This window comes from Kovacikia sp. CALU 1929 (assembly GCF_056784235.1).
The window spans coordinates 1-57,671 of record NZ_JBXBCF010000072.1 but is presented as its reverse complement, the minus strand read 5'-3'; the positions used below and the strand labels follow the sequence as shown (position 1 = coordinate 57,671).

General features: G+C 46.4%; 48 protein-coding genes and 2 pseudogenes. 31 read left to right on the top strand and 19 right to left on the bottom strand.

Features of this window, described 5'->3' with window-relative positions; all coding sequences use genetic code 11:
* Positions 1–38 precede the first annotated feature (38 nt).
* Positions 39–1,150 (bottom strand): annotated as a pseudogene (locus AC1S52_RS17660) (IS630 family transposase).
* Between the two features lie 247 nt (positions 1,151–1,397).
* Between AC1S52_RS17660 and AC1S52_RS17655 the strand changes: the two are divergent.
* The 10 genes from AC1S52_RS17655 to AC1S52_RS17610 all read left to right on the top strand — a co-directional run bounded on the left by AC1S52_RS17655 (position 1,398) and on the right by AC1S52_RS17610 (position 14,179).
* Positions 1,398–2,393 carry an SDH family Clp fold serine proteinase gene (locus AC1S52_RS17655; RefSeq protein ID WP_482030356.1) on the top strand — a complete coding sequence of 332 codons (996 nt, stop codon included), beginning with the start codon at positions 1,398–1,400 and terminating at the stop codon, positions 2,391–2,393.
* 309 nt (positions 2,394–2,702) lie between these two features.
* On the top strand, positions 2,703–3,773 hold the full coding sequence (locus AC1S52_RS17650) for a M48 family metallopeptidase (protein ID WP_482030355.1): 1,071 nt from the start codon (positions 2,703–2,705) through the stop codon (positions 3,771–3,773).
* 18 nt (positions 3,774–3,791) lie between these two features.
* On the top strand, positions 3,792–5,555 hold the full coding sequence (locus AC1S52_RS17645; protein ID WP_482030354.1) for a hypothetical protein: 1,764 nt from the start codon (positions 3,792–3,794) through the stop codon (positions 5,553–5,555).
* A gap of 77 nt (positions 5,556–5,632) precedes the next feature.
* On the top strand, positions 5,633–7,822 hold the full coding sequence (locus AC1S52_RS17640; RefSeq protein WP_482030353.1) for a dynamin family protein: 2,190 nt from the start codon (positions 5,633–5,635) through the stop codon (positions 7,820–7,822).
* 13 nt (positions 7,823–7,835) lie between these two features.
* The gene (locus tag AC1S52_RS17635) at positions 7,836–10,010 is read left to right on the top strand and encodes a dynamin family protein (protein ID WP_482030352.1); all 2,175 of its coding nucleotides are present in this window, start codon (positions 7,836–7,838) and stop codon (positions 10,008–10,010) included.
* 393 nt (positions 10,011–10,403) lie between these two features.
* Positions 10,404–11,921, top strand: coding sequence for a GNAT family N-acetyltransferase (locus tag AC1S52_RS17630; RefSeq protein ID WP_482030351.1), 1,518 nt, complete (start codon positions 10,404–10,406; stop codon positions 11,919–11,921).
* Complete coding sequence (locus tag AC1S52_RS17625) at positions 11,911–12,411, top strand: ASCH domain-containing protein (protein ID WP_482030350.1); 501 nt, start codon at positions 11,911–11,913, stop codon at positions 12,409–12,411. Before AC1S52_RS17630 ends, AC1S52_RS17625 begins: the two co-directional genes overlap by 11 nt.
* 20 nt (positions 12,412–12,431) lie before the next feature.
* Complete coding sequence (locus AC1S52_RS17620; protein WP_482030349.1) at positions 12,432–12,638, top strand: AAA family ATPase; 207 nt, start codon at positions 12,432–12,434, stop codon at positions 12,636–12,638.
* 900 nt (positions 12,639–13,538) lie between these two features.
* Positions 13,539–13,766: a ribbon-helix-helix domain-containing protein gene (locus tag AC1S52_RS17615; RefSeq protein ID WP_482030348.1), complete on the top strand. Its 228-nt coding sequence runs from the start codon at positions 13,539–13,541 to the stop codon at positions 13,764–13,766.
* Positions 13,763–14,179, top strand: coding sequence for a putative toxin-antitoxin system toxin component, PIN family (locus tag AC1S52_RS17610; protein WP_482030347.1), 417 nt, complete (start codon positions 13,763–13,765; stop codon positions 14,177–14,179). Before AC1S52_RS17615 ends, AC1S52_RS17610 begins: the two co-directional genes overlap by 4 nt.
* Before the next feature lie 259 nt (positions 14,180–14,438).
* On the opposite strand, the gene AC1S52_RS17605 is transcribed toward AC1S52_RS17610, so the two are convergent.
* Positions 14,439–15,893, bottom strand: coding sequence for a proton extrusion protein PcxA (locus AC1S52_RS17605; protein WP_482030346.1), 1,455 nt, complete (start codon positions 15,891–15,893; stop codon positions 14,439–14,441).
* A gap of 360 nt (positions 15,894–16,253) precedes the next feature.
* Between AC1S52_RS17605 and AC1S52_RS17600 the strand changes: the two genes are divergently transcribed.
* Together AC1S52_RS17600 and AC1S52_RS17595 are read left to right on the top strand one after the other, a co-directional pair.
* Complete coding sequence (locus AC1S52_RS17600; protein ID WP_482030345.1) at positions 16,254–18,332, top strand: recombinase family protein; 2,079 nt, start codon at positions 16,254–16,256, stop codon at positions 18,330–18,332.
* A gap of 293 nt (positions 18,333–18,625) precedes the next feature.
* Positions 18,626–20,152, top strand: coding sequence for a sodium-dependent transporter (locus tag AC1S52_RS17595; protein WP_482030344.1), 1,527 nt, complete (start codon positions 18,626–18,628; stop codon positions 20,150–20,152).
* A 273-nt stretch (positions 20,153–20,425) separates the two neighbouring features.
* Here AC1S52_RS17595 and AC1S52_RS17590 read toward each other — a convergent pair whose 3' ends face one another.
* Positions 20,426–21,325 carry a DUF1997 domain-containing protein gene (locus AC1S52_RS17590; RefSeq protein WP_482030343.1) on the bottom strand — a complete coding sequence of 300 codons (900 nt, stop codon included), beginning with the start codon at positions 21,323–21,325 and terminating at the stop codon, positions 20,426–20,428.
* 514 nt (positions 21,326–21,839) lie between these two features.
* Between AC1S52_RS17590 and metH the strand changes: the two genes are divergently transcribed.
* The 4 genes from metH to hpsJ-A all read left to right on the top strand — a co-directional run bounded on the left by metH (position 21,840) and on the right by hpsJ-A (position 28,129).
* Positions 21,840–25,493, top strand: coding sequence for a methionine synthase (metH, locus tag AC1S52_RS17585; protein WP_482030342.1), 3,654 nt, complete (start codon positions 21,840–21,842; stop codon positions 25,491–25,493).
* A gap of 265 nt (positions 25,494–25,758) precedes the next feature.
* Positions 25,759–26,610 carry a cyanoexosortase A gene (crtA, locus tag AC1S52_RS17580; protein ID WP_482030341.1) on the top strand — a complete coding sequence of 284 codons (852 nt, stop codon included), beginning with the start codon at positions 25,759–25,761 and terminating at the stop codon, positions 26,608–26,610.
* Positions 26,611–26,613: 3 nt separating this feature from the next.
* Positions 26,614–27,291 (top strand): cyanoexosortase A system-associated protein, encoded by a 678-nt coding sequence (locus tag AC1S52_RS17575; protein ID WP_482030340.1) that lies wholly within the window; start codon positions 26,614–26,616, stop codon positions 27,289–27,291.
* Between the two features lie 112 nt (positions 27,292–27,403).
* On the top strand, positions 27,404–28,129 hold the full coding sequence (hpsJ-A, locus tag AC1S52_RS17570) for an HpsJ-like protein, cyanoexosortase A-associated (RefSeq protein WP_482030339.1): 726 nt from the start codon (positions 27,404–27,406) through the stop codon (positions 28,127–28,129).
* Between the two features lie 2 nt (positions 28,130–28,131).
* On the opposite strand, the gene AC1S52_RS17565 is transcribed toward hpsJ-A, so the two are convergent.
* The 4 genes from AC1S52_RS17565 to AC1S52_RS17550 all read right to left on the bottom strand — a co-directional run bounded on the left by AC1S52_RS17565 (position 28,132) and on the right by AC1S52_RS17550 (position 32,071).
* Positions 28,132–28,854 (bottom strand): ABC transporter ATP-binding protein, encoded by a 723-nt coding sequence (locus AC1S52_RS17565; protein WP_482030338.1) that lies wholly within the window; start codon positions 28,852–28,854, stop codon positions 28,132–28,134.
* Positions 28,855–28,870: 16 nt separating this feature from the next.
* A complete protein-coding gene (locus AC1S52_RS17560) occupies positions 28,871–30,088 on the bottom strand; it encodes an ABC transporter permease (protein WP_482030337.1) in 1,218 nt (405 codons plus the stop codon).
* A 7-nt stretch (positions 30,089–30,095) separates the two neighbouring features.
* On the bottom strand, positions 30,096–31,412 hold the full coding sequence (locus AC1S52_RS17555; protein WP_482030336.1) for an efflux RND transporter periplasmic adaptor subunit: 1,317 nt from the start codon (positions 31,410–31,412) through the stop codon (positions 30,096–30,098).
* A gap of 131 nt (positions 31,413–31,543) precedes the next feature.
* A complete protein-coding gene (locus AC1S52_RS17550) occupies positions 31,544–32,071 on the bottom strand; it encodes a GbsR/MarR family transcriptional regulator (RefSeq protein ID WP_482030335.1) in 528 nt (175 codons plus the stop codon).
* Positions 32,072–32,765: 694 nt separating this feature from the next.
* On the opposite strand from AC1S52_RS17550, the gene AC1S52_RS17545 reads away from it, so the two are divergent.
* The 3 genes from AC1S52_RS17545 to AC1S52_RS17535 all read left to right on the top strand — a co-directional run bounded on the left by AC1S52_RS17545 (position 32,766) and on the right by AC1S52_RS17535 (position 36,202).
* Positions 32,766–33,098 (top strand): hypothetical protein, encoded by a 333-nt coding sequence (locus AC1S52_RS17545; protein WP_482030334.1) that lies wholly within the window; start codon positions 32,766–32,768, stop codon positions 33,096–33,098.
* 145 nt (positions 33,099–33,243) lie between these two features.
* On the top strand, positions 33,244–35,259 hold the full coding sequence (locus AC1S52_RS17540; RefSeq protein ID WP_482030333.1) for a M12 family metallopeptidase: 2,016 nt from the start codon (positions 33,244–33,246) through the stop codon (positions 35,257–35,259).
* A 67-nt stretch (positions 35,260–35,326) separates the two neighbouring features.
* A complete protein-coding gene (locus AC1S52_RS17535) occupies positions 35,327–36,202 on the top strand; it encodes a peptidoglycan-binding protein (protein WP_482030332.1) in 876 nt (291 codons plus the stop codon).
* A gap of 342 nt (positions 36,203–36,544) precedes the next feature.
* On the opposite strand, the gene AC1S52_RS17530 is transcribed toward AC1S52_RS17535, so the two are convergent.
* Positions 36,545–37,435, bottom strand: coding sequence for an alpha/beta hydrolase (locus AC1S52_RS17530; protein WP_482030331.1), 891 nt, complete (start codon positions 37,433–37,435; stop codon positions 36,545–36,547).
* 367 nt (positions 37,436–37,802) lie between these two features.
* Between AC1S52_RS17530 and AC1S52_RS17525 the strand changes: the two genes are divergently transcribed.
* The 12 genes and pseudogenes from AC1S52_RS17525 to AC1S52_RS17470 form a co-directional block, all read left to right on the top strand.
* Positions 37,803–37,943 carry a hypothetical protein gene (locus tag AC1S52_RS17525; RefSeq protein ID WP_482030330.1) on the top strand — a complete coding sequence of 47 codons (141 nt, stop codon included), beginning with the start codon at positions 37,803–37,805 and terminating at the stop codon, positions 37,941–37,943.
* A 55-nt stretch (positions 37,944–37,998) separates the two neighbouring features.
* Complete coding sequence (locus AC1S52_RS17520) at positions 37,999–39,372, top strand: glycoside hydrolase 100 family protein (protein ID WP_482030329.1); 1,374 nt, start codon at positions 37,999–38,001, stop codon at positions 39,370–39,372.
* A 95-nt stretch (positions 39,373–39,467) separates the two neighbouring features.
* Positions 39,468–40,892 carry a class II fumarate hydratase gene (gene fumC / locus AC1S52_RS17515; RefSeq protein ID WP_482030328.1) on the top strand — a complete coding sequence of 475 codons (1,425 nt, stop codon included), beginning with the start codon at positions 39,468–39,470 and terminating at the stop codon, positions 40,890–40,892.
* A gap of 82 nt (positions 40,893–40,974) precedes the next feature.
* Positions 40,975–41,259: an HNH endonuclease gene (locus AC1S52_RS17510; RefSeq protein WP_482030327.1), complete on the top strand. Its 285-nt coding sequence runs from the start codon at positions 40,975–40,977 to the stop codon at positions 41,257–41,259.
* A 118-nt stretch (positions 41,260–41,377) separates the two neighbouring features.
* Positions 41,378–41,734 (top strand): hypothetical protein, encoded by a 357-nt coding sequence (locus tag AC1S52_RS17505; protein ID WP_482030326.1) that lies wholly within the window; start codon positions 41,378–41,380, stop codon positions 41,732–41,734.
* 57 nt (positions 41,735–41,791) lie between these two features.
* Positions 41,792–42,322, top strand: coding sequence for a DUF4174 domain-containing protein (locus AC1S52_RS17500; protein WP_482030325.1), 531 nt, complete (start codon positions 41,792–41,794; stop codon positions 42,320–42,322).
* A 12-nt stretch (positions 42,323–42,334) separates the two neighbouring features.
* Positions 42,335–42,643 (top strand): hypothetical protein, encoded by a 309-nt coding sequence (locus tag AC1S52_RS17495; RefSeq protein WP_482030324.1) that lies wholly within the window; start codon positions 42,335–42,337, stop codon positions 42,641–42,643.
* 100 nt (positions 42,644–42,743) lie between these two features.
* The gene (locus AC1S52_RS17490) at positions 42,744–46,430 is read left to right on the top strand and encodes a CHAT domain-containing protein (protein ID WP_482030323.1); all 3,687 of its coding nucleotides are present in this window, start codon (positions 42,744–42,746) and stop codon (positions 46,428–46,430) included.
* 368 nt (positions 46,431–46,798) lie between these two features.
* The gene (locus tag AC1S52_RS17485; protein ID WP_482030322.1) at positions 46,799–47,002 is read left to right on the top strand and encodes a type II toxin-antitoxin system HicB family antitoxin; all 204 of its coding nucleotides are present in this window, start codon (positions 46,799–46,801) and stop codon (positions 47,000–47,002) included.
* Positions 46,999–47,241: a type II toxin-antitoxin system HicA family toxin gene (locus AC1S52_RS17480; protein WP_482030321.1), complete on the top strand. Its 243-nt coding sequence runs from the start codon at positions 46,999–47,001 to the stop codon at positions 47,239–47,241. Before AC1S52_RS17485 ends, AC1S52_RS17480 begins: the two co-directional genes overlap by 4 nt.
* 66 nt (positions 47,242–47,307) lie before the next feature.
* Positions 47,308–48,231: a hypothetical protein gene (locus AC1S52_RS17475; protein ID WP_482030320.1), complete on the top strand. Its 924-nt coding sequence runs from the start codon at positions 47,308–47,310 to the stop codon at positions 48,229–48,231.
* Between the two features lie 14 nt (positions 48,232–48,245).
* Positions 48,246–48,416: pseudogene (locus AC1S52_RS17470) on the top strand (IS630 family transposase); the annotation flags it as partial.
* Positions 48,417–48,423: 7 nt separating this feature from the next.
* On the opposite strand, the gene AC1S52_RS17465 reads toward AC1S52_RS17470, so the two are convergent.
* The 11 genes from AC1S52_RS17465 to AC1S52_RS17415 all read right to left on the bottom strand — a co-directional run bounded on the left by AC1S52_RS17465 (position 48,424) and on the right by AC1S52_RS17415 (position 57,404).
* Positions 48,424–48,978 (bottom strand): pentapeptide repeat-containing protein, encoded by a 555-nt coding sequence (locus AC1S52_RS17465; protein ID WP_482030319.1) that lies wholly within the window; start codon positions 48,976–48,978, stop codon positions 48,424–48,426.
* A gap of 652 nt (positions 48,979–49,630) precedes the next feature.
* Complete coding sequence (locus AC1S52_RS17460; RefSeq protein ID WP_482030318.1) at positions 49,631–49,849, bottom strand: DUF3134 family protein; 219 nt, start codon at positions 49,847–49,849, stop codon at positions 49,631–49,633.
* 244 nt (positions 49,850–50,093) lie between these two features.
* The gene (gene psb34, locus AC1S52_RS17455; protein WP_482030317.1) at positions 50,094–50,402 is read right to left on the bottom strand and encodes a photosystem II assembly protein Psb34; all 309 of its coding nucleotides are present in this window, start codon (positions 50,400–50,402) and stop codon (positions 50,094–50,096) included.
* 164 nt (positions 50,403–50,566) lie between these two features.
* On the bottom strand, positions 50,567–52,147 hold the full coding sequence (locus AC1S52_RS17450; protein ID WP_482030316.1) for a B12-binding domain-containing radical SAM protein: 1,581 nt from the start codon (positions 52,145–52,147) through the stop codon (positions 50,567–50,569).
* Positions 52,148–52,392: 245 nt separating this feature from the next.
* The gene (locus AC1S52_RS17445) at positions 52,393–52,758 is read right to left on the bottom strand and encodes a DUF1830 domain-containing protein (RefSeq protein WP_482030315.1); all 366 of its coding nucleotides are present in this window, start codon (positions 52,756–52,758) and stop codon (positions 52,393–52,395) included.
* Between the two features lie 1,120 nt (positions 52,759–53,878).
* The gene (locus tag AC1S52_RS17440) at positions 53,879–54,691 is read right to left on the bottom strand and encodes a sensor histidine kinase (RefSeq protein ID WP_482030314.1); all 813 of its coding nucleotides are present in this window, start codon (positions 54,689–54,691) and stop codon (positions 53,879–53,881) included.
* Positions 54,692–54,704: 13 nt separating this feature from the next.
* Entirely contained in the window at positions 54,705–55,193 is a 489-nt protein-coding gene (locus AC1S52_RS17435; protein WP_482030313.1) for a response regulator, read from the bottom strand.
* Positions 55,194–55,338: 145 nt separating this feature from the next.
* Positions 55,339–55,494: a hypothetical protein gene (locus AC1S52_RS17430; protein ID WP_482030312.1), complete on the bottom strand. Its 156-nt coding sequence runs from the start codon at positions 55,492–55,494 to the stop codon at positions 55,339–55,341.
* 429 nt (positions 55,495–55,923) lie between these two features.
* Positions 55,924–56,406, bottom strand: a complete 483-nt coding sequence (locus tag AC1S52_RS17425; protein ID WP_482030311.1) for an allophycocyanin — start codon at positions 56,404–56,406, stop codon at positions 55,924–55,926.
* 142 nt (positions 56,407–56,548) lie between these two features.
* A complete protein-coding gene (locus AC1S52_RS17420) occupies positions 56,549–56,956 on the bottom strand; it encodes a CsbD family protein (RefSeq protein WP_482030310.1) in 408 nt (135 codons plus the stop codon).
* A 268-nt stretch (positions 56,957–57,224) separates the two neighbouring features.
* On the bottom strand, positions 57,225–57,404 hold the full coding sequence (locus AC1S52_RS17415; RefSeq protein WP_482030309.1) for a CsbD family protein: 180 nt from the start codon (positions 57,402–57,404) through the stop codon (positions 57,225–57,227).
* Positions 57,405–57,671: the final 267 nt, after the last annotated feature.

The following is a 57,671-nucleotide window of genomic DNA, read 5'->3' as shown; positions in this document are numbered from 1 at the left end:
AGTTTAGTGATGGAATGGTTGGGTAAGCTAATGCGCATCTAAATTGCATTAATAGCATTCCCCTTGTTTTTGATACTTCTTTCCCAATTTATAATTAAATCACCCTCATTCAGTAGTTTATTGACAAGGGCTTCTAACTCTTCAATTGATTTAAATAAGCGATTAGAGATAAATTCTTTCGCTGAGTGCCAAACCAATTCTGCCAGATTGTAGTCAGGGCTGTATGCAGGTAGGAATTCTAAAATCAGATTAGGCATCTTCTTCTTTATTATCTCTAGAATATCCTGGCGTTTGTGAATACTGGCACTGTCCAGAATAATTACAATTTTTGGTCCATTTTGTTCAAAACCATCTATATCATGCCCTGTTTCTGCCCACTCATTTTTGAGTTCCTGATAAAATCCTTCAAGAACACTCATGAAACTCTCTCCAGTACCTTTTGAAATGAAGTCAACAATTCTTTTTTTGTCGGAAAATCGCACTCCTCCCATAACACTAAATCGCCCTTTTCTGCGTCGCCCCGAAACCTTGTTTCGGCTACCTTTCTTAGTCCATCTCCGTCTTCTAATTACTCTTAAACTAAATCCAGTTTCATCCCAAAACCATACTTGAAGGCGTTCTGGAGATTCTTTCGTAATACGTAAATACTCTTCTAGCTTAGCTTTGAATAGCTTTCTTTTCTCTGGATCTTGCTTGTCTTCAAGGCTGTATTTCGACCAGATATAAACGTATTTTTTTTTCTGAGAATTCTCCTAATCTGGCTCCCACTTAATTTTATCCCTGTCTCCTTCTCTAAGTAAGTTGCAAGTCTCTGAGCAGTCCAATTGCCAAACTCATAACCGTATTCTTGGGGTTCTTTATCGATTACTTCTAGCAGCAAATTGATATACTCTTCTGTCGCTTTATGGTAGTTGCCTGCCATTCTTTCATCCATGAGACTGTCTAAGTTACTTGGGTCCCCATGGGAACACCAATAAGCGACTTTTCGTAATGAACAACCTAAAAAGTCTGCTATTTCTTGTTGTGTTCTTCCAGCATTCCTTAATAGCAGAATTAGAATTCTTTCTCGAATCTCAGGATGCTCATGAAACTTAAATTCTCGTTGCAACTCAAGTTTCTCTTCTGGGGTTAAATAATCCTTAATTGCCATACTAAATCCAAAAGGTCTATCATCAATTATATGCAATTTAGATGCTTAACAGCTTACTGATCGGCTCCAGAATTCCTAGTGCATGGAATTTTCCTCATGTCTACTTGGATATTTAAGATTTATTTTGTGTTAGCCCAACCTCACAAGTTCCTCACACCTCTCAATCAATATGATTTTTAGGTACTCTCTCAAGATCCTAATTCATCAGAAACCCAGAAAACTCTAAGAGAATAAGGGAGGTTTTACTATGCAAGCCCGAAGTGAGACTACTTCTCCTGAGCGTGAAGGTGAAAATATGCATCCAGCATTTCAAGCTTTTGTGGATGTTAGGGGGCGACCAGCAATTTTTCTGCTCATGCCTAATGAGGAATTAACTTGGAAACATGCATTTGCAATTCGTTCTGTTTTAAAGAATAGGTACTTTGAAGATCTTGATTTAGTTGTTCATTCCTTTGGTGGCTTGAGCGATGCAGCCTATCTCATTATTCAAATATTGCGATTGCACACTAAGAAAATAAATGCCTGTGTACCTCTATTTGCAAAGAGTGCAGCAACTCTTCTGTGTATTGGTGCAGATAACATTGTGTTAGATGAATTGGCTCAACTTGGACCTCTCGATCCCCAAATTTATATAGGTGAAGGAGAGCGTACATCTGCACTAAATGCTTTCAAAAATCTCGAAGAGCTAACAACATTTTCAAAGGATACTCTACATGATGTTGCTAAGATGCTGGCTCAATCGACGGAGCTAATTGTGGATGACTGTATTAAACATGCAATAAATTTTGTTCAGGTTGTGAGTGGACCTCTTTTCACCAAGCTTGACTTGAAGAAACTGGGTGACTATAGCCGTGCATTGTCTGTAAGCAAAGAATACAGTAAGCGTCTTTTGCAGCATTTTGATAATTGGAGTCCGGAAAAAACAAGGGATGTAATTCAAAAACTGGTTTACGGCTATCCATCACATGGCTACGTGATTGATTACTATGAGCTAAAAGCCTTAGGTTTACAAGTTGATTTGTTTTCGGAGCAAGAAAGAATTGTGGTTGAAGATCTATTTCATCACTGCTTGACTGACGAAGAGATAGAAACTAGTCCCCAGACAACAATTAAGCTTTTAGAACCTTCTACTATCTCTAATACTCAGACAATATCAGCAGATATAATACCTATTGATTCACCTGTTTTGCTGACACCAAATACTCAGAATAACTCACAAATATCATCTTTAACCAATGTGTAGCAAACAGATCTGAGGAGTGATTTACTCCATTGTCTTTGTCCAAAAAATAGAGATAGGGAGGATGACTATAATTACTTTAATCTTAAGGCGGCATAACAATCCTGCTGGAGCGGACTGGAAGGAGATCTTGGATGGATCGCAAAGGCTGCTTGCAGCCGCTCAGCAGGAACGTTAGCTTGCCTTAATCCCTGGCTAGGGCAGGTATGCCGAACTTGTCTGTCGTGTTTCACGCTCCCAATCGAGTTTTCTAAACAATATTGTGTTTCAGGATACAGATTTGCAAGTCTTGAAAGAAAATGAGTTTTTGCCATGAAACTCAGCCACACAATTTACAGTGTGAGTCATATCGAGTTAAGACACCCTCTTTTTTGTAAAAAAACATACAAAAACCGCCTCATTTGTTTTTTGGATTCTGCATGTAAGATAAAGACTCTATTCTCTATTGGGATTAAAATCATGACTTTTCAATATGCAGATCGAGCTTTCTTAGGTTTTCAAGACTACATTGATCACTATGCAAAAGGATCAGTCTTTAGTTCAGACTCGACACCTTTGTATGCTCATCCTGTGGATTCATGGATTCTCCGAACTCTAAACGCTACTCCAGTCAAAGCAGTTATTAATAAAGCTATTGAAGCGTATACTAGTTTCCAATTTGGGCATGATCTCACTAGCAGCATTTTTATTGACCAAAAATCATTTCCCGAACTGTTTAAGGTTTTATCTCATTGTTCGAGGACTTTAGGCATCCCAATACCTCATGCAGTTGCCCGCAACGATATTGCTTTATTCAATGCATATACTGCTGGTACTGACGAATATGCGTTCATTAATATTTCAACCGGATTATGCCAGTTCTACACGCAAGAAGAGGCTTGCTTTGTAATTGGTCATGAATGCGGACATATTGCTTCTGGTCACATGGTATACCATACTCTAGTAACAGTCCTCACTGAAGCGACTCTAGGAGGACTTGGTTTTTTAGGCGGAATATTAAGGGCAACAGCGGGGCTTCCACTGATGGCATGGTCACGTCGCTCTGAGATCACAGCCGACCGAGCAGGATTGCTCTGTTGTAATGATATTAAAGTTGCTGAAAGAGCTTTGTTACGTCTGGTATCGGGCATCGCAGATGTAGATCGTGTTGATCTTGAAGACTATCTCCGAAAAGCTAAAGAAGTAAGAAAATATCATCAGCTATCGGAGTTGCACGAGTTTTTTAGCAGCCACCCAGAGATTCCTAAGCGTATTGAAGCTTTAAGGCTCTTTTCAAGCTCTGAACTTTACTATGCTCTCTCTGGAAAACCAAGACCAGCAGGGAAAGTTCTTTTGAATCAAGATGAATTGAATCGGCAAGTCAATAACATTGTTAAACCCTAACTACTTGGAGTGAAGCTCATGCCTACTTCTGTAGCAGCAAAGTCCGATGACAATATCCTAAGTTTATTACAGGAAATTGAATCTATTGCCAATTTTCTAGAGGATCTAGAAACATGCGATTTGCTTAAAACCATAAAACACCAGATTGGCAAATCCAAATTACAACTCTTAGTAGTTGGCTCTTCGGGTACAGGACGCTTCTCTGTTACTAATTCTCTTTTAGAGCAACCTGTTTTTTTACCGCCATCTTCAATACCACGAGCAGCAGTGAGTATAGATATTAGTCACGGAGAAACATTGAGTATAGAGGCTGATTATAGCGATAGAAATGGAGCCTCAATCCCTTTTGAGGAATTAAAATCTTTTTTAATCAACAAAAGTAAAGAAACTAGTGATTGCACAAGAATCAACATTAAAGCTAACTTTAAAATTCTGAAAAACTGCAATCTTCATATTGAAGATATCGGCGTTGAAAGATCAGTTATTGACTGGAAAGAACTACTATTTAGATCTGATTACGTGTTTTTGATTTTAAGATCAACAGCACTATTGGCTGAGCGCGAACGGCAGTTTATTAAGGAGATTTTGCAACCAAACTTTGGGTTGGAAAGAGTAACGATTGTCCTAAATCACATCGATCTAGTGCCTGATGATGAGCGTTCATCAATATCTGAATTGGTCAGAACTTTTCTGGGAACCTTTGAAAGCCAGCCTTTGTTATTGGAATTCTCTGCAATTCAAGCTCGAAAAGCGATGGAAGTGGGTAATCCCTTGTCCGATAGCAACTATTCAACCTTACATAACCTGATTCAATCTGATCTAATTGAAAGGCAACCTTCACTGAAAGCCTCTGCCATACAGCAAGCAATAGAGATATGTCTTCAACACATAGCAGCAAGAGCTAATAGCCAGAAAGCTATTCTCTTAGTTAGCGAGACAGACATCCGAAAAGCATTAAACAAAATTGAGCAGCAGAATCATTGGATTCAGAAGCGAATTCAAAGCTCTCACAACAAGATAGAACTATATTTGAATACATTACTTAAGGAAGAACTGTTCCAAGACATTGAAGGTTTTAGTCGAGCGCTGCAAAAACAGATTTCCAAAGAAGTTGTGCCTATGGAAAATGTTACGTTCATCAAAAAACATTTACCTGGATACCTTGAGGCTGTATGGGGAGAGTTCTTTCAATCACAACTGCTTGAAATCAAGAATAAACTTTTGAATGAGGTTAAACAGATTAGATCTACAGTTGAAGAGGATTTGAAAGCACTAATCATAGATGAGGAAATTGATTTTTCAAATTTGCTGGATGAATTTAATGTGCTCCCAGCTAGTTTAAGCAATTTCCTAATGCCTAAAAGAAGTAAGAATCAAGTAGGTCTAGTAGCTACAGGATTACAGTTAAGTGGATTCCTTCTACTGATTACTAATTTACCACTAGGTCTTGGTGCGATCGGCTCCGGGCAGATTATCCGCATTCTTAATAAAAAAGGTATGGATGCAGCGGATAAGCAGGCAATTCTCAACTCAGTTGATGAGGCAATTCTAGATTTAGAAAATTTCATCAAACAACAAATTCAGTCTGAATTTACAGAACTCACCGATAAATTAAAAGTAGAGACAACAAATTTATATAATACGGGAATTGTAAGGGTCCGTTCAGTCCTAGAACAATCTTTAGAATCATATCAAGAGATAAAAGCTAATGAAAAAAAAATAGAGCATTTACTAAATGTTACGATTCCTGCTTTGAGAGAGGGCTTAGCCGCGATGCAATAAACAAAGCCGATACAAAATCTTCAATTGGTAATGAATTTAATTGATGACTATTAAGCAGTTTATAAGGAGATATTGTCATGACTTCTCAGCAAGCCTCGACCAACAACCCTGTCTCTTCCGAATTGCAGCAGGATCACGGCACTCAAGGGTACAATCGCATTAAAGCCAAGATTTCTACTCTTGCTTCTGTTTTAGAAGATAGTGCTGTTCTTATAGGCAGTAAACAAAGCAGTACAGTTAATCTAAAGCTCGGTGGAGTATTCAATCAATCTGGCTTAAACCTCTTAAATGAGTCAGAAAATTTGTCTAAGTATGCTCATGACATACGTCAAGGCATTTTTAAGGTAATTGTTCTTGGCGAGTTTAAACAGGGCAAGAGTACTCTGCTTAATGCAATTCTTGGTACTAAAACTCTACCTGCAAAAGCAACTCCTACAACTGCTATTATTACTGTTTTAGTTTATGGCAGTAGCAAGAATGTACTGATCTATGAAACAGGAAAAGACACACCTCGAAACTTATCCTGGGATGATTTTACACAAGAATTTAAACTAACAATACAAGACATCGAACTTCTTGATAAAGAAGGTTATTTAGATAGGTTTAAAGATATCGAGTATGCGCTAATAGAATGCTCAAACACTTTATGCGAGAATGGGGTCAGGTTGATTGATTCGCCAGGATTAGGAGAACAAGCAAGCCGCACAAAACTCTCTACAGGCTATTTGGAAAAATCTCAAGCTGTAATTTTTGTGCTTAATGCCACTCAAATCCTGGGAGATAAAGAAGTAGAATTTATTGAAACCAAATTAGGCTCAGGTCGCCTTGAAAACGTTTTCTTTGTTGTTAATTATATCAACCGCATTGAAGATGAGGAAGGCGTTGATGAAGTAAAAGACTGGGTATGTATTAAACTTAGACATCATTTTTTTGATAAGAATGGTCAATTTGACGAAGATCTTTATAAAAGGCGGGTCTTTTTCGTTAATGCCAAGGGAGCCTTAGATGCAAAAATCTCTGGTTCTGAAGCTACGACTCAACTAAATGACTCTGGAGTTCCTGCCTTAGAGAAGGAATTAGAGATTTTTTTGACTAGTGATGCTAAAGATGCTGTTGCATTGGAAGAAACTCTAAAAAAACTACATGGAATCATTCAGACTTCTCGTGATGCAATTGATGACGAGAAAATAAGGGTGGAACAACCGATTGCTTTACTAGAGAAGAATCGGATGCTAGCCGAAGAGAAACTGAAAGAATTAGAAAATGAAAAGCTAAAAATTGAAACAACAATAAGTCGTTTTGGTGAAGTCATTGGAGGCAAACTATTCGGAAACCTAATGCTTTTTGTAAATGAATTGAAAGATACATGGGATACTGACTCCAAAACTCTCATGAATATTGATGAAGTTGGTTTTTGGACTATTTTAAAATCTAGCGTTTCTGGTGGAGCCAAAGAGAAAATTAAAACTGTCATTGAGCGAGAGGTTGACAAATATCTTCAAGAAAAGCTACGCCAATGGGCTGAACAAATTCCAACCTTGATTCAAGAAGATACTGAAAGGATGAAAGCTGAGCTAGAGATCAAACTTGAGGACTTTCAGAAGGGATTAGCTCAGGTAAATAGTATATTCTCGACCGGAAAGCTTTTAGGGAGTTATGAGTTAGATACTGAAAAAGGTAAATTTAGCAAAGCTGTTCAAGGCTTTGTGAATGTCCTTTTCCTCGATCCAAGCGGTTTGACAGGTACTCTTATGGGTGGAGGCAATTGGGGTAGTTTTCTCATGAGGAGTTTGACCGATCTCTTCATTTTCGGTGTGGTTTCTTCAATCGCAACTCCTATCGTTGGGTTTATTGTGTATGCCATTCTTGAGTTAATTCACATGGGCATTCAACAAAGTAGCTTTAAGGATCGCTTATTGAATACAATCGGGGAGAAGGTTCATGCCACCTTGCCCACTGAAATGGCAAAACAACAAGATGCCATCCGTCAAAAGGTTCAGCAACAATTCAACTCCAGTGCAAGGCATCTTACTGATAAGCTACAAGCGGAAATCGATCAGATCAGAACAAGACAGCACCAACTAATTGAGGAAATGCGGCAGGAGAGTTTTTCTGCTGAGCAGGAAAAGATGCGTCTAGACGCCATCTCGCGCAAGCTGGCTGAACTTTTTTACATTGCTGGTCAAGCTTCTGGGAAAACTCCTGCTGAGGTCGCTAAGCTCTTAGGAGATGAAATCTCTTTTACGCAAATACAAGTAAATGTCTAGGAGAATTTGAAAGATGAATTCTCCATACAATTCTCTTGCACCAGGTTCTTATCTAAGTTCTTTAGATACTTACTTTGTTGACTTACCTGATAATGGAATACCAAAGGAAGCGAAGGAACTTATTCAACCTGTTTTGGAATTTCGTACAGTTCTTCAAAGAGAGAAAATACATATTACTCTTTTAGGAGTTTTTAAGGCAGGAAAATCAACCTTTCTTAATGCTTTGCTCGGTTCTAGAGTCGTCCCATCAAGAGTCAATCGTGCTACAGGCGTTGTTACTAAGATTAGCTACGCTTCTCAACCATCAGCAACTATTTCTTTAAAGACTTCAAATGGTGATTTTTCTGAGCAAGAAATCGCCTTCAGCAATCTAGATAAATATATTTTACTTGACCTTTCAGAAGGCAGCTCAGAGCCTCCAGAGGGAATTGAAGAAGTTAGAATAAAGTTTCCCTTTTTCTTCTGTAACCAATGCTGTGTATTTGTTGATACTCCAGGTTTGGAAGATACTTCGCTTCTAAATGCAAGAACTTATCAGGAGGTTGAAAAATCAGATTTAGTTATTATGATCTTACTGGCTGATAAGTTGTTATCGGAAGTTGAAAAGGAAGCTGCAAGAGAAATTCATGAGCTCCTTGATGGCAATATTGTTTTTGTCATAAACCGCTTAGGTTTAACCGAACAAGAAGATAGAGATGTACTTTTTGAATGGGCAGAAGCAACTCTTGTAGGGTTAGAGAATCCTCTCGTTGATCGCTTATGTCTTTTTACGGCAGATGCGAAAACCACCTTAGAAGCAAGAGCAGATAACTTACTTGACGAGAACTATTTTGGAGATCTTATTGCATTTCAGCGATGGTTGGAAGTGCTGCTTAATACACCAGCTTGTGAGAAGATGGCAATTATTTCTAGATTAGGGATTTTGAATAATCATCTATTCAAGGCTCGTTCAATATTAAATACGCAACTTGCTGAACTAGAACCTAATGTTCAGTTCTTAAAGCAAGAACAAGAGAGAACTTATGTTAAAGAGCTAGCTAGCCTAAGAAACCAAGTTGCAGAAGATCGCTTACATGTTAGTCAAGTGTATAGTGAGATTTATAAGTTAGGAGACTCTTTTATTAATGATTGTGTTCAAAATGCCAAACAAATAATGAACACCTCTTCCGATTGGTCAACCAATCTGAAAAACTGCTTTTCTAAAGCAATCTCAGACTATGCTCGGCAGGTACACCAAAAAGTTAAAATTGCTGTAATTCAAACGCCTGTGGAGATTCCCGATTTCACTATCAGTTCTTATAGCGTACCAATTCCAGAATTAGGTAATGCAACAGGGACTGGAGTAAAAGGTTGGTTTCGTAGAAACTTCTTAGAGGAGGATGCAAAGAAAAGAGCTGCCGACTCCATCGAACAGGCATCTCGTGGAATGTTGGCAATACTCTATGCGAAGGCAAGTCAGTATGTTGAAGAGGTTGATCGGCTCCTTGCCTCTTATAGCGATTCATATACCCCCTCTATTTACAATCTAGATTATCAAACAGCACAGCAGCTTCTACAAGGTTACGGTGCTCTAGTTGATTGGTGTGAACAATTTCAGAGTGGGATCAACAATATTAGGGAAAAAATTAAAGGAGAACTCAAGATGAGTTGGGAATCAGAATTTTCTGCACAATGGCAAACTTTTTGGGATATCCTTGAAAACCGTATTCGTCGAGAAATAGCAAGCAGTGGGTCGGTAGACTTAACGTGGCTCAACTCAGTCATTCAGTCTGAAGTAGACAAGTGGTCTATGAGTAGCCATTATAATGGAGCTTGGTTGCGAAACCTAAAGCGGGTAAATCCTTCACTAGGAGACAGTTTTCAAAGTACTATCGAGCAACTGCGATTAGACAAACTGGAAATTCCGGGCAACAAAGGATTTCTTCTATATATCCCTATAGTAATTGCTTTAGTTGTTCTCGTTGTTTTTATCCTGCGTTGGCAGGGTGTTGCTCTAACAGGTCAAGTTATTGGTGCAGGGGTAGTTTTCCTAGTTGCACTTCCTCTTTTAATTGCTCTTGAAGCTCGTCGGAGTAAACAGAAGGCAGAACTTTTGATCAAGATGGTGCAAGAAAATCTTGATCCTTTGAAACAAAAGTTGCTTGATGTTGTGATGAAAGCGGATCAACTGAGTAGTGAAAGTGTCTAAGTTTGGCAGTTTGTATTTTGTCCTAGATAGTTTTGAGGCAAAAACTAGACAAGTAAAAGTACAAGTACTAAACCGTTGCTGAGTCAACCAGGCAAGCTAACAACGCCCATGCACACCGACCGCCGAAAGTTGATCGGTTATGATGCAAAGGTTATCTGCGGCGGGTGATGGGCAACGTTAGACCGACAATTCTCTTGTTGGGGTGTGTAGCGAAAGGTTGCCTGTAAGTTGCGATACTCAAGTAGGCGTAAGTTTTTAGTTCGGGCGTTGTTTGGAAATTGTTGCGGGGGCGATTGCGCCTAAAGCCCGTGAGTTGGCTATAATAACCCACTAACCCCTTTGTTTATTCCTGCACAGTAGGCTGGGGCAGCTTGTAGTCAGTCCAACTAAGTTATGGAAACCCAGGTCGTTCTTTACATTTATTCATTTCCTTCATATTTAAGAGAGCACCCGAGGGTAAAAATTGGTAGAACCTCTGGAAGTATTGATGCTGATCCTACGGACTTGGCATGGCAGCGTATACGTGCACAGATCAGAACCTCGCATCCAGAAGAGCCTTATTTATTAGGTGCAATTAAAATTCCAGACGAGCGTGTAGAGTCAATAATTCATTCTCAGTTGACAGCGAAGGGATACCATGTCTCAGAGGCACCTGGTATTGAGTGGTTTAGGTTCCCTAGTCAACAAGAATTACAAGATTTTGTAAATAAACTTTATCGTGCTGTAATTTTCGACGATTTCTCAGAACTGGTTGGGGGACGAAGAGATATTGAGGGAGACTCGTTTGAGTCTGTTGTTGCTGCATTTGGAGTGAAAAAGTTAAGCGGTAGTGAATTTAGACGTGAGACTGAGTTAGTTAGGATGCTTGATAGTGAACTATCTCCTCTCTATCCTGGTTTCCCTCAATGGCTAGACAGAACGATGAGCGATTCAAGTACTGTCTTCAATGTAGCTTACAGAGATAGACACGCGATTGGCGTTGCAATTTGGAAACCTAAAAGTCGTGGAATAGCTAAATTATCAACTCTCTATGTTTATCAAGATTTTCGACGCAGTGGTATTGGGAGAAACCTGATTTTAACCTGCTTTGAACAGTGGAAATCAGAGAGAATTAGAAGAGCTTTTGTTACTACAGCTAGAGTTGAGCTTATTCCATTCTTTGAACGTTATGGCTTTTGGGTAGAAGGTATAGGGCGTGAGATATACGAACGCGAAGCTCATCAACCAGAATGGTTTTTAACGAAGCTGCTATTTTATGATCCTGATACAAACAATTTAGATGTTATAAATAAGGCGAAATATTTATTTCCATCGATTATTGGGTCTTCTTATGATCCTGAAGGTAGAAAGGAAGTCACACAGATTCAATACAACGATGCAACTATTGAGTTACTAGACTCAGATGCAAATTCTGTTCATCGTTGCTCTTTTCATTCCTGGCTCAATTTGACATATCCGGCAGAATCAATCTATACCCCTCGAACGGCTTACGTTATACCAATTCGTCCTCAGTTTCTAATTCAAATATTTCAAGCTGGCAAGACAGTTTATTACGGCAAGCCTACTTGTATTCAAGATGATATGAGAGGGGCATCGATATTGTTTTATGCTAGCCGTCCTATATCCGGTGTTGTAGCGATCGCCAGAATTGTCAATCGATATATTGGCACACCTGCTCAACTCTACAGTGATTTAGGTATAAGAGGCGTTCTTACATTAGAGCAGATCGGCGGAGAAGTACAAACTCGACACGCTGTTGAGTTTGATTTCCTAATGCCACTTCGTCAAGCAATCAGTCGAGGTGACTTATTAAGCAATGGTGTCCTGAATGGAACACCACAAACCATGCATAGTATTTCCTTAGAACGTTATAGAAGAGCCGTTGAACTTGGAGGTATTTATGCAGGATAAGCATATTAAAGCACTCAGTATCAAACAGGTTTATGCTGAATGTATTATTGCTGGCACCAAGAAGATTGAGTTAAGAAAGCGCCCAATCGGTATGGAATTAGGCGATCTTGTTCTTCTATATGAAACTACTCCTAATTCTGTTATAAAAGGAGGCTTTATAGCGGATAAGACTATATCCTTACCTCCTTCTAAAATGTGGAATCAGTATCACCAAATTATGGGTGTAGACAAAGAATTCTATGACATTTATTTTGAGAACTGTGAATTTGCATACGGCACTTTAATACATCAGAGCTTTTCCTTTACTGCATTATCTCTAAAACAAATGCAGAAACTTTGTCCGGGATTTGTACCACCACAAGCCACAATCAATTGGCGTGAGGATTGGTATGTGCCAGTTGAGTGGCTTGATGCGCTTCAAAAGGGAAGAAATGAACTAATGCAAGAGGAACGGTTGGGTGAACAGTTAAATTTACTAACATCGTACTGAATTCAGCTAAACCACTATCTTTGTCGGCTTTTCAAGAGGTAAATAATTTGGAAAAGCGTAGAATAATTTTTGTCGCCGGAGTACACGGCGTTGGTAAAACAACACTTTGCAATGATCTAGTAGTTAGATTTAGCATTGAACATTTTTCGGCAAGTAATTTGATTGCCAAAGAGAAAGAAGAGGAGCATCTTCGGAGTAAACAAGTTGAAAATATAGCTGGGAATTAAGACTATCTGGTAGTAGCGTTAAATAAATACTTCAACACTACAAATTGGTATTTACTCGATGGACATTTCTGTCTTTTAAACAAGGATAATGAAATCACTAGAATTCCGTACTCAACTTATGAGGGCATCGCCCCTAGCGCAATTCTTGTCTTGATTGACAAACCTGAAAATATTTATGCTCGTTTAAATTCAAGGGATAGTATCAGACACGATTTGTCTTTGTTGAAGTCTTTTCAGGAACAGGAAATCCTTTATGCTGAATACATTAGGGATAAATTAAGCATTCCTTATTTAATGAGTAATCCCACTGAGGACAAAGACAAGATATTCACTTTTATTGAAAGTTTATTAGTTTAGACATAGACATGGCTGGAATAGTGATGCAAGCTTGTACCGAACGGTCTAACAATTCCGTTGCATCCGACCGTATCAAGTCGGCTGGTTGAGTTCGAGAGCTTGTTTGCGGCGGGTGAACGGAGCCGTTAGCTGGCTTTTCATAATTGAAAGAGTAAGTAGCTTTTTTAGTAAGCCCTATCTACTGACCACTGCCCCCCTTCTAACAACTAACAACTAACAACTCTCCCCACCCTTTACCCCTCCCTCCTCACCCCAGAATTACTCGTTCATATTCCGATACGTCGCCACGGTGATAGAAATAGCTCCCGCAGAGACAAAGGTTTATCCGCTGTTAAGAGATTGATGAGAATACTCCGGGCATCTGTAACAAAGATAACAACTACTGCTACCAGGGGAATTAGCCAATGTTGCCGATTAAACCCACGCATTTAGACTGACCCGATTTGATGCAATTATTCTCTATTAAACCTGATTGCTCTCGACAGAGGCTCTGGGTAAATAAGCTATCTTGAGTTTGTTAAAATTTACTAATAATGTAGAGTAATGATGCCTAACTGTATGGAAGATATCCTGACGATCACATTGACCCCAGAACTCAAGGCAACTCTTGACAATCTCACTCAAACTGAAGGTATTTCCGCAGAGAATTTGGTTCAAGCTGCTATTCAAGACTACCTGTTCATTCGTCAATTTCGAGCGTTACGCGCCCAACTGATGCAGAAAGCGCAGACTCCCTATACGGATGACGATATTTTTGAGCTAGTGTCATGAACGTAGTGCTGGATACCAACGTTCTGATTGCTGCCTTTATTGCCAAAGGATTTTGTCATACCCTTGTCGAGCAATGCTTACGGGTACATTCTGTCATCACTTCAGAATTTATTCTTAATGAATTGAGAGAAAAGTTAATAGGGAAATTTAAATACTCTGACGCAGATGCAGCCGCAGTTGAAGTGCTTTTACGCCCTAGGATGAGGCTAGTTGACCCAACTCCACCGGAAAGTAATGTGTGTCGCGATCCTGAAGATGATATGGTTCTGGCGACGGCACTTACGGGTAAAGCAGCTTGTATCATTACTGGCGATAAGGATCTACTGATTCTGAAAAAGTTTGGCGATATTGATATTCTTGCCCCTTCGGAATTTGAAGCTTATGAAGAGCAGTTTGGCACTGAGCCGGAGTAAAACTGTTTCTGGCTAGGCATGGAGATGGTCGGCAGAGATCGCACCGGGCTAACAAATCGTTGCAGCGGCGGGATAAAGATGGTCGGAGGATATGCACAGGTTATTAGCCGCCGCTGAACTCAATCGTTAGCTGGCTTTTCATAATTGAAAGAGTAAGTAGCTTTTTTAGTAAGCTCTATCTACTGACCACTGCCCCCCTTCTAACAACTAACAACTAACAACTCTCCCCACCCTTTACCCCTCCCTCCTCACCCCAGAATTACTCGTTCATATTCCGATACGTCGCCACGGCAGACGGTGAGATGCGGTTGAGGTAGCGGAAGATCCAGTACTTAAAGATCGTGTCCAGGATGACTGGGAACGTGGCGATAAACAGAAAGATAAAGTCCCGGTTGGCGGGTAAGCCAAAATGTCTGGCGACCCCTTCTAGCAAGACCTCCCAGCCGTGAGGCGAGTGAAACCCCACAAACATGTCAGTGAACAGAATGATAATAAATGCCTTGGCGCTGTCACTCAAGCCATAGACGGTTTCATCCAGGAACGACTTGAGCACCCCTAACTCTTTCTGGTTGGTCAGCATGACAATGGCAAAGGCAATCAGAGAGAAAGCATCTGCGAAAACATTGGCGATCGCATTTGACCCGTCCTGGTAGTTTTGTTGAGCCAGTTCGTCTGCCCGTTCTTTCACCAGGCACTCCCGCACCTGCTGGGTAGAAAGTCTAACGGGAACATTTGGTTGCCCAACGGTTCCTTCCCAGTCAACCGGAGGATTGAAGCCCGCATTTTCCTCTCGAATCGCTAATTCGACCTGGCATTCTCTTGCCTGGGCTTCGGTCAACCGAGGGGATCTGCCAATCATGCTGTCAAACCGCAGTCTATCCTCATAAATTCGCAATTCCTCAAGTCCCCGTTCCTCAAGCTCATAGTTGAGAAATACTTGAGCCTGGTCAGGTTGCCTAAGGCGATCGACAATGGGACTGATAATAAAAACTTTGGTTAGTTGCTGGGTTAAAAGCGGGACAATTATCAACAGCAAAAGAAATCGAATAGAGATCAGGGTTTTTGCTTTTGTATTGCGAAAACTTTGAACTACCTGAGGTTCAGAATTGGGATCCAAATCACGTTTAATTCGGTTAAGTGTCCCTAAAATCGATCGCGGTAAAACCCCTGTTTTATCCAGAATAGAGTCGTCTTCAGAAATTAGTTCGGGAGAGTAGGAGGGTTTCTTCCCTTCCATTTCTGAGGACAGATAGGGAGATGGGATTGGATTCCTCCCATCTCCCTGCGAAACAGGTACGAGCGATAAGGAGGTTGGTTCTTTGGGCTTGTACCGTTCAATCGTGGTATCAATGAATTTAAGCTTTTCCAGAATAATAGTCGCCTGATCCCGGTCAACCATTCCATTACGGGCAGGACGAGCGCTTGCAGAGGGGTCGGTTAAGTTAAAGAAGAAGCGACTTGCTTTAAACTCTGATAACCGAATTTCGGCAATTTTAAGATATTTCTTTAATTCAGTCTGAAAGTAGGCAAAGGTGTTTTCACTATATTGACCGGAGCTATTAAGAATTCGGTTACCGCCAAAATGTTCATCCTCGATCGCCTGAATCGTTAACGCTGCATCGTATGCCTGGTCAAGCGCCCTTTCTGGCGTTCTCTCATACCACTGTCTCACAGTCTGCAATTGCCGATTGGCTCTCGTCCAGAATGAAGTCATAGCAACAGGCTTGAATAGATCCAACACTTGAAAATAAAGTGTACTCTAGATTCTTAGGGTACTTGGGACAGAAATTAAAGTTGCGCTCAAGCGTTCAGGTTCAAGAATTGGGTAGGAACGGGTTTACTGATAATTCTATACACTTGGAGCGCGGACGGTTTAACCCTCCTCTACCGGCTGCGGCATCACTGAATCCACTATCCCTGGTGGTTTGTCAACTTTGTGTTTGTGAGTCTGGGCTAGGAAAGGGGTGATTATTCAGGGGTTGAAAATTCCAAAATAATTCTTGCCGACCACTAGCCATCCTAACTAAAGTCATCACAGAACCATTCAAGAGAACCATTGAGGAGAGAGCATCTGGTGAGCGGTGAACCCGTCTGGATTACAGGACCTTCCCGGAGCGGCAAAACAAGCCGGTTAGTGGGAATATTTCGGGAGTGGGTTCAGCAGGATGGGGGGGAGGTTCAGGGCAGTGGAGACGCAGAGCGGCAGAGAGACAAAGGGGGCGTGCTGGTCTTTGCTGCCATTGGCGACAACCGGATTGAACTGGCTGATCGTCTGACGGCTGCAATCCAGAGTCGCTATCCGTTCCACTCTACAACCCCGTTGGGGTTCTTTCAGGATGAGGTGATGCTGTTTTGGCCCCTGTTGATTCAGCAGCTAGACCTGAAAGCGCAATTTCCTCTGCGGTTAGCTCCAGAGAATGAACAGGACCTTGCCAGCCAGCTCTGGCAACCAGAGCTAGACCCGGTCATTGCCCAACAATCCAGTCTGATTGCCTCGCGGCTGGTAAGGCGATCGCTGGATCTGCTGCAACTGGCAGCCCTGGCTGAAATTCCGATTCAGGACATTCCCTACATTTTAGAACAGGGGTTCGGAGGACAGTCGGACGAGATCCCCATCCCGCCAGAGCAAGTAGGTGAAATGCTGCAACGCTGGCAGACTTGGTGTCTGGAGCGGGGGTTGTTGACCTATGGCATCCTTGCCGGATTGTACGGGCAACATCTGTTACCTCACCCTACGTACCGGGAGCATCTGGTACAGCGCTATCGGCTTATCCTGGCAGATGACCTGGACGAGTACCCCGCGATCGCCCGCACCCTATTTGAGGCAATGCTGGATGCGGGGGCGGCGGCGGCATTCACCTACAATCCAGATGGAGCCGTCCGTTTAGGCTTGGGGGCAGATCCCAGTTACCTGGCGGGTCTGGCGGAACGCTGCCAGGTAGAAGAATTGACGGAGCGCCCGGTTCCTTCCCTGGCAGAGGAGCTAGGAACCTCTGTGGTCGAACTGGTGACAGACCCCATCTTCCTTGCCAGCCTGCCTGAAGCCGTGCAAACGATCCAGACGACCTCCCGTGCCCAGCTTCTACAGTGGACAGCGGCGGTGATTGTGGAGGCAATTCAGCAGGGGCAAATCGAGCCGAAGGAAATTGCCATCATTGGTCCCGGCTTGGATGCGATCGCCCGCTACAGCCTCAGCAACATTTTGACCCAGCATCAGATTCCGGTGGAGTCCCTCAACGATCAGCGTCCCCTCACCAGTTCTCCCATCATCCGTGCCCTGCTCACCCTGCTTACCCTGGTTTATCCCGGCTTGGGGCGGTTAGTTAATCGGGATGGGGTAGCCGAAATGCTGGTGGTACTGTCTGCGATCGACCCTGTCCGTGCTGGGTTGATTGCCGACTACTGCTTCGTTCCCCACCCGGAAACACCCCGCCTGTTGCCTGCCAGCACGTTTCCTCGCTGGGATCGGCTGGGTTATCAGGTGACAACTGCCTACGAGGAGATCGTGCAGTGGATTGCAACCCAACAGGCTCAACTGGAGCAACGCCTGATTCCGAATGCGGTTTCGCTACTAGACCGGGCAATTCAGTCTTTTTTGTTTGGGGGAGGGTCTCTACCGTTTGATCAGCTTTCTGCCCTGCGTCAATTGATTGAGGTCGCCCAGCATTACTGGGAGGTCAGCGGCAGGCTCAGGAGTCGGGAACGGTATGAATCACCTGCCTATATGACTGTCAGCCGATTCATCCAACTGTTGAACAGTGGCACGATTACGGCGAACCCCTACCCGGTGCGTCCGATTGGAGCAGCCAGTAATGCAATCACCCTGGCAACGGTGTTTCAGTACCGTTCCAATCGGCGGACCCATCGCTGGCAGTTCTGGCTGGATGCCGGTTCTCCCCGTTGGCTGACGGGTATTGATGCGCTGTTTGGTGCGCCCCTGTTCCTGCAAGAGTGGTCTGGACGGGCTTTGACAGCCGCAGAGGTGATGGAATCCAATGAGCGCCGCCTGCGCCGAATTTTGCTAGACCTGTTGGGGCGATCGCAGGAACGGGTTTACCTCTGCCACAGCGACCTGGCAACCAACGGACAGGAGCAAACCGGGATTCTGCTATCTCTGGTCAATGCCGCAGTTCCCCTCGTGCCAAACAAATAGTTCACCAATATGCCGAGATGATCAATGTATGAGGGTGGAAGACCTTAGGGAAAATCATAAACGACCAGTGAATAGCAGCAATTTTGGTCAAAGGTTAATCGCGACGGCGTCACTTTGCCAGAATAAATACTCATGAGCAACGCCAGATAGACCATCAAACAGCGGCTTGTCAAACTGGTAGGTAAGCTTCTCTTGCATAAGCACTCACGAATTCATTCAGTGAATGACCCATTGGGTTACACTCCAACCAAAGAGCTTGACCTTTATATATTTATTCTAGGAGGTTTATTCTAATGTCTCGTCAGCGTTGGGCTTCGCGGGCAACTTTTGTAATGGCAGCCGTTGGCTCAGCCGTTGGGTTAGGCAATGTATGGCGGTTTCCTTACCTGGCTGGAAGGTATGGTGGTGGGGCATTTCTGGTTCCTTACCTGATAGCCCTGTTTGTCGTAGGCGTACCCTTGTTGATGCTGGAAATTGCTATTGGACAAAAGATGCAGCAGAGCGCGATCGGGGCGTACCGGAAGTTGCATCCTGCATTTGGTGGACTTGGTATTTTGACTGCCCTCTCTGCTTTTGTAGTGGTTTCTTACTATGCCGTGGTGATGGCATGGTGTCTGATGTACTTCCTCAACTCCTTTTCTGGCACAGGGTTAGCAGGCGGAGCAAAGGAACACTTCTTCCAAAATGTCTTGCAGGTGAGTGATAGTGTTGCCAATCTGGGCGGCATTAACGGGTCCGTGTTGGCTGCATTAGTCGCTATTTGGATTGCCATTTATTTTTGTGTCTGGAAGGGCACCAAAAGCGTTGAAAAAGTGATTGTTCTCAGTGTGCCCCTACCAGTCATTTTGCTGGCGATATTACTGGTGCGGGCAATGACGCTACCCGGTTTTTTGGATGGTTGGGCACTCTATCTCAATCCAGTCTGGAGCGCTCTCCTGGATCCAACGGTTTGGAATTCAGCCTTTGCCCAGATCTTTTACTCGTTTTCCCTAGCATTTGGCACGATGATTGCCTACAGCAGTTACAAATCAGACCGAGATGATGTCTCTCAAAGCGCCTGGACAACTGCCTGGTTGGATGTTTCAATCAGTCTCTTTGCTGGTTTTGTGGTATTTGCGGTGCTGGGCTATATGGCTTCCCAAACCCAAACTCCCCTGACGGAGTTGGCCGCTTCTGGTCCTGGGCTTGCTTTTGTGGTCTTCCCTGAAGCGTTAAGTTTAATGCCACTGCCGGGAGTGTTTAGCGCTTTATTTTTTCTGATGTTGCTTTCGCTGGGAATCGACAGTGCATTTTCGTTAGTTGAAACCGTGAATGCCGCTTTTCTAGATAAAGTGGGTCATTCCCAGACGGTGAAAGTTTCGTTCTGGGTTTGTGTGGCGGGTCTGATGGGTGGCATTCTCTATACCACCCGTGCCGGACTCTACTTTCTGGACATTGCAGATCACTTCGTCACCAGCTACAATTCAATGATAGTGGGCATCTTGCAGGCGATTCTGGTGGGCTGGTTGTATGGAGCCGAACGCATGCGGCGCTACATCAACGAAGTCAGCGATCGCTCGATTGGAAAATGGTGGAATTTCTCGATTAAATTTTTTACTCCAGCCGTTTTGTTTATGCTACTGGCATCCCAGTTTTCGGTGGATATCCATACGCCCTATGAAGGATATCCCGGTTGGGCGCTGGCGATTGGTTGGGCGATCGCCTTCGTTCCCACTTTATTTTTCGTAATTTCCTTAATCAAACAATGGACTTCCCTTAAAGGCAATCCCCAATTGAGCATCGCGGATGATGAGGGTAGGAGAGAAAGGGGAGATGGGTAGATAGGGAATAGACGGCAGACGGGTAGGTAACGGTGCCTTCTCCCCTCCACTCATCCACCCCTGCACAATACCAGTACAGCAAAACGAAAGTTTTGTAAGGGGTGAATGAGTGAATCCCTTTCTTGGGGGCAAAGCCCCAAACCCCCATGTTGCAAAATTTAGTGTTTGCAACATGGGGGCGTTGTAAAGAAACAATTTCACGGTTTGATCGAACCGTAGGGTGCTGTTAGCGTCAGCGTAACGCACCACCATGAGGTTATTTTTTAACAAGCCCTAGGGTTCCATTTCACTCTCAATTTTTCGGTTAAACCACCGTTTAGAGCGCTTAGGAACAGGAACTCCGTGGGAAGTATGAAAGTCCTCTAGAACTTTGCGCGTCAAACGGTGGGAAACCTGGCGCACAATTTGGCTGAGGACGCGATCGCCCGTATTCTGGATCAATGACTGGGGCAGTGCCCGTTGAATAAATCGTGGGAACTGAATATGAACCGTCAGATCAAGATGCCACTGTACTCGCGTTAATTTGTAAGAAGACGAACCGTTCTGTTCCAATTCCTCAGTAGCCTCATCGCTACTAGTTTCAACGAGTTCCATCGCTGCCCGAAAGTCTACCTCATAACCCGTAGGGCTGTACTCTGGAACAGGAATTGTTTCAATCCGGTAAACTCCATGATCCTGCGGCAACAAATTTAACCCAATTTTAGGCTCGACCACAAAGCCATAGGACCCAAACCGCCCAATCACCAGCGCGTATCCCGTTTGCCCAATGGGTTCTGCCTTCATCGGGTGAGCACAGCGACCGAACCATTCCTGATGATTGTCAAAGTAAGCTGCAACAGTCTCTATATCGGCGTACATTTCCATGCAGTCGATGTACTGGCTATAGAACTTGGTCAGTTCGGTATCGTTGCGATTGGATTCCTCTACCATCGGAGCATTGGGGTTTTGGATGATGGATGCCGTATGGAGCAAGCCATCAGGAATCTCAGCAAATGAATGTTCAGTGGAGTGTAACTGCATGGTCGGCATCCCGGCGATCGTGGCTGTTCTTGAATTCAGAATTCCCTTTGACGGTTCATGAGGCTTCGGGGTTTCTACCGATTTCTCTAAAATCAACCAGGGCTGACCCACAAGGACAGCGAATAGTTTCCGGTGAAATTGTCCAGTCGCCAAGGTGGGGAGAGCAAGAAGTAACCCTCAGAGCACACTATGCTGTAACACTTAGCAACATATCACCACTATAAAGGTAGACTACCCATCTAACCAAAGCTGTGAGGAGCATCACTTAATCAGGTAGGAGGATAGCTAGAAGTCTGTGCAATCTTCAGATCACCGGTTTCTGGTAGGGTGGTTGGATGAATTGAAGCAGGTTCAGCGAGAAACCGAGGAGCTTGACTACATGAGGGACTCGCAAATTAATAAAGTCCCAACGTCATTCCCGCGCAGGCGGGAATCCATCGTGGAGCAGCTTGTCTAGCAGGTACTTTATTTGGGGGCACATCCCTAAGTTGTCCATTGCATTAAATTGTATTCACTTTATAGTTGCCTACCATGCCAGGAATTTTGCAGAATCTTTAAAGGTAGGTAAAGTTTGCCTGATGAATTTTCTCTGAAGGCACAGCTTTTCTGCCGGATCGATTAAAGATTGTTTAAGCTTCCTTTCCATCACTCACGCCAGGCACCCTCGATGACCAGTCCCTTTCTTGAACGTCTCCACCACCGCGATCGCCCCGTCATTGTGTTCGATGGCGCGATGGGAACTAACCTGCAAACCCAAAACCTGACAGCGGCAGACTTTGGCGGACCAGAGTATGAGGGCTGTAATGAGTACCTGGTCTTCACCAAACCAGAAGCGGTCGCCAAAGTCCACCGGGATTTTCTGGCAGCGGGGGCAGATGTGATTGAAACCGACACCTTTGGTGCCACCAGCATCGTCCTGGCAGAGTATGACCTGGCAGAGCAGGCATACGCTTTGAACAAAGCGGCGGCTGAACTGGCAAAGCAAGTCACTGCCGAATTTTGCACGCCGGAGAAGCCTCGATTTGTTGCCGGGTCAATCGGTCCAACCACTAAACTGCCTACCCTGGGACATATCGATTACGACACCATGAAAGCGAGCTTTGCCGAGCAGGCAGAGGGCTTATGGGATGGTGGGGTTGACCTGTTTATCGTTGAAACCTGTCAGGATGTGCTGCAAATTAAGGCGGCATTGAATGGGATTGAGGAAATCTTTGCCAAAAAAGGCGATCGCCGACCGTTGATGGTTTCCGTCACGATGGAGCTTCAGGGCACCATGCTGGTCGGTTCCGATGTGGCTGCCATGCTCACCATCTTGGAGCCTTACCCCATTGATATTCTGGGGCTGAACTGCGCGACGGGACCTGACCGGATGGCGGAACACGTTAAGTACCTGTCCCAGCATTCCCCCTTTGTTATCTCCTGCATTCCCAACGCTGGAATTCCCGAAAATGTGGGTGGACATGCCCATTACAAGCTGACACCAGTGGAACTGCGGATGGCATTGATGCGCTTTGTGGAAGACCTGGGCGTACAGGTGATCGGCGGCTGCTGCGGTACCCGGCCGGAGCATATTCAACAATTAGCTGAGATTGGTTCATCCCTAAAACCGAAGGAACGCCCCACCCGTAATCATGCGGAATTTTCTCCCCACTCCCCACTCCTCACTCTCCCATCCCCGTCCCCCATCCCCGATCCCCGTCCCGCCTTCAACTACGTCCCCTCAGCCGCTTCCATCTACTCCTCTCAACCCTACGAGCAGGACAATTCCTTCCTGATCATTGGGGAACGGTTAAATGCCAGCGGTTCTAAGAAAGTGCGAGAACTGTTGAATGCCGAAGATTGGGATGGATTGGTTTCGGTTGCTCGCTCCCAGCTGCGCGAAGGGGCACACATCCTGGATGTAAACGTTGACTATGTGGGACGCGACGGTGTTCATGACATGCGCGAATTGGTGTCACGTCTGGTCACTAACGTCAATCTGCCGCTGATGCTCGACTCCACCGAGTGGGAAAAGATGGAAGCGGGGCTAAAGGTGGCAGGCGGAAAGTGCGTCCTCAACTCAACCAACTATGAGGATGGTGAACCTCGCTTTCTGAAGCTGCTGGAAATTGCCCGGGAGTACGGTGCGGGTATTGTCGTCGGCACGATTGATGAAGACGGGATGGCACGGACGGCAGATAAGAAGTTTCAGATCGCCCAACGGGCTTACCGGCAAGCGTTGGAATATGGCATTCCTGCCCATGAAATCTTCTTTGATCCCCTGGCGCTGCCTATTTCTACTGGGATTGAAGAAGACCGGGCAAACGGACGCGCTACCATCGAAGCGATTCGGATGATCCGGCAAAACTTGCCTGGATGCCACATTATTCTGGGCGTTTCTAACATTTCCTTTGGTCTCAGTCCAGCAGCGCGAATTGTGCTGAACTCAATGTTCCTGCATGAGGCGGTGCAGGCGGGTATGGATGGGGCGATCGTGAGTGCGGCAAAGATTTTGCCTCTGGCAAAAATTGACCCCCAGCATCAGGAGCTTTGCCATCAACTGATCTACGATCAGCGTCGGTTTGAGGGAAATGTTTGTGTGTTTGATCCCCTCACGCAGCTAACTACCCTGTTTGAAGGAGTTTCAGCGAAAGAAGCCCGCTCTAAGGACGCGATCGCAGATCTTCCGATCGAAGAACGACTCAAGCGCCACATCATCGACGGTGAGCGGATTGGACTGGAAGATGCTCTCACCCAGGCACTCGAAACCTACAAGCCCCTAGACATCATCAACACCTTTTTGCTGGATGGGATGAAGGTCGTTGGCGATCTGTTCGGCTCCGGGCAGATGCAATTGCCCTTTGTGCTCCAATCTGCCGAAACGATGAAAGCGGCAGTTGCCCATCTGGAACCGTTCATGGAGAAATCGGAAGCGGACGGGAACGGGAAAGGACTCTTCATTATCGCAACCGTGAAAGGCGATGTGCACGACATTGGCAAAAACCTGGTCGATATCATTCTGTCGAACAACGGCTACCGAGTGATCAATCTGGGCATCAAGCAACCCGTTGATAACATCATTCAAGCTTACGAGAAATACAAAGCGGATTGCATTGCTATGAGCGGTTTGCTGGTGAAATCGACCGCTTTCATGAAAGAAAATTTGGAAGTATTTAACGATCGCGGCATCACCGTCCCGGTCATCCTCGGTGGCGCAGCACTCACTCCAAAATTCGTCTACGAAGATTGCCAGAATGTCTACAAAGGCAGAGTGGTCTATGGCAAAGATGCCTTCTCTGACCTGCATTTCATGGACAAGTTGATGCCCGCTAAGGCAGAAGGCAAATGGGATAATTTGGCAGGTTTTTTGGAGGAAGCAGGAAGTCAGGGGACAGAAGATAGGAGCCAGAAGTCAGAAGATAGACGTGAGGAGCTGCCCCTAGCACCTGACACCCAACACCTGACACCTGACACCGAAGATACCGTTCGATCCGAGGCGATCGCCGCCGATCTTGCCCGCCCCACCCCACCATTCTGGGGCACCAGAGTTCTCAACCCGGATGCCATTCCCTGGGATGAGCTGTTTGGGTACCTCGATTTGCAGGCGCTGATTGCCGGACAGTGGCAGTTCCGTAAGCCACGGGAGCAGTCACGGGAGGATTATGAGGCGTTCTTGCAAGAGAAGGTCTATCCCATCCTGGAGGAATGGAAACAGCGGATTGTAGACGAAAATTTGCTCCAGCCGCAGGCAGTCTATGGCTATTTCCCCTGTCAGGCGGACGGGAACCGCCTGCATGTCTATGACCCATCGGTTGGGACAAACGGCAATTTACCTTTACCAGAACCCGTAGCCACGTTTAACTTCCCCCGGCAAAAGTCCTTGCGCCGTTACTGCATTGCCGATTTCTACGCCCCCCAGGAATCAGGGCAGATTGATGTCTTCCCCATGCAAGCAGTGACGATGGGCGAGGTCGCCACAGAGTACGCCAGGAAACTGTTTGAGGCGAACCAGTATACGGACTACCTCTACTTCCACGGGCTTGCTGTGCAACTGGCAGAAGCCCTAGCAGAATGGATCCATGCCCGCATTCGGCGTGAGCTAGGCTTTGGCGATGAAGACCCCAATAACATTCGGGATGTCCTGGCACAGCGCTACCGGGGTTCGCGTTATAGCTTCGGCTATCCCGCCTGCCCCAATATGCAAGATCAGTACACCCTGCTGGACTTACTGGATGCCAAACAGATCAGCCTCTATATGGATGAGAGTGAGCAGTTGTATCCAGAGCAGTCCACAACGGCGATCGTGGCATATCATCCTGCGGCCAAGTATTTCAGTGCATAGTGATTCCGCCTGCCACCAGTAGATGTAATTGGGGAAATCTTTGGTGTGGATGGTGAAGTCTGGATAATCAGGCTAAAATCCTGCTGGAGCAACCAATAAGATTAATACTTCAATAAAGCCCGACTAGCGGATTTTCTTTCCCTCAGTTCCAAGGATAGACTTTAGACCTGACTATAGAGGCAAGGTACCGGGTATTGGGTACAACCTGACACCTAACACCTGATACCTGACACCTAACACCTGACCCTTGAACCCCTCCCTTCCCATGTATCTACTGAAACGCCTGCAAGAACCAGACCTCTGGCTGCTCGGCATTTTGGCTACCTTTGCGGCTATGCATTTAGCCTTGCTCAATCGACTAGATGAGTCGGAAGAAATTTTTGCCACCAGTCTTCTGTTTTGGATCGCAGCGGGTTCCCTGCTGTGGGAAAAGCGTCATACATTAAAGTTTGACAGTGGTATTTTCTCTAGCCTGATGGGTGCAACCCTTCTGGGATTGATCCTGCTAAGATGTGCGGCTCTACCCGACTCTACTTCCATGCTGCGGGCATTGCCCTTTGTCTCTCTCTTGGGTATTGGCTTGCTGGCATCGGGTTTTGCAGGGCTGTTGCAGTATTGGAGGGAGCTGATCATCTTTGGACTGCTGGCACTCCACCGGGTTCTGGAAGTGTTTTTGCAATCCATTGATCTGCCCTTGCTGACGGCAAAAGCGGCGATGTTTATGCTCTGGTATTCAGGCTTTCAGGTGGAGCAAGATGGGGTGTTTCTGAATTTACAGACTGGACGAGTTGAGGTGTATGGAGCCTGTTCTGGGATTAACACCCTCTTACTGATGGTGAATATTGCAGTCTTATTTTTGCTGATGTTCCCAGTGTATTCCGATGTCAAGAAGTTGCTTTGTCTAGTTGTCGCGATTTTGATTGGTTTTTGGGTCAACTCGGCGCGGGTGGCGCTGATGGCAATTTTGGTAGCCTTTTCCAACAAGGGAGCATTTGAATATTGGCATAGCGGTAATGGTTCAGTGATTTTTTCGATGATCTCGGTGGCGTTGTTTGGGCTGTTTTGCTGGCTTGCCTTTCTGCGTACTCCACCCCAAGCCCCTGTGGCAGGAGCTTAAACCATGTTTAGCAGATTCTGGAAACCTGCTCGGCTAGTGTTGCTGGCGGGAGTTTTGGGTAGTACGGTTTGGGTCTTGGGTCGGGCGATCGCGGTTCCCAAATCAGCGGCGACTTCCGAACCAACCAACCCTTTGTCAGCAACCATTTCTCTGCGGGGATGGGAGTTACAAAATAGCTCACTATTAAGTCAGGATGCTGATCTTCCTCCTGGTCGGCAGTACCAGTATCGCCAACAAGCGACTTCTTTGGATGTTCAAGCCCGACTGATGATTAGCGATGGCAATATCAGTCGCTTACTGTTTGTCCATACTCCGATTAAATCTGCCAATGCGGGGCTGCAAATAAGGCATCACACCGGTGTAGGTTACTATGGAGTGTTAGCGCATCAAGATAAGCTATACCTGAGTGCTTGCGTAAATTCCCGTGGAGAGAGTACCATCACCGAGCCTCAGTTTATGCAGAACCGCTATAAGTATGATTTACAGGTCGGTCGTGTATTACCCTGGATATTGGGTCAAGAGCCTTTGCTAGACCAACGTTGCCTGTGGACATTGATGTCTACCCCATTACCAGCGAATGCAAAAACCGATCGGGTTGCCGCTGAAAAGGCGTTGAATACTCTGGAAAATGCCTGGTATTCCTGGCATCGAGGGTGGGAATTAAATTTCCCTGCCCTGTAACCTGCTGAAAGAGAAGAAAAAAATGGGTTCAATAGAGAGAGTTTAGCCATAGTGTTGATAACCCACAGGTTGAGCAGAAAATTGTTTATCAATTGCACAAGGAGACAGCCTCATGGCTGAATCAGTTGGTGAAAATCAGTCAGTCTATCGCTTACGCTGGCTTGGATACGCATTGTTGCTATTTGCACTTATTGATGCCCTTACCGCTCTGATTCCACCTAACTTTGCAGAACCAGCCTGGAAGCTGCAAATCATGGGGAAACTGGTTGAAACGGTAGTAGTGCCACTGCTGGGGTTTGCTCTGATATTTTTTGGTGAGTTTTACGATCGCAAGTCCTTCGAGAAACCGGTTTTGACAATTCTGTCCTGGCTGTCGCTGGTTTTGGCGATCGCCTTTTTGCTGCTGATTCCCCTCGGAACCATTGGTGCCTTCCAGGTGGATGCTCAATTAGCGAGTGTGGATACGAATCAAATTCAACAGCAGGTTTTAAGACAGGCAGCGCCCACACTGACACAAATTCAACAGCTTGAAACCCAGCTTAGTAAAAGTGGTCCTGAAGATATTAAGAGATTGGGCGATCAACTAGCTGGTCTAGGCATTCCGTTTGACACCCAAAATCCTGAAAAAGCCAAGTCAGAACTCCTAAACCGGGTGAATCAGCTTAAAACTCAGGCGCAGGCACAGGTGCAAAAGCAGGTCCAGGAGCAAGTCCAGGCGAATGAAACCAAACGTCTAGAAGTTCGCAAAAATGCCCTGAAATGGAACCTGGGCGCACTGATTGCGGCTGTTTTATTCTTTGTCCTCTGGAAAAGTTCTCGCTGGGCGAGGGGAGGGTAGGGCTACGCTGCTGCCATCATCTGTGCCAGATCTTCAGGTGCCAGGTGGGAATGAACCACTTGTCCATCTTTAAACCAGATAATGCGGCGAGTCAGGCGGGCGACATCTGGTTCGTGAGTGACCATGATGACCGTAATCCCGCTATTGTTCAGTTCTGTAAAGATACTGAGGACTTCTTCAGTGGTGCGGGAGTCGAGGGCACCCGTGGGTTCGTCTGCCAGGATCAGAACCGGACGATTGACGATCGCCCGCGCAATTGCCACCCGCTGCTGTTGTCCGCCAGACATTTGATTGGGGCGATTATTCATCCGATTAGCCAAACCCACTCTCGTCAATGCCTCTGCTGCCCGTTCCCGCCGCTCTGCACTGGGAACATTGGCATAGACCATTGGCAACATCACGTTTTCCAGGGCGTTGAGTTGGGGCAGCAGATGGAACTGCTGGAACACAAACCCGATTTTGCGGTTACGAATGAGCGCCAGATCGGTATCATTCAGTCCCGCCACATCGACCCCATCCAGGTAGTAGCTGCCAGAACTGGGGCGATCGAGGCAGCCAATCATGTTCATCATGGTGGATTTGCCGGAACCGGAAGCTCCCATGATGGCACAGTACTCCCCCTGCTCAATGATCAGGTCAACGCCAGAGAGTGCTTTCACTTCAGCCTCTCCGGAGCCGTAAATTTTGTAAATGTCTTCGAGGCGGATGATGATGGAGTTAGGCATGATGAAAAGCCAGTTGTTAGGCGCTACGGAGGGCGACGATCGGATCGAGTTTGGCAGCTTGACGGGCAGGGAACACGCCGAAGAATAAGCCAATGCCACCGGAGACACCTACGGCAAGGGCGATCGCAACAGGGGAGATACTGGCTTTGAGTGGAGTCACAAACCCTACGGCAGCAATGCCACCAATGCCAATGGCGGTACCCAGTAAGCCGCCTGCCGCAGACAGAATCACTGCCTCAATCATAAACTGCACCAGAATGTCGCGCTGGGAAGCACCAATCGCCTTCCGTAGTCCAATTTCCTCGGTACGCTCGGTTACAGAGACCAGCATGATGTTCATAATGCCAATGCCACCCACCAGGAGGGAGATGCCAGCGATCGCTGCCAGCATTGCCGTCAAGCCGCCCGTAATGGTGCCGACGATATTTAAGATGTCCTTCTGGGTTTGGACTGTAAAGTCATCTTCCTCGGTAATCTTGTGCCGTTGCCGTAGCAGATTAGTGACCTGAAACTCTGCCGCTCGGATGCTATCCGCATCCTTTGCGGAAATCGAGATAAATGTTAAATCCAAGCCATAGGGAGAGGTCCGCCCGGTTAAACGGTTAGCGTGGGTAGTGATGGGGGTGTAGGCGGCATCATCCTGGTTATTGCCCAGAAAAGCACCCTTGGGTTGCAATACCCCAATCACCTGAAACGGAATGCCCTTAATCCGAACCTGTTCACCAATGGGGTCACGGTTGCCAAAGAAACGAGTTGCCAGATCTGCACCCAGGGCAACCACCTGACCATTTTTCTCTACATCCTGTTCACTGATAAACCGCCCTTTTGCCATATCAAAGGTCCGGACAGAGAGAAATTCTGGCGTGGTGCCAACCACTAAAGAACTGGTATTGAGGTTCCGGTAAACCACTGGAAGCTGACTCTGCCGCTGGGCAGCAACCTCCTGAATCGAAGGCACCTGAGCTGCGATCGCCTTAGCATCCTCTAAAACTAATGTTCTGGGCATATCAAAGGTGCGGTTACGGGCTTCCCGCGTTCCTGGCGTGACGAACAACACATTGGGTCCCAGGGATTCAAACTGTTCGGATGCCAGACGTTGTGCCCCCTGCCCAATCCCCACCATTGCAATTACTGAAGAGTTGCCAATGATGATACCAAGCATGGTCAGAGCACTGCGGAGCTTGTTGGCAGTTAGCGTTTTGACTGCCATTTTTGTACTGTCGAAAATATCCATTGCCCCCCTACTTGACCCCCTTGGTTATATTTTCTAATCTCAAACCTTCGGGCAGTTCAACAAATACGGGGTCGCCCGATTGAACGCCTTCAAGAATCTGGGTTTCATTGCCAATCATGGTTCCCGTGGTCACGGGTTGAAACCGGGGTTTGTTATTTTGATCGGGAATCAGAACACCCGTTTGCCCTTTATCGGTCACGATCGCCACACTGGGCACCATTAAGGCTTCGTCGAGTTGGGCACCCAGAAATGCCAGGTCGGTGGTCATGCCAGAGCGCAGTTGGTCTTTGCCTGTGGTCACACTGACCCGCACCTCAAACGTAATCACCCCCCGCTGAGTCGGATCCTCCTTTGCCTCTGGTGATACCAGGCGAACAACCCCTTTAAACACTTGCTTCGGGTAAGCATCTGCCCGAATTTCAACCTGCTGTCCGGGCTTAATCTGCCCGATGTCTACTTCTGGGACTTTTGCCAAAATCTCCAGGTCGTTTGCCAGGGTAACAATGGATGTCGCCGCAGACGTGCTGGAAGCAAAGCTGGTGGGGGTGACAAAATCCCCTTCTATCGCATTTCTCTGGGTAATGACCCCTGAAAACGGTGCCCGAATGATGGTGTCATTCAAACGACTACTGACTTCGTTTAATCTGGCTCTAGCAGAGGCAACCTGGGCGGCTGCCTGCTCAATTTCCTCAACCCGATAACCGCTCTGCTGCTGGCTTAACTGCTGGCGGGTGTTGTTCAGTCGTGCTTGTGCCTGCTCTACGTTAGCTCTGGCACTCCGTTCTTCGTTGACTACTTCATCCAGGCGATCGCGGGAAATTGCTCCACTCGCTGCCAGCATTTGATTGCGATTGACCCGTTCGCTTGCTAAATCTAACCGGGTTTGAGCAGCCCTCACTTCAGCCTGTGCCTGTTCAACGGAAGCACGAGCCTGTCCAATCGCCTCAGGACGGTTTCCAGACCGCAACATTGCCAGGTTTGACTCTGTCCTTGCCAGTTCAGCCTGTGCCTGATCGCGCTGGGCTGCCAGTTCGCTATTATCCATACGAGCGATGATCTGTCCTTGCTGGACGCGATCGCCCTGTTCTACCAGCAAAGTATTCAGGCGACCGGCAGCTTTGGGGTTCAGGTTCAGCCGCCTCACGGGTACCACTTCTCCACTGGCAGTGATCCGCACCGTCACATTTTTTGTCTGGGCAGGCACCGTAAGACTGCTAATGTCTTGCCTGGGAGCATTTCGGACCGCGACAATGGCTGTGGCAGAGACCCCAACCAGCCCTGCGGCTAACAGCCCAAGTATCCAGGGCGTGTTTTTTTTGGTCACAGTTTTAATCAGAGGAAGTTGCATAGGATTCGGAACGAAAAAAATAAGCCGGAAACAATTGAAAATTTACAAATCAGAGGGCAAGCCATAACTCAAGTGAACGAATCCCCACTTCTAAACTGGCAAAACATTTATTGGTTGCCTTCCTCCTGTTGGGCTGATCGCTTTTGTTGCCATCGCTCCAACAGCATCGGGAGTTCCTGCTCAAGGAATGCGTGCATGTCACGCATTTCTTCTAGCCGCTGGCGCAGTTGTGGGTCTTTTTCTTGCAGCATCTCCAGTCCCCGTTCAGCCAGTTGCCGAAACAGGGTAATCTGGGTCATTCGCTGCCGGGTTAACTCAGTCCAGGCATGGGGCTTGATGCGAAAGTAGTCTCGCCGTTGACCCGGTAGGCTTATCCGTTCGATCAAACTAATCTGAAGCAGCAGGCGGGTCATCGTGCTGATAGAACCTTTACTTGCCTGCAACACCGTTGCCAGTTCGCGGGGAGACTGGTGCGGCGGGTTCGAGATCAACAACCAGCCAAAGATCCGCCCTGCCATCCGTGGTAGACCCACCATCTCAAACGACAGCCCCACATCTTCAACAAAGTGCATCTGCTTGAGTTGCCCAGGATCCGTCTTTACTCCATCAATGGTTATTTTTGTCAATGTGCCCATGCCCTTAGATTAACATATCTTAGTTCAGTATTTACTGAACATATTAAAAATGCAGAACCCCATTTACGGGTATGAGGCTATCAAAGTATCTAGAAAGATAAGTATTTGGAAGAATAAGCCTGCAAACGCTTGGTGAGCGATCGCCTCGCACTCATTAATGGCATCATTCAATCGCGGCACGACCCCCCTGAGTTCGATAGCGCTGAAATAAACGGAACCATACGAGTGAACGCACGTTCACTCATTCCTCCCTCTCGTTTCAAGGGTTTGCTATTCTCAGGTTGAGCCTGGAGAACAAGGCAGAAACGACTAGACTGGGCGTAAATCTACTTACTGTGTCTGACACCTAACATCTGGCACCTGACACCTGACACCTTTACAAAGATTGCCAGAGCGAACGGAAAGAATCGTCATATCGAGAATACCCCTTGCGGGTACTACAAAGATCTGGTTGGGGTGTTTACAGTAAAACCTAAATGCAGCATTTACTTTGTGCTTAAGCTCAAAAAAATTACACCCGTTAGTACTTGCCATTGGGGTTTGTAGTCAATCAACATCTAACCGGATTATTGCTATCGATGGCATTGCTGATTTTGGGTATGAATTGAGAGTTGTATGAATTGAAACTTCGTTCCGATTCATACTGCTATTCAGCACCACCCTATCGATAGAGCCGTCCTATTGGAGTAACGGCATGAAAATAGAATTGGTTTTTGAAGATGTTTCCGAAGATATTGAAGGGGCGATCGCAGACATTCGGGTCGAAGATCAGACAGAGGCAGATGCACCCGCTCCGCAACTGGACTCAAAACAGATTGGTCCCTTCACAATTCACCACTCACAGCCAACCGTCAACCTGGATCTGGATCTGATCAAAGCAATTGAAAATCGTGAACTGGCACTAATCGTTCGCGTCAAAAGCCAGACCCAGAAGAACCAACCCATCCAGTTTCTCAATACCACGACAACCCTTCTACCCAAAGATTCCAGTGGCTCTGTGCGGGTCATGCTGTCACGCATTATGTGATACCAAACCCACCTGGCAACCGATCACTTTTGCAGCCCCCTCGTCGGGGTCAATGCCGTTCGCCCCTACAGGCAAAACCACTTTTCACACGGATTTCCGGTGACATTGATTGGTTCGTTCCCCTTTAACACACAGGAGAAAACAAATGATTCAGAAACTTGAAAACCAGGCTACCGTGAAAACTGCCGCTGACGGTCATATGGCTGCCAGTCAGCAAACAGGGCGAGGTTATCTGACTGGACCTGGTCTCCATGAATTCCCGGTTGATTATGCTGTTGTCGATGGCATGGCAATTCATGAAGGATGCATTCATCTTGGCGATGTGAAAGATGTGGAAGAAGAGGCGGCCCGAATTCGCACACAACACATGAATCGGCAAACAACCGAGTCTGCGGGTGCTTCCGATGTAGCCAGTGAACCAGAGATCCAATTAGGAGTTGGACTTCCCACCGATTCGTCATTCCTATGGACCAACGGAATTGTGCCCTATACGATTGCGGCTGATGTTCCTAATCCAAGTCGTGTAAATGATGCGATCAAACATATCGAGGAGATGACAGCGATTCGATTTGTCAAACGCATAAATAGTAATGCCCAACAGTTTCCTAACTACGTTGAAATCATCAGTAATGGAAACGAAGGTTGGAGTTCGTCAGCAATCGGGATGCGGGGTGGACGGCAAGTGGTCAGGTATTCAGATCGCCACTCCTGGTCCATCCTGGTGCATGAGTTTTTACATGCACTGGGGGTCTATCACGAACAATCGCGATCGGATCGGGATGATTTTGTTGAGATTCGCTGGAACAACATTCAAGACGGTCCGCCTCCCCCAGATGAAATGAATGCCCTTGGCAACTTCCAGAAGAAACCGGATGCGATCAATTATTTCGATTATGACTATGGCTCGCTCATGCATTACCCAGGCACGAGCTTTGCGAAGGATCCATCCAAACCCACCATTGTTCCTTTGCAACCAGGGGTGACGATCGGGCAGCGGCAGGGAATGTCCTTTGGCGATCGTCAGACGATTGCCAAGATGTACGAGCGGTTTTTCTCACGGGGCTATGCTGGCGTGTGGCGGGCGGGCACTGGACGCTATGGGCTATGGGTCAACGCCGAGTGGCAAAGCTTTAAGGCAAAGTGGGAAGAGTGGAGCAATCAAGGTCTGCGGCTGCACGACATCCATGTGCGGCAAAGCGGGCGCAAAACCCTGTTTTCTGGAGTATTCCTACCCGGATCCGGGCGCTATGGACTGTGGGCAAACGTGGATTGGGACAGCTTTAAGGCAAAGTGGCAGGAGTGGAGTGGTCAAGGACTCCGATTGGTGGATTTTCACGTCCATCGGGTTGGCAACCAGAATCGTTACTCTGGCGTGTTTCTACCCGGAACCGGAGCCTATGGACTGTGGGCAAACGTGGATTGGGACAGCTTTAAGGCAAAGTGGCAGGAGTGGAGTAGCCAGGGACTCCGATTGGTCGATCTGCATGTTCATCATGTGGGTGGTCAAACCCGATATTCGGGCGTGTTTTTACCCGGCACAGGAGGGCATGGACTGTGGGCAAACGCAACGTGGTCAAGCTTTGTATCTAAATGGCAGGAATGGAGCGGTCAAGGACTGCGGTTGGTTGATTTAAACCTGCACAAGGTTGGCGATTCGATCCGCTATTCTGGTGCATTTCTACCGGGGAACGATGCCCATTATTTGTGGGCGAATGTTACTTTTGAGAGCCTCCGAGCAAAGTGGGAAGAACTGGCTAGCCAGGGTTTGAGGTTAATTGATTTTGAAATTGCTAATGATGAAGAGAGTACAGCAAATGCTGCTAGCAATGGTTTAGATGCCTTTGATGTTGCAGACTCATTGCCGGAACTAGAGGAGTTCGGTGGCTTCTTCGAGGATGAGCCACTAACCAGGTTGACTTCGATCGAGGAGAGTGGTGGTGGACTTGGGAATGGAAACAGTACCAGTACCGCTAGCACTGATCTAACAGATTCTGAACCCAAAGGTGGCGCTCACTTTCCAAGCCAAGCCGATGGGATGGGGAATGAATCGCAAGGACTCGGAGGTGCTGTTCTGAATGGCGCACCTGCCGACTCGTCATCGCCGAAACCGACGGCGATGGCGGATCTGTCTTGCCAAGACAGCTTAACAACTAAGTGGTAACAGCGCGATCGCCCTACTGCCCGTGGGGCGATCGCACCCCAAAACAACTTTTGGAGAACTAAACACTATGGCGATTGAAAGAGTTGAACTAAAACTCAATGATGGCATCGTTGATACCCCTCACCTGGTTGATCAGGTTGAGATTTTGCAAAGACGATTGAAAGACTGGGGAGTTTTGCCCAAAGATGCCAAAGTTGATGGGCTGTTTGGTCCTGCTACCCAGGCAGCAGTCGAGCGCTTTCAAAGTTTGCGTCCGGCTGATCCGCTAAAAAGCCGATTTGTACCAGGGGGATTGAAGGTCACTGGCATGGTAGATCGTGATACATGGGCAGAACTGCTGAAGGTGAAGCCAGAAGAAATCAAAATCATTAGTCGTGAACCTGCGAATCGAAAAATACCCGATGGTTTTCCTGGTGTTGACCAGATATTAACTATCGCAAAAATTCCTTCATCCATTCGTCCGTTTGCCGAGAAAAATTTACCGCTAATCCTGAATGAATGCCTCAATAACGGAATTACCAATCGTGACCAAATTGCCTATATTTTTGCGACGGCTGAGCATGAATCCCATTTTGGACGCTTCATGATGGAATTAGCCGATGGTACCCAGTACGAAGGGCGTGAAGATCTGGGAAATACTCAACCAGGTGATGGACCTCGCTTCAAAGGTAGAGGTTTTGTTCAAATTACAGGACGTAGTAACTATCGGATCTGGAGTGAAAAACTGGGAATTGACTTGCTGAGTCACCCAGAAAAAACAGCCATCCCCGATGTCGCTGCCACTATTTTGGTGAAAGGAATGCGCGATGGCAGTTTTACAGGAGTGGGCTTAGGCGACTTTATCGGGCAGGATTTCTTTAATGCCAGAAGAATTGTTAACGTCCTCGACAGAGCTGACGACATCGCAGAAATTGCTAAAGCCTATTCCAGATCTATTGGCTAAAGTGCGATCGCCTCCTCACCCTGGTGCTTGGCTTAAAAGTAAAATCACTCTTCGCTCTAGTGGTTCACCAAAGGAACTTTCTGGTAATCCAAACCTAGAAAAACCAACTTGCGGGGTTTTGAAGGGTTTGCGACCATTCAAAATCTGCTTGGCAGACTACTATAGCAATTCTCATTTGCATTCAGTACATCTTGGCACCTGACTCCCTTGACTCCCTAATCTCAGGGTGTATTGTACTCAACTAGGAATTGCTATAGTGGTCTGTGTCTCCACGATCGCCAACTCTCCACCTTGCCGCACTAGCGGCAGGTGTTTGAATCCATTTTGAGCTACAAACAAAAATTATTTTCGAGAGACAGCCGACTCTAACGCCCAAAGGACTAAGGGTTGGCAGGCTGCTCCCTGTAAATGCCGCTCTAGCCAGTTACCAAAATCACTAAAAACTCTCTGGTATTCGATATCCACATAAAGATCGTGGTAATGCTCTGGATACTCAAAGTATTCTTTGTCATGAAAGGTCACCTGTTGAAAAAATGCCCGTGTCGCCTCTGGGAGAGTCACTTCGTCCGCACTTCCGTGTAGAGTCAGGAGAGGAACGCGCAGTTCAGTCGTGTGACGTTGAATCCACTTAACTGTTGCAAAAAATTCGGTTGCCAGTCTGGCGCTGCCAAATTCATGCCGGAGTGGATCTTCAAGTAGGGTGGCACAAAGCAATGGATCGCGAGAACATACTGCCTCTTGAAAACCAAGCTTCAGGCTGAAGCGGGGGACAATTCGAGAAAGCATCCGCCCGATCGCCAATTTTGTTCTAGGAATACGAATTTTCCCAAGCGCCGGTGCAGTAACAATCAACCCCTGCAAATCATCTGGAAATCGAAGGGCGTAATCGAGAGCGATCGTTCCACCGAGGCTATGCCCCCACAGGAAACAGGGACAGCCGGATCGTGTCTTCCGAATCATTTGTAAAAATTCGTGTAAATCCTCTCGGAATTCTCGCCAAGAGTTGATGTAGCCACGCTGCCCAGGGGAGCGTCCATGACCGCGCAGATCAAAAGCATAAACTTCATATTTTTGTGCAATCAGGTACTGCACGGCTTGCTTAAACATTCCGCTATGGGCACCCAACCCATGCACCAAGACCACAACAGCCTGGGTCTGCTCTTCAGGACACCAGCCCTGGTAATAGAGCTTCATCCCTTTAAATCCCCTGAACTTTCCTTCAATGTGTTTCATCGCAAAGCTCTCCAAATCAGATTTGAACGGTTACAGTACTTTTCCCAGATCGGTTTGAAGAATAGGTAATTCTTCCCATCGTTCTGGAACTAAGAAAGTAGCGGTTTCAGAAAATGGCTGAGCGATTGAAGCGATACTTTGAGGAAATCGATTCTGGTATTACAAAATAGACCTGACTCAGGTCTTTATAACCCAGGCGAATCTAAAGCAAAAGATATATAGTGGACGGAATAAATTTATTCCCTTATCCAGCAACATCTTTGACTGTCACAAACCCAGCCACAAAAATAGAAGGACTCTATAGGGAAATCAGAAGTCGTTATGCATCTACTTAGTAGTATATCTAACGTTTAAAGAGGACGCATTAGTGATATGTAGATTTCAGCGGAGCTGGTTGGTGTTGCTGGAAAAAGGAGTGGACTTTGAACTGGTGGAGATTGACCGACATGCCCGCTATGCTAGTGACACTGCTGCGGGGGTAACTGCTCAGGAATTGAGACGTTACTGAAAATCGCTAACATAGCAGGTGTTGATAATTAGTCAAAGTGAGAGAGGTTTGAGGATTGGGCGATCGTTCGATAGTGGAACAAGCGTGGGATGCGCTAGAAAAGACAATTATTTTTTTCAAGGGAAAGCCCGTTGGGACAGTAGCTGCGCTCGATCCAGATATTCCAGCACTAAACTATGACCAGTGCTTCATTCGAGATTTTGTTTCCTCCGCCCTGTTGTTTTTGATCAAGGGTAGACCTGAGATCGTGCGCAATTTTCTGGAGGAAACCCTGAAGCTACAGCCCAAAACAGGTCAGCTTGAGTGTTTGAAGCCCAGTCGGGGTCTAATACCTGCCAGTTTCAAAATCGCGTCGATCATTGGAGGGGAATACCTGAAACCGGACTTTGGTGACCATGCCATTGGGCGGGTTGCTCCAGCGGATGCCTGCCTTTGGTGGATTATTTTGCTACGAGCGTATGTCATTTCAACCGAGGATATGGCACTTGCCCATCGCAGTGATTTTCAAGAGGGCATTCGGTTAATCCTGGAGCTTTGTCTGGTGACTCGGTTTGATATGTACCCGATGGTGCTGGTGCCCGACGGAGCCAGTATGATTGACCGTCGGATGGGGCTTTATGGGCACCCGTTGGATATTCAGGCGCTGTTCTATGCAGCTTTGCGAGCCAGTCTTGAGCTTCTGGTTCCCAATCAGGAGAATCAAACAATCTTACAAGCAGTAAATAATCGCCTGAGTCCTTTGTTAAAACAGCTCCAGGAAAATTATTGGATTGATCCCGATCGCTTGAATGTGATTTATCGGTTTCAGGTTGAGGAGTATGGGGAGGAAGCCCTCAACCAGTTCAACATCTATTCCGATTCGATTCCGTTCTACCGCCTTGCACAATGGTTGCCCGAAGCTGGGGGATACCTGGCTGGTAATTTGGGTCCCTCCCAACTGGACTGTCGCTTTTTTGCGATCGGTAATTTGATGGCAATTATTTCTTCCCTGACGGATGAGTACCAATCCCACCGCATTTTGAATGTGATCGAACTTCGATGGGGGGATCTGGTAGGGCACATGCCTATGAAACTCTGCTATCCAGCGTTGGAAGACAGGGATTGGCAGACGGTGACGGGGGCTGACCCAAAAAATCGTCCCTGGTCTTACCACAATGGTGGCAGTTGGCCCGTCCTCCTCTGGATGTTGACCGCAGCGGCTCGAAAAATGAACCGGGCGGAACTGGGGCACCACGCGATCGCGATTGCAGAACGTCGTCTAATTCACGACCACTGGCCCGAATATTACGATGGACCCGATGGTCGCCTGATTGGGAAGGAAGCCAGAAAGTATCAGACCTGGACAATCTCAGGTTATTTGCTGGCAAAGGAACTACTGGAAAAGCCCCATCACTTAAAGCTAATTACATTTGATCCCCCGTCTTGCTGAGTAACCGGATGAATGGGAACCGTTGATGCCTCAGTGATTCCTGGTTCTAATCCGGGGTAGGATGGGGCAGCAACTATTCAGTCCATCAACTTGTTATGACCACCAGTGAGCCATTAGCGGGAGTTCGCCTTGAAACCGATAGCCTGGGAGCGGTAGAAGTTGCCGCCGATCGCCTGTGGGGCGCACAGACGCAGCGATCGCAGCAGAACTTTGCGATTGGGGTAGAGCGGTTTAGCTGGAGTCGCTCGGTGATTCGTGCGCTGGGAATTTTGAAAAAGTCTGCGGCGATCGTTAATGGTGAACTAGGGCAGTTGCCGCCCGAAAGCGTTAACCTGATTGTGCAGGCAGCCGACGAAGTGATTGCTGGAGCCTGGGACAGTGAGTTTCCCCTGGTGGTGTTTCAAACCGGATCGGGAACACAGACCAACATGAACGCTAATGAGGTGATCTCCAATCGAGCAATTCAGCTTGCGGGTGGTGTGGTCGGTTCCAAGACACCGATTCATCCCAATGATGATGTCAACCGTAGCCAATCTTCTAACGATACATTTCCCACTGCCATGCATATTGCAACGGTTGAGCAATTGGAGAACCGATTGATTCCAATTCTCACTGATTTACGCAATGTCCTGGATGCAAAATCGAAAGCCTATTTCGATGTGGTCATGATTGGTAGAACACACCTGCAAGATGCCACCCCATTAACGCTGGGGCAGGTTATTTCAGGCTGGGTAGCCCAGATCGATCAGGGACTTGACATCATTCGGAGTACATTGCCTGGAGTTTATGAGTTGGCGATCGGGGGAACTGCCGTGGGTACGGGTTTAAATGCCCATCCCCAGTTTGGCGAATTCACTGCCCAAAAAATTGCCCAGGAAACGGGCAAACCCTTCATCTCTGCGCCTAACAAGTTCGCTGCCCTCTCTGCCCATGAGGCAATGGTCAACGTCAGCGCATCCCTCCGCACCCTTGCTGGGGCGTTAATGAAAATCGCTAATGATGTCCGCTGGTACGCCTGTGGTCCACGGGCAGGAATTGGCGAAATCAAAATTCCTGAAAACGAACCGGGTTCCTCTATCATGCCTGGAAAAATTAACCCGACCCAGAGTGAAGCCCTCACAATGGTCGCTGTCCAGGTGTTTGGCAATGATGCAGCGGTAGCATTTGCCGGTTCTCAAGGAAACTTTCAACTCAACGTGTTCAAGCCCGTGATGTTACACAATGTTCTGGAATCCATTGCGCTGCTTGGGGATGCCTGTCAATCCTTTAATGATCACTGTGCTAAGGGCATTGAACCGAATGAAAAGCGGATTCAACAAAACCTGAACAACTCGCTGATGCTAGTCACAGCACTTAACCCCCACATTGGCTATGAAAAGGCGGCAAAAATTTCTCTGCTTGCCTATCACGAAGACATCAGTTTGCGGGAAGCCGCCCTCAAGCTAGGCTACGTTACTCCGGAACAATTCGATGCCTGGGTGAAGCCGGAGGAGATGATTCATCCTAGCTCTGACGGGTAGTATGGTTTACCGTCCGAGAGGGCGATCGTTAAGATCAAATTTACATGTAACCATCCCCCACTATTCACTTAATTTCTAAGCGATGCCGCAGCCCTGCGAACTTTGCCATCGAGAGATGCCTGCTCTCACAGAACACCACCTGATTCCCCGTCAAAAGACGAAACGCAAAGGTCTTGACCCCAGTCCCACGATTCAAATTTGCTCTGCCTGCCACCGACAAATCCACACTCTCTATGAGAACTCTTACCTGGCACTACACCTGAATACTCTGGAGAAGCTAAAGCAAGACTTACAGCTACAAAAATTCCTGTCCTGGGTTTACAAGCAGGACCCCAATAAGCGGGTGAAAATAGATCGAAGGCGCTGAACCTGGGCTGAAGCCGTTAAGATCAGTTCCAGATTGGCAATCTGTCGTGGGTGAACTGGAGTGGTGAGGCTATTTTGCGTTACGCCAGTAGGTGGTGTTTGGACGTTGGCTGAAGCCTGTGAAATTAAACTGTCTACCTCGTCCCACCCTTCGTGCCGTTGGGCTGGGAGTTTTGCTATTTGTCATCTTCTGGATTGCCTTTGGGGCAATGGCGCAGGTGGTCTGGCTTCAGTGGTGGCTGATCCCAATTCGGCTGAAGGTGTGGTTGTCAATCGCGATCGCCTGTTTTTCCTGGTTTCTGGCAGCGGGAATCGTGCAGCAGACTATTGGGGTAGCAAACGCATTCTCTGGTGGCTGGTTTGTTGAATCAAACATGGGTTTACGCGATCGGCTCTGCTTTATTCTTCGGCTGGTTGCTGGCAGCAGGTTTTTCCCCTGTCTGCTTGACCTGTGTACGCTGGAAATTCTCCCTTGAGAATCAGCCGCTCTGGCAGAGATTTGGTTACAGTAAGGAAGTTGTTTCTATCTTGCAATGCAGTCTCTATCTCTATTTGTTGCCCTTCTGTCCCTGCTACAAGGCTGTGCCTATCCTCAGCCTTTCATCGCTATGAGTAATTCGCCAAACCTTCCTCATTCGCCGTCCTCAGAAGTAGCAGGTGTTGCTACAGCCTCTAGTCATTCCCAGGGGGTTGAATTTAAGCTGAGCGACTATCAATGGCAACACCGCATCCTGTTGGTCTTTGCCCCCTCAACCGATTCATCCCAGTATCGCCAACAGATGCAGGCATGGCAGGCAGACGCGGCAGGAACCGATGATCGCGACCTGAAACCAGTGCAGATTTTGGGAACTGGAGAGAGCCAGGTCGAGGGGCGATCGATGAGTTCAGCATCGGCGGAGAGAGTGAGGCAACAGTTTGGAATTGCTCCTGAAGAGTTTGCAGTAATTCTCGTGGGTAAGGATGGTACAGAGAAGCAACGGAGCCAAACTCCGATTGATTTAGCGGCGTTATTTAGCACAATTGATGCGATGCCAATGCGTCAGCAAGAAATGCGCTCCCAGTAGATTGAAGAAGGGGTGTTGGTTGCTCAGAAGGCAGTTGCACGCGGTGATGTTGCCTATGTCGCAGGCTGCTGTTTTCGCAATGTGGCTTGTATGAATCAGGTACTCTTCGCACTGGATGAGGCGTACCGGCTGAATAAGAAGGGCGTAGTAGCAATTGCCAAGGATGTTGCGATTTGTCCTGTGAACTATCAGAAACAGGTTGAGTCAGTGTTTACATTGTTGACTGGTGATGCAGAATCGATCAGGGAGGCGATCGCTATCCTGGATAAGATTGAGCGGGAATTGAGCCAGTGGTATGGCGATCGGCGGTTGACAATGTAAAGGTTGCTATCCCGAAGCCCAATCGTTCATCAGCAATTGTCCATTGCAACTTTTCATAGAGAGGGTAAGCTATCTTGGACAAAACCTTATAAACCAGCTTATGCTCACGCTTCGTCTTACCCAATATGCTGATAGTCAACCCAACTTCTTCAGAATTGAGGTTGCGTTGGAGGGGGATGGCGCGAGACAAACAGCGACTGTGCGTTTTCAGTTTCCACTGACACTGCAAGAACAGGAAAACATCCGCTGGTATTTGGAGGATTACCTGCAATATCTCTCTGACCCTGCACCCCAGATTGCCGCAAAGGTAGAGAAGCGGATGACAGAGATTGGAATTGAGCTATTCAAAGCGATCTTTCAAGCCAATGATGATGCTCGTGATCTGTGGGCAACGCTCCGTCAGAACTTGAACCATACCCGTGTGGAAATTTTGACGGATATTGCCCAGGCTACTGCAATTCCCTGGGAATTGTTGCGTGATCCGAAGACGGACACTTGTCTGGCATTGCGATCGCCTGCCTTTGTTCGCAGCTATTCTCAAGCCGCTCAACGTCCAAGACTGCCACAAAACAATGGGGATGTGATTCGGATTTTGCTGGTTATTTGTCGCCCCAGGGGCAGCGCGGATGTGCCGTTTCGTTCGGTTGCTAGTCGGTTGATAAAAGGACTGGGTAACAGACCGGATGGGTTTCAGTTGGATGTATTGCGTCCACCGACTTTTGAGCAACTCAGTCGTATCCTGCGGCAAGCAAAAGCGCAAGGCAAGCCCTATCATGTGGTTCACTTCGATGGACATGGGGTTTACCAGGATAACGGTCAACTCATGCTCAACGGAAATCCGCTCGTCTTTGTTGATCGCCGTCCCGGAATGCATGGCTATCTAGCATTTGAAAATGGGCTGGCGGATGACAATGTTGAGTTTGTTAGTGGTCCAGATTTAGGGCGACTTCTGGTAGAGACGGATGTTCCGGTGTTAGTTCTCAATGCCTGTCGATCGGCTCACGCAGAGGCACAGGATGCTCCCGCACAAGTCAGTGATAAGGCTCTCGATCAACCGGATGATCCGCATTCTCAGGTGAGGGCGTTTGGCTCGTTGGCGCAGGAAGTGATGGATGCGGGAGTGGCGGGGGTAGTTGCTATGCGCTACAACGTCTATGTCATGACTGCCGCTCAGTTTGTGGCGAATTTGTATGCCTCGCTGGTGCAGGGGCAAACGTTAGGGGAAGCGGTGACATCGGGACGGAAACAACTGAACGATCAACCACAGCGGGAAATTGCCTATCAACCCGTGGTGCTGCAAGACTGGTTGGTGCCTGTGGTGTATGAGGCTGCACCCATTGCCTTTTTTCCACCTTCCACCCATGCACCAACGCTCACCATCACGCTCCATGAGAATGATGCGCTACCGACGACTGGAATGCTGGATGCTCAGTTACCCAAACCTCCAGATGTGGGATTCTTTGGGCGAGATGAAACGTTGTTGGCAATTGATCGCGCCTTTGATCACCATGCGATCGTGTTACTCCATGCCTTTGCTGGCAGTGGAAAAACTAGTGTAGCAGCAGAGTTTGGACGTTGGTACGCTTTGACAGGTGGATTACTAGAGTCTGGAAGACAGGGGTACGTATTGTTCACCTCATTTCAGCGGTATCTGCCTTTGCCGCGAGTGCTGGATAAGCTTGGTCAAGTTTTTGAGCGTGATCTGGAGCGATCGGGAATTCATTGGTTGGCTTTGAGTGATGAACAGCGACGTGCTGTTACATTACAAGTGTTATCTCAAGTTCCAGTGTTGTGGATTTGGGACAATGTAGAACCGATTGCTGGATTTCCGGATGTGGAAAGCCAACGCTGGAGTGAAGCCGAGCAGCAAAAATTAGCAGACTTCCTTCGAGATGCGCGAGACACCAAAGCTAAGTTTTTACTGACTTCTCGGCGAGATGAACGAGGATGGTTAGGTGATTTACCTGTGCGGGTGCAGGTGCCACCCATGCCGATGCAAGAACAGGTGCAGTTTGCACGGGCATTGGCAGAAAAACATGGAGACCGTTTAACAGATGTAGGAAACTGGCTACCTTTGCTGAAATATACACAAGGCAATCCACTGACAATCACAGTAGTTGTTGGTCAAGCACTGCGAAATGGATACAGAAGCAAAGGTCAAATTGAACAATTTGTTGCTGACTTGCGATCGGGTGAAGCTGAATTGGATGATGACGAGAGTGAGGGGCGATCAATATCGCTAAGTGCTGCTTTGAACTATGGTTTTGAGCAATCTTTTTCTGATTATGAGAGACAGCAACTGGCTTTTATCTCCTATTTTGAGGGTTACGTTCAACTCAGTACGTTCCGTTTCATGGGAAATCTAGAAGAGGAATGGAGTATTCCGATATTAAGAGAATTAACAGTTGAAGCCGGAGATCTTCTTCTCCAAAAAGCTGCGGCAATTGGTTTAATAACTTGCCTGAAGCGTGAATGCATTTACCGGAGTTTCTATACTATTCATCCTGCAATCCCTTGGTACTTCAAAGAACTGTTAGCCCGCTATGATAAATCTCTTAACAAGAAAGGTCAGAAATACATTTCTGCCTTTGCCTTTGTAAAAGCAATGTGCTATGTAGGTAGCTATTACCATAGCGAATATGGTTCTGGAAATAGAAATGTAATAATTTCTCTAGCAATGGAGGAGCAGAATCTTTTGTATGCTCGTAGTCTCGCCCGTGCTAATGGCTGGTGGAGTGAAGTGATTGACACAATGATGGGACTACAAATACTTTATGACCATATAGGGCGTTGGATAGAATGGGAGCGATTAGTTGAAGAAATAATTCCTGACTTCCTGGACATTAAAACTGGTAATCCCCTGCCCGGACTTGAAGCTGAATACGTATTTATAAATGAATATCAATATGAGATTTTGTGTAGAAAGCATCAATGGAAAGAAGCAGAGAATCTGCAATCTTCCTTCTTGAAGAAACAGCGAGAGATTACTGACAGTGTTCTTCATGAAGATGTTGACGAACAGAAAAAGATTTATGCCATTGATGCTTTAGTTGCAACAATTACCAAGCTAGGCTCTATCTATCTAGAGCAGGGAAAGATAGACTGTTTAAACCTATTTAGGGAAAGCTATGGCTTGTCTCTTTCTATTGGGGATCAACAGGGTGCGGCAATAGCAGCACTTAAACTTGGTCATGCTTTTAAGGATATTGCTAAACTTCGTGATGTAAACAAGTCAAGGTATTGGTACAAAAAAAGCCTAAAACTGAGAGATGAAAGGGACTATTTGGGACGTTCAATGTGCTTTCACCAACTTGGCTTCTTAGAATTTGATTGTTTTCAAGAAATCAGAAAATCTCTGAATCCTGATCTTTCACAAATGGTGAATCATTTAGATATTGCTTTCCAGTTTTCAAGTATGTCGCTAGATCTATTACCACCGGATGCAGTAGATCATCTCGCAATAGTATATAATCAGCTTGGCAACCTTCACAGAGTAGTAGGCGAATTAGATAAAGCTTTAACTTATTATCAAGAATCAATCCGTCATCAAGAAATGCAAAACAAATTATATCGGGCTGCCGGAATTAGATTAAATGTAGCTTCGTTATTTGTAGAGACTGGAAATCTTCAAGATGCTCTCCTATACGCAGAAACTGCCTTAGAGATTTATGAAACATTTGGTGAAGGAGCTATAGATATGATTCGACAAACCGAAAGATTTATTGCAGTGGTAAAACAAATGAAGAGAGGAGAAAAGCCCCATAAACTCTACTATAGAGGCTACTGATAAGAGCGATCCTCAAAAGTTTGATCATATGCTGAAATCCACGATTATCCATTCTCATAATCTTTAGGCGATTTTCCCCCTAGACAAGCGGCTGCAAAATTGAGGGAGCTTGGAGATGAAGCTACTGCCAAGGCTTTGGAGAAAGCAGTAGATCCCAGCGTCACTAACTTCAGTGCAAGAAGTCCTTGGTCATTCTAAGACAAACCTTGACAACACACATCTCATACGCTTGACTATCTTGCTCTTAACTCTTTCCAATAGCCGTAACTTACCAATTCAGCCTGTCAAGCAACATCGCTCCTGATATCATCCTGAAGGATGCTCGTCTTTATAGTTAGCCCAAAGTAAAACCTGAAGTTGAGGTGTCAATGAAGATTAAAGTGGTGATTCACGAAGCGGAAGAGGGTGGATTCTGGGCGGAAGTGCCAGCCATTCCGGGCTGTGCGACTCAGGGAGATACCTTTGAAGAGCTTTTGCAGAATCTCTATGAAGCGATCGAAGGTTGTTTGTCGGTAGATATTGAGTCTTTAGAAGTAGGAGACAACGATCGTATTTTTGAAATTGCCGTATGAAATCGATCTCTGGTAAAGACTTTGCCAAAGTGCTGGAGCAAAATGGATGGGTTTTATTACGGGTTCAAGGCAGTCATCACATCTATGGGAAACCGGGAGTCTCAGACCGAATTTCAGTGCCCATTCATGGTAGTAAGTCCCTAAAGATAGGTCTACTTCGACATTTCCTTAAAGTTGCCAGGTTGTCAGACGACTTTCAACCAATGCCAGAAGAGGATGAGGATTCGATTGAAACCTGATCAAGTCCTTGCTGGTATTTAGATTCAGAGATAATACAAATTGCCCAAACCCTCAAATTTTCCCTTATGGATACAGCTCTCTGGTTTGATGATCAACCTGTATTAGGTGCATTACCTCGCCTACAAGCGGCTACACAGCTCAAAGATATCGGAGACGATGCTACGGCTGAAGCATTAGAGGAAGACATAGATCCCAATATTGCTAACTTCAGCGCTAGCAGCTTGTGGCCTTTCCAGGATAGACCTTGGCAACACACCGCTCATACGCTTGGCTATCTGGCTCCGGTTGCTGCCAACAGCCGCGATTTACCGATTCAGTCTGCCAGCAACATTGCAACCGATCTCACATTAAAAGGCGATCGCATCAAAATCACCCTCAATGCGCTGCGAGTCGCCGCCTATCCCGGTGGTGGCACCCATCAAATCCTGTTTGACTTCTACGCTCAAAATCAGCTTCCTGAGGTTACGGAACATCTCCACTTCAACAGCACCTATCAAGTCCGAGAAGGCGAACGGGCTGCCCTGCTCAACTATCCGATCTTCCTGGGATTGAATATTGGTAACGATGGACTGGTTTTCAAGTGCTTAACCGTCAACGTCAAGAATGAAGAAGATGAAGCCGCGATTCAGTTTCTAGAGTCCGATGCCTTCAAAACTGGATTGAAGCTGGCAACCACTGTGCAACCTGCCATCAAACCATTATCTGAAATGGCAATCGGGCTAACTAAAGCGATCGCCAATCGTCGCAAAAACGTTGCTGTCCAAGATATCCAAATCGGTCTAGATTTCAGCAACAATCCAATGGGTGCTCGTCTCGCTGAAGGCGTTTATATTGCAGTACAAGTTCCTGAAACCCTTACTCGTGTCTGGGATTGGAGCGACTGGATTTACGACACCAGTACAGGTCAAATTGTGAAGGACTCCAGCCGTGATCAGTTGATTCCTTACAATTACATTGCTTTTGGTATCAGTCGGTATGAGGGAAATTAAATGAACGATTGACAATCTCTCGTCAATGTCTAAACCGACGTATCCCAGACTTTGAGACCCTCAAACAAGAAGTGCCCGCATGGCAGAGCCAACGGAACGAACAAGACACTTGGATAGATTGGCGTTTGACTACCCAGGATGCTCGCATCAAACGCCACTATCTTTACCCGTCAATTAATTCTTGACAGACCGCTAGTCGTGAATAGTTCCATCAGGCATCTTGGTTCTACTCAGCCCTGCCTTGTGAATATTGGCTCCTTGAATATTGGCTCCGGTCAAATCTGCTTCTCCTAAATATGCCCCATCCAGGTCTGCGTTACGGAGGTCTGTCTCCCTTAAATTTGCTCCAGTCAAGTCTGCGCCCCGTAGATCAACCCCACTCAAATCTGCTTTACCCAAATTTGCTTTCCTTAAATCTGCCCCTCCTAGCGTAGCTCCACTCAGGTCGGCACCATTCAAATCAGCATGAGTCAAATCTGCTCCGCTCAGGTCAGCACCACTCAAATCAGCGTGAGTCAGGCAAACCTCGATCATTTCTGCCTGTGCCAAATTTGCTTGATTCAGCTTTGCCTGGTTGAGGTGAGCCTGAGTCAGGTCTGCCCCCCGTAAATCGGCACCAATCAAGTCAGCGCCAATCAGCTTTGCACCAATCAGTTTTGCATTGGTTAGACAAACCTGAACCAGACTGACATGACTAAAATCTCGATGTCCTGTGGCATAGAGTCTTAGAATCTCTTGAGCGTCCATACTTTTATCCTTTGGCTTATTTAATTTGTTAAATAAATATGGAGCTGCAAGAGTATAGAAATTCTTAGTCAAGTGAGGTATGGCTCGTTAAAACGAGGTGGGCAGTGTCCCTCATACAAGTGGAAGTTGCTATATTCTTAGGTCTCCATATCTGATTGATTCAAGCAATGTTATAGACACAAATATCTGACTGAAAAAATTGCGATCGGGTTATTAGAATAATTTCTTGCAATAAAATAACGTTCTGAAAAAACAATTCTGTCACAATCACACTTCTTTCTTCTGGATTTAGTGGACTGTCAAAAATTATTTTGTGGGATGAAAACCTCAAATAGTAATTTCTTCCTATCACAAGGCTCACAAATACATCGTTGACAACGCACTAGTAAAGTTAAAATCGTGAATTGATTAACTTGCATAGGTTGGGTTGTTGGCGTTAGCATTGCGTCGCAACAGCAGGTAGCTTGCTTCCCGCAGGGTAACCCAATGTTCCTGTAGATGTTGGGTTTCGTAAACTCAACCCAACCTACAAAAATTACAAAAACGGATGTTATTTAATTTTTATTCCTTAGTAGAGCTTGGCGTAAAACTTACTGACCATTCCTGACACCTAACACCTTTACAAGAGTCAAATTTACACCGAGGGCACTAATTACTCTTCCTCGTTGTCCATCTCATATATTTCTGTTTCTAAAATATCATCCAGGTCTTCTGGCATCTTGTAATCTTGCGATTCATCAAATTCACTCGCATGGAATCTACCACTGCTTTCTAGCCAACTCATAAGAGACTCTCTTGGTATGGGAGGGATGACTTTCATCAGTCGGTTCCGGGGTTCTTCGGAAAGAGCAGGGTTATAGAGGGTGGTCATGGTCGTCTTCCTTTTAGGATGAGTAGCAAGTCGGCAAGGAATTAAAAAGTGAATCAGTCGGAGGTTTGGTAGGCATGTGATAGGGGTGATTTTTGAGGAGGGTTTTCAACCCCTCAAAAAAATCTTGACAGACCATTCGATGGATGAGTTGCGAGCACTCTGCCTCAAAGGGGTAGCTCTCACAACCTATGTTTAGTTGTTGTGCTGAAATGGTTGCGATCGCTTGCAGCGAAGATAAATCGCCCTAGCTAGCGACAAATGCGATTAGCACCAGCATGACAACAAACAGAATAGCGGTTGCTCCTAGAACAATATATTGCCGCTGCTGACGTGGTGAAGGATACTTTGATGGGTATATATCAGGCTCAACAGCGTAGTTATTGATCAGCCCTTCATCATCTACGGTGTAACCGCTGGCAACATCCGCACCAATCGATTGAGTCTCATCATGGCGAATATTGACTTGAACTTCAGCAGGGATCAGCTCACTACCGTCGCTGTGATGCTTTTCATTGAGGTTGAGGGTTCTCCCTTGGGTCTTGGTGTAGCTCATGGGATCCTCATAGAGACTTGATAACTTCATCATAGTCTATTCAAACAACAAATATATCACTAAAGCAGTCTGTCAACCACTGAAATTCATACACATTATGAGTTCCAGTAGCTAAAAATAAAATTAACTGCGTCATTGATCAGATTGAAGCATCGCGATCAGTTTTATGCTGAGTGACGTAGTGCTAGTGCAGTGTTTTTTGATTTAGTCAATGAGTAATTTAGCAATTCAGCTTCAACTTCTTGCCAGATAATCTGACGATATTCTAGAAAATGTTCGATATGGGCACAACTGGTTAGATAGTGCGCGAATACCCGTGGATTTTTCCGAATAATTGCAAATAGCTGGTTCCAGAACTGCCAGCGAGTGCTGCGCTTGATCCCTTGTCGCCAAAAGATGGTGAGCATCGCCCGAATTTCTATTGGCTCCAGCATTTTAGGCTTCTTCTTCTGATGAGGACTGGGTGTCATGGTCAAATAATGGCGGTAAACCCGTGCCAAATAGCGATCGGGTTCGTACAACTGCCAGAAACAATTGACATATTCCCAGGCAATTTCCTCGATTGGGCGACTTGGAACAAAGTTCATCAGTGTGGTCTGTTTCCCGCTAACCGCTGTTTGTTCTGTTTGTAACCGCCCTTCTTTTTCAAGGCGGTGCCAGAGGGCGGTTCCGGGTAAGGCTTGTAGCATTCCGAAGAGTGCTTGGGGAATGGCGGTGGTTTCCACAAAGTCAATGATGCGATCGCCCGCGCCTGATTTTTCACCATCAAACCCAATGATAAACCCTGCCATTACCCGCAATCCGGCTCGATTAATAATTTGAACGGACTCTACCAGAGAGGTGCGGGTGTTCTGAAACTTTTGAGTCAAAGATAGACTATCCGTGTCTGGGGTTTCAATGCCCAAAAAGACAGCATAAAAGTTAGCCGCAATCATCAGATCCAGCAATTCTCGATCTTGGGCTAAATCAACCGAAGCTTCTGTTACAAAGTTAAAGGGATAGTCGTGTTCTACCATCCAGGGTGCCAGTTCCCGCAACATCCGCTTGGCATTGCGCTTGTTGCCAATGAAGTTGTCGTCTACAACAAAGACCGATCGCCGCCAGCCCAGGTCATAAAGGGCTTGCAACTCTGCTAATAGTTGGGTAGGTGTCTTTGTCCGGGGCTTACGTCCATAAAGCACGATAATGTCGCAGAATTCACATTGGTAGGGGCATCCCCGCGAGAACTGAACCGACATATCGCTGTAAGCGTTGAGATCTAGCAGGTCAAATCGAGGAATGGGTGTAGTGGTCACATCCGGCTTTTCGCCATTGGCTCGAAAGATGCCAGAGGTTTCTCCTCGTTCCAGTGCTGCAACCAACATGGGTAAGGTGATCTCACCTTCATCCAAAACGAGGAAATTTGCCCCAGCATCAACCATAGGCTCAGGTACAGAAGTCGCATAAGGACCTCCCACCGCTACTCGCTTACCCCGTCGTTGCGCCGACTCAATCAGAAACAGCATGTCGTCTTTCTGCACAATCATGCCAGAGATAATCACCAGGTCTGCCCAGTACCAATCTGCCTCGCTTTCATAGCCAACATTTCGGTCTACTAAGCGAAATTCCCATGTTTGAGGCAGAATGGCTGCAACGGTAATCAAACTTAAGGGGGGAAGAGAAACTTTGCGTCCAATTAATTCCAGGACTTTGTCAAAAGACCAGAATGATTTGGGAAAGAGGGGATAAAGTAACAAAACTCGCATAACATTTAATCAGCCTGGGAAACCACCGATACGTCCGTAATAAAACCAACCAAGTATCAAACAATAGGCATTGCTGAATACAGGTATGATTTCGTCCCTCTAACCCTTCAAAATTGGGGAAAATGATCCCCAAAGTCGCCCACGATTGGGGATTAAAGCCCTCCGATCATACAAGAAAAGGGGCTAAACAAAAACTCTATCGCAACGATTCATACTTTGGTTCAATAACCCTTTTCTTAAAGACTTTATCTAAGAGGTTTTGCAAGATCGGGTTTTGCAAGATCGGACTTACTATTAACGTGCAATAACTTGCAGTCAATGGTGGTTGATCGAGTACCGCTGATCAGCGATGAATAAACCTCCAGATAGGATTCTGGCAATGCTTCAAATAAAATACGTTCCCCTGCGAAAACAGTGCGTTCGAAATGACACCTTACTCCACGCATCACCCGAATAATTTGGATATGACGGGTGTTATTGATGTAATAGCAGAGAATTTGGGTCGATTCTTTAGAAGAAAATTCAGCGTTTACCAGGGAAAGTAAGTAAGCCATATTGTTGAGTTCAAATTGAGATTTAGATGAACCATCATTTTCTACTTCAAGCAGCATGTCATAGGGATGTCTGAAATGATGTTGATGCAACTGTTTGAATTGTATGATTTGCATCAAAATGTATTAAAGCTTTACGAAGGTTCAGGTGAAATCCCGTTGAGTGAGAGTATCGCTCAGAAGCCTTTCCGATCATGGTTTAGATCTATTAACTCCATGTCATTGACCTAAGAGACGGTTTGAAAAGGATACGGCGGTTAAAGCCGTTCCTATGCGAACAAAGTCCGCCTGCACGGACTCAGGCAAATGAGGGATTTCCGTAACCTGCATCGGCAGGTTATAACCCTGCGGGTAATGGCTCCGCTTCGCTTCGCTAGTGTCCGTATAGCCGCGCCTATCCTGCGGGAACGCTTTGCGATTAGTTCTCAGGGCAACAGAGGGATAGGCTTTTAAAGCATCCTCTAAGACTGAAAGCTCTAATCTACCTTGTTCTCCAGGGTTGTCATTCCCAGGTAAAGCCTTGGAACGGGCGTTGCTGAATCGAGATATGAACCAAAAAATCCGCCCTCACCCTAGACCTCTCCCGATGGGCTACTGTGTATACACAAGTTGTAAAAGTTGAAGCGGTGGGTGATCGCAGCATTGACGGTGGGTAGCAGAATCCTGCTTGGGGGGCAACCCCCCAACCCCCCGTAGCAGAGGATTTTACGGGTGAGAACTGACAAAGCTTGTCTCGTGTTCTCACCCGTAAAACAGGTTGCGTCCCCCGCACCCCCTCCAAAACGATTCAATCTCGGCGTCAATGGCACCATTCGTCCGATTGGGTCTTCAAGCAAGGGCAAACGGGTGGCAAGGGGAACGGTTGTTTTTAGATTTGAGGCAATCTGCAACCGATTTTCGTGGAGTTAGACTTGAAGACTCAGCGCCAGACCCTTAACTCCTGTGGAGACGCTACGCGAACGGGGGGTTTGGGGGAGTTAGGACCCCAAGCGGCGGGGGACTGGGGGGAAGTCCCCCAGAGCCAGACTCCAACGAAGCCAAGATCTGTATACACCGTAGCCCGATGGGAGAGGGAAAAGGAAATGCCTGAAAGCCCTTCTCCTTGGGGAGAAGAGTAGGGATGAGGGCAAATTAGTTGCACATCCCGTTATGGATCTAAAAACCGCTGTATTCATGCCCCTTAACGATCAATGGGAATTTCAACGATGAAATAGGTTCTTCCGTCGCTGCTTTCTACCCAGATCAAACCGCCTAACTTTTCTACCAGCTTTTTGACCAATGTCAGTCCTAACCCGGTGCCATTGTGCTTCCAGCGATCGCCATTGGGAATACGATAGAACCGCTCAAAAATTCGAGCCTGTTCGCTGACTGGAATTTCGATGCCGGAATTGGTCACACTCAGTTGGAGTGTGTTTAGGAATTCGACCGGTGTTGATTTCCAAGCAAGTTTAACTGCGATCGCGCCTCCTGGGGGAGTGAACTTGCAGGCATTGGTCAATAGTTCGGCCAAAACCCGTTCCAGGCAAGTTTGATCAACTGTAACAGCAGGAATATTTGGTGCAATCTCTAGCTCAAAGGTTTGCTGCTGGTCTGCCATCTGGCGCAAAAATGGCTTGATAACCAGGGGAATCGATTCTTGCAAATGAACCGTTGTTTGGCTCAAGGCATAGTTTCCTGCGTCTAGTTGTTGGAGATCCAGAAAGTTATTCAGCAGGTGCATTTCTCGATCGCACTCCTGCTCCAGAATCAAAAGGTAGCGATCGACTTTCGCTTTAAATATTGCTTGCTCCTCTATTTCAGTAAGAGGTTGCGTATTGTAGTTTCCGTAACTCTCTTCTTGCTGGAGCAGAAGCTTTAGCATCCGAGTCGCCAGCTTGATACTGGTTACGGGCGATCGCAACTCATGGGACACTGTACTCAAAAAGTCGTCTTTGAGTTGATTCAGATGCTCCAGTTCTTCTATCTGGCGATCGGATACTTTATCCATATTCATGACACACTTTGATTCAGCCTACGGAGAGTGGTCTGTCATTCCAGACTTGAGTGGGGTATCTGTACTGTACAAACGCATCACCATACAATCGCTTATCTAAAAATGGGTTTGCGATCGAGGTTAGAGTACTAGGCGAACGGGCAATTTTTGCCAGCATTAACTGGTTGCCAATCTCATCCACTAAACGGTTAGGGTCGATGGGCTTGAGCAAATAGGCTTCAACCTCTGCCATCAACTGTTGAGCCAGGCTTGCTAAAGAACAGGTTGACGTAACCAGGATGGGAATCGCTCTGCCACTCTTCCGCGCAAGCGATCTAACTTGTTCGATCAGTGGATAAACACTTTCGCCCAGAAATCTCATTTCACAAATCAAGAGGGTAGGAATGCAGTCATTCAGTGCGCCTAGTGCGTCTTCAATCGAGCCGATCGCTGTTACCTTTGCACCGTATCTTCCAAGTAAAAAGGCATACAAATCTCTGCTGTCAAGATCGTTGTCTACCACGAAAATTTGTGTATCTTTCAGTATTTCAAAATTTGGGAGTAGTTCATTTGTTATCAACATATTGATACCCCGGTTGTGATGAAGATTTCAATTAGAATGAACCGCCATCGCAATCTTGCTTAAGTGACGAATGTAACGCTGTTCTCTACGTATGGGCACGATTGGCATTGCCTGATAGCAATGCTGACAATGCCAATAAATTTTTCCAAAACAAACATGGCGGAGTAAAACATTTGAGCAGCACAGGCAGTGTTGTCTGCCGCTCATGGATCGATCGCAGTGAGTAGAGCTGAATTGCCAATTTCTCTCTGGGAAGAGTTGGTTTGGTAATTGTTCTCGTAACCTGGGTAAAGAAGTCATCCGATCGCCCATTTAAAGCTTGAATCCTTAGTAATAGATGAATCGCTTCAATTAGTAATTTAATTTGTCGTCGCTTGATTTACTATGTGAGTTGATTGATTACGATACAAACTGTAATTAAATATAATAAAAAGACTTTTAAGAGTAACAAAAAGTCTCATTCATGATTTATCCGATGACATCAGAGCAAGCCATTGATAGAAAACCTGGCAATAAATCTGCTCCGACCCAGTCCTCAAACTTATTTAATTCATGGACCTCAGCGCTGAAATTAGAAAACCGGCGGACCCAAGGGGGTGGATCAACCGGGTGAAGTTAAATTTAGAGGGTCTGCAACCCGTCAAAACTTTGCTGACAAGGACTAGACCAATTAGAGCGCGTTAATCAGGTAGTCAAAATAGGCACCGACTTCGCTGGCATCTTCTCCCGACATCAGGGAAGTGGTCATATTCTTCATCGCACGCACACCTTCAGCAACCGCATCTACAGGGGTGCCAAGAGATTGATACATCTGGCGCACCCCAATGACCCCAATCTCCTCAATCGGGGTCGTTTCTCCAGCCGCCACACTGTAAGTGATCAAGCGCAGGTAGTAATCCATATCGCGCAGGCAAGTCGCGGTCATTGCTTCACCGTAGGCGTTACCACCTGGAGAAACCAGACTGGGTCGTTGTTGAAACAACTGACTTGCGGCTTGCTTCACAATCCGCTCACGGCTGTCCGTCAATGCTTTGACCAGACGCAAACGGCGATCGCCACTCATCATAAAAAGCGCGATTTGATCCATCTCCCCAGGCGTAGGATAGCGAGACTCCGCATCGGCATTCACAATTAATTTCTTGATAATGCTCATGAAACAAGTTCCTTTAGCGATTTAAACAGAAGATTGAGCGATTTAGTTCATGGTGTTTAGAGTAATCCAACTCCCTAGAAAGGGTTGGATTTCGGAACTTCAACCCAACCTCCAAAAGGCAATGTTATTTAATGCTTGTTCCTTAATTAAAGGCATCACGAACCTTATCTTTTATACTTTCTGTTGCCTCACGGCCTTGCTTTTCTGCTTGCTTTGTTTTTCCGCCAGGCTGGTAGTTAGGGTTCTCTATGCTGTTGTTGATCGTTTCCCGAGTCTTAGCTTCAAGTTGTTTGGTTTTTCCAACAGCCTGGTTTTTGCGATCGCCTGTCATGCTACCAATTGCCTCTTGGGCTTTGCCTTCAACATCTTTAGTCATCACTTTGGCTTGACCCATCGATGCAATTTGAGGAGACAGTTGACCGGCACCTTGCATAAATGAAGTTGCAGCCAAACTTTCTTTGGGCGCAAAGCTAAAGGTGAGGGCAGTTGAGATGAACAAAACCAGTCCAATCGTTAGAAGAAACTTACGGATTTGGTGAAGCGAAATCATAGTGGTCTCCAGAAAATTTCTAATTGCACAAGTCATGGTCAAAGGGTGGTGTTTCAAAGGTGTGGTCGGTGTCTGGTAGGGGCAATGCAATGCATTGCCCCTACGGAACGTAAACAACAAATCTAGAACACTACCGTCAAAGATCTACAGGTTGGATTTTGCAAGGTTTAACCCAGCCTACGGATGGCAGAGTCGTCAACCGTTCAGGGCTGTTGCAAAAGACCAAATGCCAGCCATGCCAGAACTGGCTCTCTAAGCAGCCTTTTAGTCAACTGTTTTTTTGGACTTCATCTTTCACATCTTCGATCGTATGGCGGACTTTTGCCTCTGCCTGTTTTGCTTTACCCTCTACCTGATCTTTGGGATCGCCAGTCAGATTACCCACGGCTTCTTGAACTTTACCTTCGATATTTTTAGCCGTTGCCTTGGCTCTATCTTCTAAGCTCATGATGCGCTCCTTGATTGAATTGATTTAATTATTGAGGATTTGTTTATCTGAGTCCAATCAACGCTTCTACGTCTAGAGCCAGTGTGATAGGCGGTTGTTTGTTTTTCTGAGTGAATTGATTAAATACGATACAAAACGTAAGGGCACCTCGAAAAATCGAAAAATGGGTGTCTCAACTTGAGAATGAGCAGCTAAAATGTCGGCAGTTAGGCTATCCGAGAACAGCAATGGGGCAAACAGGTTTCTGGGATTTAGAGCAACGCCAGC

Excerpts from the sequence above, each read along its gene's own strand:
- AC1S52_RS17560 (WP_482030337.1), bottom strand. The coding sequence starts at position 30,088 with ATGGATATTTTCGACAGTACAAAAATGGCAGTCAAAACGCTAACTGCC.
- AC1S52_RS17530 (WP_482030331.1), bottom strand. The coding sequence starts at position 37,435 with ATGAAACACATTGAAGGAAAGTTCAGGGGATTTAAAGGGATGAAGCTC.
- AC1S52_RS17490 (WP_482030323.1), top strand. The coding sequence starts at position 42,744 with ATGCTCACGCTTCGTCTTACCCAATATGCTGATAGTCAACCCAACTTC.
- metH (WP_482030342.1), top strand. The coding sequence starts at position 21,840 with ATGACCAGTCCCTTTCTTGAACGTCTCCACCACCGCGATCGCCCCGTC.
- AC1S52_RS17420 (WP_482030310.1), bottom strand. The coding sequence starts at position 56,956 with ATGATTTCGCTTCACCAAATCCGTAAGTTTCTTCTAACGATTGGACTG.
- AC1S52_RS17485 (WP_482030322.1), top strand. The coding sequence starts at position 46,799 with ATGAAGATTAAAGTGGTGATTCACGAAGCGGAAGAGGGTGGATTCTGG.
- AC1S52_RS17565 (WP_482030338.1), bottom strand. The coding sequence starts at position 28,854 with ATGCCTAACTCCATCATCATCCGCCTCGAAGACATTTACAAAATTTAC.
- AC1S52_RS17545 (WP_482030334.1), top strand. The coding sequence starts at position 32,766 with ATGAAAATAGAATTGGTTTTTGAAGATGTTTCCGAAGATATTGAAGGG.
- AC1S52_RS17425 (WP_482030311.1), bottom strand. The coding sequence starts at position 56,406 with ATGAGCATTATCAAGAAATTAATTGTGAATGCCGATGCGGAGTCTCGC.
- AC1S52_RS17535 (WP_482030332.1), top strand. The coding sequence starts at position 35,327 with ATGGCGATTGAAAGAGTTGAACTAAAACTCAATGATGGCATCGTTGAT.
- psb34 (WP_482030317.1), bottom strand. The coding sequence starts at position 50,402 with ATGAGCTACACCAAGACCCAAGGGAGAACCCTCAACCTCAATGAAAAG.
- AC1S52_RS17440 (WP_482030314.1), bottom strand. The coding sequence starts at position 54,691 with ATGAATATGGATAAAGTATCCGATCGCCAGATAGAAGAACTGGAGCAT.
- AC1S52_RS17540 (WP_482030333.1), top strand. The coding sequence starts at position 33,244 with ATGATTCAGAAACTTGAAAACCAGGCTACCGTGAAAACTGCCGCTGAC.
- AC1S52_RS17480 (WP_482030321.1), top strand. The coding sequence starts at position 46,999 with ATGAAATCGATCTCTGGTAAAGACTTTGCCAAAGTGCTGGAGCAAAAT.
- hpsJ-A (WP_482030339.1), top strand. The coding sequence starts at position 27,404 with ATGGCTGAATCAGTTGGTGAAAATCAGTCAGTCTATCGCTTACGCTGG.
- AC1S52_RS17460 (WP_482030318.1), bottom strand. The coding sequence starts at position 49,849 with ATGACCACCCTCTATAACCCTGCTCTTTCCGAAGAACCCCGGAACCGA.
- AC1S52_RS17550 (WP_482030335.1), bottom strand. The coding sequence starts at position 32,071 with ATGGGCACATTGACAAAAATAACCATTGATGGAGTAAAGACGGATCCT.
- fumC (WP_482030328.1), top strand. The coding sequence starts at position 39,468 with ATGACCACCAGTGAGCCATTAGCGGGAGTTCGCCTTGAAACCGATAGC.
- AC1S52_RS17465 (WP_482030319.1), bottom strand. The coding sequence starts at position 48,978 with ATGGACGCTCAAGAGATTCTAAGACTCTATGCCACAGGACATCGAGAT.
- AC1S52_RS17610 (WP_482030347.1), top strand. The coding sequence starts at position 13,763 with ATGAACGTAGTGCTGGATACCAACGTTCTGATTGCTGCCTTTATTGCC.
- AC1S52_RS17645 (WP_482030354.1), top strand. The coding sequence starts at position 3,792 with ATGCCTACTTCTGTAGCAGCAAAGTCCGATGACAATATCCTAAGTTTA.
- AC1S52_RS17625 (WP_482030350.1), top strand. The coding sequence starts at position 11,911 with ATGCAGGATAAGCATATTAAAGCACTCAGTATCAAACAGGTTTATGCT.
- AC1S52_RS17640 (WP_482030353.1), top strand. The coding sequence starts at position 5,633 with ATGACTTCTCAGCAAGCCTCGACCAACAACCCTGTCTCTTCCGAATTG.
- AC1S52_RS17630 (WP_482030351.1), top strand. The coding sequence starts at position 10,404 with ATGGAAACCCAGGTCGTTCTTTACATTTATTCATTTCCTTCATATTTA.
- crtA (WP_482030341.1), top strand. The coding sequence starts at position 25,759 with ATGTATCTACTGAAACGCCTGCAAGAACCAGACCTCTGGCTGCTCGGC.
- AC1S52_RS17415 (WP_482030309.1), bottom strand. The coding sequence starts at position 57,404 with ATGAGCTTAGAAGATAGAGCCAAGGCAACGGCTAAAAATATCGAAGGT.
- AC1S52_RS17635 (WP_482030352.1), top strand. The coding sequence starts at position 7,836 with ATGAATTCTCCATACAATTCTCTTGCACCAGGTTCTTATCTAAGTTCT.
- AC1S52_RS17575 (WP_482030340.1), top strand. The coding sequence starts at position 26,614 with ATGTTTAGCAGATTCTGGAAACCTGCTCGGCTAGTGTTGCTGGCGGGA.
- AC1S52_RS17445 (WP_482030315.1), bottom strand. The coding sequence starts at position 52,758 with ATGCTGCTTGAAGTAGAAAATGATGGTTCATCTAAATCTCAATTTGAA.
- AC1S52_RS17650 (WP_482030355.1), top strand. The coding sequence starts at position 2,703 with ATGAAACTCAGCCACACAATTTACAGTGTGAGTCATATCGAGTTAAGA.
- AC1S52_RS17605 (WP_482030346.1), bottom strand. The coding sequence starts at position 15,893 with ATGACTTCATTCTGGACGAGAGCCAATCGGCAATTGCAGACTGTGAGA.
- AC1S52_RS17475 (WP_482030320.1), top strand. The coding sequence starts at position 47,308 with ATGGATACAGCTCTCTGGTTTGATGATCAACCTGTATTAGGTGCATTA.
- AC1S52_RS17510 (WP_482030327.1), top strand. The coding sequence starts at position 40,975 with ATGCCGCAGCCCTGCGAACTTTGCCATCGAGAGATGCCTGCTCTCACA.
- AC1S52_RS17450 (WP_482030316.1), bottom strand. The coding sequence starts at position 52,147 with ATGCGAGTTTTGTTACTTTATCCCCTCTTTCCCAAATCATTCTGGTCT.
- AC1S52_RS17595 (WP_482030344.1), top strand. The coding sequence starts at position 18,626 with ATGTCTCGTCAGCGTTGGGCTTCGCGGGCAACTTTTGTAATGGCAGCC.
- AC1S52_RS17615 (WP_482030348.1), top strand. The coding sequence starts at position 13,539 with ATGATGCCTAACTGTATGGAAGATATCCTGACGATCACATTGACCCCA.
- AC1S52_RS17500 (WP_482030325.1), top strand. The coding sequence starts at position 41,792 with ATGCAGTCTCTATCTCTATTTGTTGCCCTTCTGTCCCTGCTACAAGGC.
- AC1S52_RS17655 (WP_482030356.1), top strand. The coding sequence starts at position 1,398 with ATGCAAGCCCGAAGTGAGACTACTTCTCCTGAGCGTGAAGGTGAAAAT.